A 57,540-nucleotide genomic window follows, 5' to 3' on the forward strand; every position below is an offset into this window, starting at 1 on the left:
AACGGACTCTTCGCCATGGCGCATATCTCCATTCGACCTGTTCGAGATAAAACGCACCGGCCTAGAATCGGTTGTCATGTTTTTTGTAAATCTCAATAGATCTTATCAAGGCGGGCAGGGCCCGTCGAACGAGATGCGGTGCGCTTGCGCGTGGCACTCGCTCCTGGTCGGAGCGTGCTCAGTTCTTCCGGCTGCACGGGTGTTGCGGGACCCCCATCTGGCGGCTGACAGGCCAAACGGCGGACCGAAGTGATGTCCTGTGTTCTCCAACCCGGCTCGTGTCGAGGTCAGTGCTTAGTTCACCACTTGGGTCAGGACCGGCAAAGCATCAGGCCGTGCTCGGCGGCAAAGCGCTGTGCGCCGGCCTCAGTACAGCACCACGGAGCGGATCGACTCGCCGCGCTTCATCAGGTCGAAGCCCTCGTTGATGCGATCGAGCGGCAACGTGTGGGTGATCAGGTCGTCGATATTGAGCTTGCCTTCCATGTACCAGTCGACGATCTTCGGCACGTCAGTGCGCCCCCGCGCGCCGCCGAAAGCCGAACCCTTCCATTCGCGCCCCGTCACCAGTTGGAACGGGCGCGTCGAGATCTCCGCGCCGGCCTCGGCCACGCCGATGATGATCGACTTGCCCCAGCCCTTGTGGCAGCACTCCAGCGCCTGGCGCATGACCTGCGTGTTGCCGATGCACTCGAAGGAGTAGTCCGCGCCGCCGTCCGTAAGCTGCACGATATGGTCGACCACGTTCTCCACGTCCTTCGGGTTGATGAAATGCGTCATGCCGAACTTGCGCGCCATGGCCTCGCGCGCCGGGTTCAGGTCCACGCCGATGATCTTGTCGGCGCCGACCATCTTCGCCGCCTGAATCACGTTCAGGCCGATGCCGCCGAGGCCGAACACCACCACGTTGGCGCCGGCTTCCACCTTGGCTGTGAAGATCACCGCGCCAACGCCGGTGGTCACGCCGCAGCCGATGTAGCAGACCTTGTCAAACGGGGCGTCGGGGCGGATCTTCGCGAGCGCGATCTCCGGCACCACGATGTGGTTCGCGAACGTCGACGTGCCCATGTAGTGGAAGATAGGCTTGCCGTCGATCGAGAAGCGCGAGGTGCCGTCTGGCATCAGGCCCTTGCCCTGCGTGGCGCGGATCGCCTGGCACAGGTTGGTCCTGCGCGACAGGCAGAACTTGCACTGGCGGCACTCCGGTGTGTAAAGCGGGATCACGTGGTCGCCGGGCTTGAGCGAGGTCACGCCGGGGCCGACGTCGGTGACGATGCCCGCGCCCTCATGGCCCAGGATTGCGGGGAAGATGCCTTCCGGATCGGCGCCGGACAGCGTGTAGTAGTCGGTGTGGCAGATGCCGGTGGCCTTGATTTCCACCAGCACTTCACCGGCACGGGGTCCCGCCAGGTCCACGTCTTCGATCGTTAGCGGTTTTCCCGCACCCCAGGCAACTGCTGCGTGTGTTTTCATTGGTCTCTTCTATCGAAATAAGTACTTTTCATCATCATGATGACTACATCATGCGCAAGTTCAACTCGCTTTCGCTTTCGTTTTCAGTAGGCGCCGAAATTTCGCAGGCATCGCCATCGGGCAGCGTCGACTCGGCCGGATGCATACCCTTGTCGCGGTAGGCTGCAGGCGGCACGCCGAACTGTTTGCGAAACTCACGACCGAGGTGTGATGCGTCAGCAAAGCCGCAGCTCAACGCGATGTCGACGACCGTGCGGTCCGAGCTCGTCAACAACCACGCAGCGGTCCGTAGCCGCACATGCTTGGCGAATGCCTGCGGGCTCTTGCCGGTCTCCGCCTTGAACAGGCGCTCGAGCTGGCGTGGCGACATATCGAGCTTGCAGGCGAGCGCTTCAAGCGGGAGCGCCCGGCCGACGTGCTGCTCCATCAGCAGAATCGCGCGCTTGACCTTTGGGTGCGTCGCGGGCTCGAGGCCGGGCGGATGCGGCTGCGGCGCATTGCCCTTTTGCATCTCGCCGACGAGCAGGATCCGTAGCGCCTTCTGCACGGTGGCGTGATCGAAGTGGCGCAGCAGGATGGCGGCGGCGACGTCGATCGACGCGCGCCCGCCCGAGCAGGTGATGCGCCGGCGGTCGATCACGAACAGCCGGTCGGCAATCAGCAGGTCCGCATCCACCGACGGGAAGCGCTCCATAAAATCCCAGTAGTGGAACCAGCTGACGCAGGCGCGGTGCCCCTCGAGCACGCCCGCGCGCATCAGCGCGAATACGCCGGTGCAGATGCCGACGATCGTCGTGCCGCCGCCCGCCGCGCGACGGATGAAGTCAAGCGTCTCAGGTCCGGCCTGTGGTCCCGAGTGCAGTAGCCCGCCGACCACGACCACGTAGTCGAATGGCTCCGCGTCGTCGAAGGTCTCCCACGGCGCGACCTGGATCCCGCAGCTCGCGCGTACCGGCGCGAGTGTGTTTCCGATCACGCTCCAGACGCACCGCACCGGCTTGCTGTAGTCGCCATCGTCCGCCGACAGCCGCAGCATGTCGACGAAACCCGAAAACGCAGTCAGCGTGAAGTTCGGCAGCAGCACGATGCCGAAGCGGACGCGCCGTGGCGCCGGCTCGGCGACAGGGGAAATGGGAACGTCGGTTGTCATGGATGCATCCATCTTGACAGGCTCGCGCAAGCGGGCGGATCTGGGTTGCGGGGCGGCGGCGTATCGGTAGCGGACGCCGGTGATGCGTACGGCATCCATGCAGCCCTCGCCGCCTGCCTGCACGACGCGGCTCCGTCACAGCCAGCGTCGCCGATCCGCATGCCGCGGACTTGCATTTTTCCGACGCGAATCATCGCCAAAGCGAACTTCCGGCCTGTTTGGACCCGCGCCTGGCGGCGGTGTCCCACGTTGATGCCGCTTTTGTTCTATCGGCAAATTCTGCGCTTTGATGTACTGACATCCAACGACACCTACCAGGCAATAGCAAAGAGGCAGCCAGATGAATGTCAGCGTTTTCGACCTGTTCAAAATCGGCATCGGTCCATCGAGTTCGCACACGGTCGGCCCCATGATCGCCGCTTGCCGCTTCGTATCGCACCTTGAGGATGCGAACCTGCTCGGTTTCGTGCGCCGCGTGCGGGCGGAACTGTACGGTTCGCTCGGCGCAACCGGCAAGGGCCACGGCACCGACAAGGCGGTGCTCCTTGGGCTTGAGGGGCGCTTGCCAGACCGGATCGACCCGGACGTTATTGAACCGCGCCTCGCGCAGATCCGCAAGGACAAGCGCTTGTTGCTGCTTGGCAAGCATGAGATCGACTTTGACGAAAAGGAGCACATCGGCTTCTTTCGCCGTCTGATGAGCAGTACAGGCAGCGTCGTGCATTCAAACGGCATGCGCTTCCAGGCGTTCGACGAGCAGGGGCAGTTGCTCGTGGAAAAGGAGTATTACTCGGTCGGCGGTGGGTTCGTGGTCAATCGCGATGGCGATCGCGTGAATGGTGCGCGAGCGGCGGCCGACGTGCCGTATCCGTTCCTCACCGGCGCCGACCTGATCCAGGCGTGCCGCGACAGCGGGCTGTCGATCGCCGAACTTATCTTTCGCAATGAATGTGCCTTGCGCCCGGCCGATTCCGTGCGCGCCGGGCTGCTGGCGATCTGGCAGACGATGGCTGCCTGCGTCGAGCGTGGCTGCAAGGTCGAGGGGGAGCTGCCCGGACCGATGCGCGTGAAACGCCGCGCGGCCGAGCTCTACAACCGGTTGCGCGCGCGTTCCGAGGAATCGCTGCGCGATCCGCTGTCGATGCTTGACTGGGTCAACCTGTACGCGATGGCCGTCAACGAAGAGAACGCGGCGGGCGGGCGCGTCGTTACGGCGCCGACCAACGGTGCGGCAGGCGTGATCCCTGCGGTGCTCCATTACTACGTGAAGTTCGTGCCGGGCTCGAATGACGACGGCATTGTCGAGTTCCTGCTGACAGCGGCCGCAATCGGGTTGATCTACAAGGAGACGGCGTCAATCTCGGGCGCCGAGGTCGGTTGCCAGGGCGAGGTCGGCGTTGCTTGCTCGATGGCCGCGGCCGCGCTTGCTGCGGTGATGGGCGGCACGCCAGACCAGGTCGAGAATGCCGCCGAAATCGGCATGGAGCACAACCTCGGGATGACCTGCGATCCGGTCGGTGGGCTGGTGCAGATCCCATGTATCGAGCGCAACGCGATGGGAGCGATCAAGGCGCTCAACGCATCACGCATGGCGCTGAAGGGCAACGGCCAGCACTATGTGTCGCTCGATTCGGTGATCAAGACGATGCGGGAGACCGGCGCCGACATGAAGACGAAATACAAGGAGACGTCGCGCGGCGGCCTGGCCGTGAACGTCATTGAATGCTAAGGAAGGGGTCCAAGAAATGAGCCGCTATTCGATATTCAGTCTGTTCCGCAACGGCCTGTCTTATCACGAGAACTGGGAAAGGCAATGGAAGAGCCCGGAGCCCAGGCGCGAGTATGACGTGGTGATCGTCGGTGGCGGCGGGCACGGTCTCGCGACTGCGTACTACCTAGCGAAGGAGCACGGGATCACTAACGTTGCCGTGCTCGAGAAGGGCTGGATCGGCGGTGGCAACACCGCGCGCAACACGACGATCGTCCGCTCGAACTATCTGTGGGACGAATCCGCGGCGCTTTACGAAAAGGCGATGAAGCTGTGGGAAGGGCTGTCGCAGGACCTGAACTACAACGTGATGTTCAGCCAGCGCGGCGTGATGAACCTGGCGCACACGCTGCAGGATGTGCGCGACACCGAGCGCCGGGTGAACGCGAACCGCCTGAACGGCGTCGACGCGGAGTTCCTGACGCCGCAGCAGATCAAGGAGATCGAACCGACGATCAACCTGAACAGCCGCTACCCCGTGCTTGGCGCCTCGATCCAGCGCCGCGCCGGCGTCGCCCGGCACGACGCGGTCGCGTGGGGCTTCGCGCGGGGCGCCGATCGGGCCGGTGTCGACATCATCCAGAACTGCCAGGTGACCGGCATCCGGCGCGATCACGGCGCGGTCGTCGGTGTCGACACGGTGAAGGGCTTTATCAAGGCGAAGAAGGTCGCGGTGGTCGCGGCCGGCAACACGACCACGCTCGCCGACATGGCGGGCGTGCGTCTGCCGATCGAGAGCCATCCGCTGCAGGCGCTGGTGTCGGAGCCGATCAAGCCGGTCGTCAACTCGGTGATCATGTCGAACGCGGTGCACGCCTATATCAGCCAGTCCGACAAGGGCGACCTGGTGATCGGCGCGGGCATCGACCAGTACACCGGCTACGGCCAGCGCGGCAGCTTCCAGGTCATCGAAGGGACGCTGCAGGCGATCGTCGAGATGTTCCCGGTGTTCTCGCGCGTGCGCATGAACCGCCAGTGGGGCGGCATCGTCGATGTGTCGCCGGATGCCTGCCCGATCATTAGCAAGACCGACGTGAAGGGCCTCTACTTCAACTGCGGCTGGGGCACGGGCGGCTTCAAGGCCACGCCGGGCTCGGGCTGGGTGTTTGCGCACACCATCGCGCGCGACCAGCCGCATCCGCTGAACGCGCCGTTTGCGCTCGACCGCTTCTATACCGGCCACCTGATCGATGAGCACGGCGCCGCCGCCGTCGCGCACTGAACGCCACCAGGAGAAAGAAATGTTGCTGATCGAATGTCCATGGTGCGGCCCGCGCGCCGAATCCGAATTCTCATGCGGCGGCGAGGCCGACATCGCGCGCCCGCTCGAGACCGAGAAGCTGTCTGACCGCGAATGGGGGGACTACCTGTTCATGCGCACCAATACCCGGGGCATGCATCACGAGCAATGGATCCACGCCCAGGGCTGCCGCCGCTGGTTCAAGATCGAGCGCGATACGGTCACCTATGACATCAAGGGCTACGAGACCTTCGGCCAGCCCGGCGCTAACGCACCGCATAAAGCACTGCAAGAAGCACCGCGAGTAAGGGGCAAGAAATGAGCCAGAAAGACCGTCTCGGCACCGGTGGCCGCATCAATCGCGCGGTTCCGCTGACCTTCACCTTCAACGGACGCACGTATCAGGGGTTCCAGGGCGATACGCTCGCGTCGGCGCTGCTCGCCAACGGCGTGCGCTTTGTCGCGCGCAGCTTCAAGTATCACCGTCCGCGTGGCATCGTGACGGCGGACGTCGCTGAGCCGAATGCCGTGGTGCAGCTCGAACGCGGCGCGTATACGGTGCCGAACGCGCGCGCGACGGAAGTCGAGCTGTATCACGGGCTCGTCGCGACCAGCGTGAATGCGGAGCCCGATCTCGAACGCGATCGCATGGCGGTCAACCAGAAGTTTGCGCGCTTCATGCCCGCGGGCTTCTACTACAAGACCTTCATGTGGCCGCGCAAGATGTGGCCGAAGTACGAAGAGAAGATCCGCCATGCGGCCGGTCTCGGCAAGGCGCCCGACATGCGCGACGCCGATCGCTACGACAAGTGCTACGCGCACTGCGACGTGCTGGTGGTTGGCGGCGGCCCGACGGGCCTCGCGGCAGCGCATGCGGCGGCAGTATCCGGTGCGCGCGTGATCCTGGTCGACGATCAGTGCGAGCTTGGCGGCAGCCTGCTTTCCGGTCGCGCCGAGATCAACGGCAAGCCCGCGCTGCAGTGGGCCGAGCAGATCGAGGCTGAACTGCGCAAGCTGCCGGAGGTGACGATCCTGTCGCGCAGCACCGCGTTCGGCTATCAGGACCACAATCTCGTGACCGTGACGCAGCGCCTCACCGACCACCTGCCGGCAGCGAAGCGCCAGGGCACGCGCGAGCTGCTGTGGAAGATCCGTGCAGGGCAGGTGATTCTGGCCACCGGCGCGCACGAGCGTCCGCTTGTGTTCGGCAACAACGACCTGCCGGGCGTGATGATCGCGTCGGCGGTGTCGACCTACATCCATCGCTACGGCGTGCTGCCGGGACGCGACGCGGTCGTGTTCACCAACAACGATCGCGGCTATCAGGCGGCACTCGACCTGAAGGCGTGCGGCGCGAAGGTGACGATCGTCGATGCGCGCGCATCGACCAATGGCGCGCTGCCGGCCGCCGCGAAGCGGCAGGGCCTGACCGTGCTGAATGGCGCAGTGGTGACGGCTGCATCCGGCAAGCGGCACGTCTCGTCAGTCGACGTGGCGGCTTATGCAAACGGCAAGACCGGGCGCAAGTTGTCGACGATCCCGTGCGATCTGGTCGCGATGTCGGGCGGCCTCAGCCCGGTCCTTCACCTGTTTGCGCAATCGGGCGGCAAGGCGCGGTGGAACGATGAGAAGGTGTGCTTCGTGCCGGGCAAGTCGATGCAGGCCGAGGCGAGCGTTGGCGCGGCGGCGGGCGAGTTCAGCCTGGCGCAGGCGCTGCCGCTCGCGATCGAAGTGGGGGCCGCCGCTGCCAAGGCTGCCGGCTTCAGTAACGCCAAGCGCCCCGCCGCGCCAAAGGTGGCAGCCGTCGCCGAAGGTGCACTGCTGCCGCTGTGGCTCGTCGGCAGCCAGGAGGCCGCCGCGCGCGGGCCGAAGCAGTTTGTCGACTTCCAGAACGACGTGGCCGCGTCCGACATCCTGCTCGCCGCGCGCGAAGGCTTCGAATCGGTCGAACACGTGAAGCGCTACACCGCGATGGGCTTCGGCACCGACCAGGGCAAGCTCGGCAACATCAACGGGATGGGGATCCTGGCGCAGGCGCTCGGCAAGTCGATTCCCGACACCGGCACGACAACGTTCCGCCCTAACTACACGCCGGTCACGTTCGGCACGTTGGCGGGGCGCGAGCTCGGCGACTTCCTCGACCCGGTTCGCAAGACCTGCATCCATGAATGGCACGTCGAGCATGGCGCGCTGTTCGAGGACGTTGGCAACTGGAAGCGGCCGTGGTACTTCCCGAAGAAGGGCGAGGACCTGCATGCGGCGGTGAAGCGCGAATGCCTCGCGGTGCGCAACAGCGTCGGCATCCTCGATGCATCGACGCTCGGCAAGATCGATATCCAGGGCCCGGACGCGGTGACGCTGCTGAACTGGATGTACACCAACCCGTGGAACAAGCTCGAAGTCGGCAAGTGCCGCTATGGCCTGATGCTCGACGAGAACGGCATGGTGTTCGACGACGGCGTCACGGTGCGGCTCGGTGAGCAGCATTTCATGATGACGACGACGACGGGCGGCGCCGCGCGCGTTCTGACCTGGCTCGAGCGCTGGCTGCAGACCGAGTGGCCGGACATGAAGGTGCGGCTTGGGTCGGTGACCGATCACTGGGCAACCTTCGCGGTGGTCGGCCCGAAGAGCCGCAAGGTACTGCGCAAGGTCTGCGATGACATCGACTTCGGCAACGAGGCCTTCCCGTTCATGAGCTATCGGAACGGCACCGTCGCCGGCGCGAAGGCGCGCGTGATGCGGATCAGCTTCTCGGGCGAGCTGGCGTACGAAGTGAACGTGCCCGCGAACGCCGGCCGCGCGGTGTGGGAAGCGCTGATGGCCGCGGGGGCCGAGTTCGACATCACGCCGTACGGCACGGAAACGATGCACGTGCTGCGCGCGGAGAAGGGCTACATCATCGTCGGCCAGGACACGGACGGTTCGATCACGCCGTACGACCTCGGCATGGGCGGAGTCGTGGCGAAGTCGAAGGACTTCCTCGGCAAGCGCTCGCTGACGCGTTCGGATACCGCGAAGGAAGGCCGCAAGCAGTTCGTCGGCCTGCTGACCGACGACGCGCAGTTCGTGCTGCCGGAGGGTGCGCAGATCATCGCGCCGGACACGCAGGTGTCGACGACCGACCCGACGCCGATGCTCGGCCACGTGACGTCGAGCTACTACAGCCCGATCCTGAAGCGCTCGATCGCGCTGGCCGTGGTGAAGGGCGGCCTGAACAAGATGGGCGAGAGCGTGGCGATTCCGCTGGCAAGCGGCCGGCGCGTGACCGCGAAAATCTCGAGCCCGATTTTCTACGATACGGAAGGGGTGCGCCAGAATGTGGAATGAATCGAATATCGCTACGCCGGCGGCAGGCGTGCCGGCGTCTGACGCGCGCAAGCGCGGCGTGCGGCTCGAGTCGCCGTTCATCGGCGCGGCCGATCTGCTGAACGCGCACCAGGCGCGTGCGTCGAAACACTTCGTGATGCGCGAGCGCGCCTTTCTTGATCTCGTCAACGTGCGCGGTGATCTCTCCGACCCTGCTTTTGTCGGCGCGTTCGAGGGCGTGGTCGGCTGTTGTCCGCCGGCTGCACCGAATACGGTCGCGCGCGGCACCGCCTATGACGTGCTGTGGCTCGGCCCCGACGAGTGGCTGGTGCGCTCGAACGAACCGGTGCCGGCGGGCGTGCTCGAGCCTAAGCTCGCCCAGGCGATCGCCGGCGCGTACGCGGCGGCGGTCGACGTCGGCAGCGGCTACACGGTCGTCGAGATCAGCGGCGGGCGCGTACGCGACGTACTGGCGCGCGGCTGCCCACTCGACCTGCATCCGCGCGTGTTCGAGCCGGGCCAGTGCGCGCAGAGCCACTACTTCAAGGCGTCGATCGTGCTGGTGCCGACCGGCGTCGACCGCTTCGAGGTCGTCCTGCGCCGCAGCTTCGCCGATTATTTCTGCCGCATCATGCTCGACGCCGCGGCGCCGTTGACATCATGAAGCCGGTCGACAACGCGTTCAGCGCACCACTCGCCGGGCTCGATGGGCCACTGCTGCCGGGCCGGGGCTGGAGTGTGTTTATCGATGCGTTGGCGGTGCCGGTGCGGATCGGCATCCATCCGCACGAGCATGAAGCACCGCAGCCGATCGTGATCGACGCGCGTCTGGGTTATCGCCACGAGCCGAGCGAGGACAGCGAGTGGATCGACTACGATGGCTATTGTGCGCGCCTCGCCGCGTTTCTTGCGCACAAGCCGCATACGCGCCTGCTCGAGACCCTGGTGGCCGAGATCGCCGAGCTGTCGTTTCGCGAATGGCCGGCGCTCGACACGTTGACGCTTGCCGTGCACAAGCCGAAGATCCGGCCCGGCACGCAACGCGTCGGCGTCGCGCTCGAGTGGACACGCGCCGATTACCTCAGGCGCAGCGGGCAGGCGGGCTGAGCGTTGCCCGGGCCGTGTCGGCGCCGTGCAAACGCGTGTCGGTATTGGACATAGGTTTGCCGGGCTCCCCGACTACTCTCATAGACGCTGCCGCGCATGCCGCACCGATCGGCGTGTCGGCAGCGTGAGTCATGTTTACACCAGGAGAAAATCCAATGAAAAAGGGAGCGACTGCGGGCCCGGTCATGGCGCTGATGTTTTCCGCGTCTGCCTTTGCCCAAAGCGGCGTCACGCTGTACGGCGTGATCGACGAAGGCATTAACTACACGAATAACGTCGGCGGACACAGCCTGACCGAGATGGCAAGCGGCTTTGCGCAAGGCAGCCGTTGGGGCCTGAAGGGGACGGAAGACCTTGGCGGCGGCGTCAAGGCGCTGTTCCAGCTCGAGAGCGGCTTCAATGCGAGCAACGGCAGGTCGGCGCAGGGCGGATTGCTGTTCGGCCGGCAAGCCTACGTCGGGCTTGGTGATGATCGCCTGGGGACCGTCACGCTGGGGCGCCAGTATGACTCGGTGATCGACTACCTGGCGCCGACGACCGTTGCCGGGAATTGGGGGGGCACCATGTTCGGGCACCCCTACGACAACGACAACCTGATCTACTCGTTCCGCGCCAACAATACCGTCAAGTACACAAGTCCCACCCTTGGCGGGTTCCAGTTCGGCGGCGCCTACAGCTTCAGCAACGACACCAACTTTGCCAACAACCGCCTGTACAGCGCGGGGATGCAGTACGCGAGCGGCGGCCTGTTGCTGGCGGCGGCCTACCTGCAGGCGGACAACCCGTCGGCCACGTCAGGGGGCGCCATCAATAACGGCGGCGACCAGAACTTCCTTGCCAAGCGCTTGCGCATATTCGGTGCCGGCATCAACTACACGTTCGGTGCGGCGACGGCCGGCTTCGCCTACTCCAATTCGAATCTGACCGCGCCGCTGTCCACCTCGTACATCTCCGGTTCGATCCTGCCGGCCGGCGGTACCCTGGACTCGCTCCGGTTCCAGAACCTGGAAGTGAATTTCAAGTATCAGTTCACGCCCGCTTTCTACGCTGGTGCACTGTATACGCTCACGCTGGAGAACTTCCGCGCGTCCTCCGGTGACGCGAAGCCGAAGGTTCATTCCTTCGGCCTGATGGCGGATTACAATTTCTCGAAGCGCACGGACGTCTATCTCCAGGCCGCCTACCAGCGCGTCGCCGGCGACAAGACCGGCACCGCACTGGACCTGGCTGACTTGCCCGGGGCGGCAAACGCCTCATCGACGGCGAGGCAGTTCCAGGTCCGTGCCGCGATTCGTCACAAGTTCTGAGTCCAATTCATTGCGGTGCCCGCCGCGAGTCGCGACAGCGACTCGCGGCAGACAGCCCGGCTGGGCACTTTCCCGCGAGAACCGGGCCTGCGGGTCAGGAAGTCTTGTCAGCTACTCCGGGATAGCCGGCAGTTTCAGCGGACGCGTCCTCCGACACCAGCGCTTCCAGCGCGACTCCACGGGTCTCGATGCCGAGCACCCACACCGCGAGTGCCGCTACCGCGAACGAGATCGCGCCGAGGGTGAACACGCCGCCCTGTCCGAACACCGGCAACACCACGCCAACCACGTAGGGCCCGATCAGCGAGCCGATCCGCCCAATTGCCGACGCGAAGCCGGACCCCGTCGCGCGCGCGCCGGTGCCGTACTGTTCCGGCGTGTACGTGTACAGCACCGCCCACATGCCGAACAGGAAGAACTGCATCGCCAGGCCGGTGCCGACGAGCAGCGTGACACTGCCGCCGTGCATCGCACTCTGCCCGTACAGGTACGCCATCGTGCCGCCGCCGAGCAGCGACGCGATGCAGGTGGGCTTGCGGCCCCAGCGCTCGACCAGCCACGCGGCGCACAGGAAGCCCGGTATGCCGCCGAGGGAGATCAGCAACGTGTAGTACACCGATTGCGTGACCGCGAAACCGGCCTGCTGCAGCAGCGCGCCGAGCCAGGACGTCAGGCCGTAGAAGCCGAGCAACGCAAAGAACCAGAGCAGCCACACCATGGTCGTGCGGCGGCGGTATGCGCCGCTCCAGATCTCGCGCAAAGCGCCGCGCCCGCGCACCGGCGGGGCCATCAGGCGCCGCGCGGGCGCAGGCAGCGTCGCGACGCCGGCGGAGCGCATCACCCTGGCTTCGATGTCGCGCATCACTGCCTCGGCCTCGGCGTGTCGGCCCGCGTGTTCGAGCCAGCGCGGCGATTCGGGCACGAGGCGCCGTACGATCAGCACGAACACGGCCGGGATCGCAAGCAGCGCGAACACGGTGCGCCAGCCGAACTCCGGCAGCACGAAGTAGGAAACGACGCCTGCCGTGATGAAGCCCAGCGGCCAGAAGCCATCCATCAGCGCGATCAGGCGCCCTCGGTTCGCGGCGGGCACGAACTCTGACAACAGCGTCTGCGCGACCGGAAACTCCATGCCCATACCGATCCCCAGCAGGACGCGCCAGGCGATCAGCGCCTCGACACTTTGCGCCGTCGAGCACAGATACGACGCGACGCCCCACAGCACCATGCTCCACTGGAACACGGGCCGGCGCCCGAAGCGGTCCGCGAGCAGGCCGGCGAGCGCTGCACCGAGCACCATCCCGAAGAAGCTGGCGCTGGCGACCAGGCCGGTCGTCGCGGTGGACAACCCGAACTCCTGCTTGATCGAGCCTAGTACGAAGGTCATCGTGGCAAGGTCGAGCGAGTCGAAGAAGAACGCGACGGCGATGATGATGAAGATCAGCTTGTGGTAGCCGGAAAACGGCAGACGTTCGAGCCGCGCGGCGGCGTTCGCGCGCGCGGAAATGGGGGATGGGATTGGCATGGCGTCCTTGGAAAAAGTAAGGGCCTCGAATTCAGGTTGCCTGAAGGCCCCGAGTCTTAAGTAGACGCGGTAATCGACCGCCGATCTGGGGAAAAACCGTCGCCGGCTTGTGTGAAACCGTCATCTCAGGATGCGCGCGTCGAGCGCGGTATAGCTGGCGCAAGCGCTTCGATGTCGGCGACGTTCAAGCGCGCGTCGGATTTTGCATACAGGCGCCCCGGTGTCCCGGACTACTCTCGAAGGCGCGGCCGCGCATGCCGCGCGCCGATTGGCGCGCCGCGGCACGCTTCAACGACTGATGGAGACAAAACGATGAGCAGCAACCGAGGTGTCGTATATCTTGAGCCGGGTAAGGTCGAGGTGCAGAAGATCGACTATCCGAAAATGGTCGATCCAAGCGGCCGTGCGATCGGCCACGGCGTGATCCTCAAGGTCGTGAGCACGAACATCTGCGGGTCGGACCAGCACATGGTGCGCGGGCGCACGACCGCACCGGCCGGTCTCGTGCTCGGTCACGAGATCACCGGCGAGGTGATCGAGGTCGGCCGCGACGTCGAGACGCTGAGGATCGGCGATCTGGTGTCGGTGCCGTTCAACGTCGCGTGCGGGCGCTGTGCGATGTGCAAGGAGCAGCACACCGGCGTATGCCTGAACGTCAACCCGGCGCGTGCGGGTGGTGCATACGGGTATGTCGACATGGGCGGCTGGATCGGCGGCCAGGCGGAGTACGTGATGGTGCCGTATGCCGACTTCAACCTGCTGAAGTTCCCCGACCGCGACCAGGCGATGGCGAAAATCCGCGATCTCACCTGCCTGTCGGACATTTTGCCGACCGGCTATCACGGTGCCGTGACTGCGGGCGTGAAGCCCGGCTCGACCGTCTACATCGCCGGCGCGGGTCCGGTCGGCATGGCCGCGGCGGCTTCGGCGCGCCTGCTCGGCGCGGCCTGCACCATCGTCGGCGACATGAACCCGGCGCGTCTCGCCCACGCGAAGGCAATGGGTTTCGAAGTGGTCGATCTGTCCAAGGACGCGACACTTGGCGAGCAGATCGCCGAAATCCTTGGCACGCCGGAGATCGATTGCGCGGTCGATTGCGTCGGTTTCGAGGCGCACGGCCATGGCGCGTCCGGCCACGCGGAGGAAGCGCCGGCGACGGTGCTGAATTCACTGATGGAAATTACGCGGCCCGCCGGGGCGATCGGGATTCCGGGGCTCTACGTGACCGACGATCCGGGCGCCAGGGGTGCAGCGGCACAGCACGGCAGCCTGAGCATCCGCTTCGGCCTTGGCTGGGCGAAGTCGCACTCATTCCATACCGGGCAGACACCAGTGCTGAAGTACAACCGCAACCTGATGCAGGCGATCCTGCACGGTCGTCTGCCGATCGCGGAGATCGTCAACGTGTCCGTGATCTCGCTTGAGCAGGCGCCGGAAGGCTACAAGCAGTTTGATGGCGGTGCACCACGGAAATTCGTCATCGATCCGCACGGGATGTTGGCGGCGGCGTGATCGGGCGATAAAGGCCGTCTGCGGCATTGACAAGCAAAAACTGCGATTGTTGTCTCTCAAACCGGCGGCACAAAGCAGAAGACCGAGAGCGTTGTCTCCCCCTCTCCCATTTATGGGAGAGGGGCGGGGGTGAGGGCGGGCGTTTCCTCGAAGTGAAGCGGCTCGGTGCTTGCCATGCGCCGGCCCTCACCCCCGGCCCCTCTCCCGCACGCGGGAGAGGGGAGCAAACCGGCGACGTATTCCATTGTATCGCCGCGCCACCGCGCGACTCACGCGTGCATCACCGGAGAATACTGCGCCGACCCCACAGACCCCGGCGTCTTCGCCAGCGGCGCGATCTGCTGCCGGCGTTCGCGCGTCGGCGCGACGCCGAACGAGTCGCGGTAGCTCTTGCTGAAATGGCACGCGGACTGGAAGCCGCACGCCATCGTGATGTGCATGATGGACATGTCGGTCTGCAGCAGTAGCTCGCGCGCGCGGCGCAAACGCAGCGTCAGGTAGTAATGCGTCGGCGTCATCCCGAGATGGTCGCGGAACAGGCGCTGCAACTGCCGCTGCGACATGCTCGCCAGACGCGCGAGCTCTTCGCGCGACAGCGGTTCCTCGATGTTGTTCTCCATCAGCGAGATCACCTCGAACAGCGACTTGTTCGCCGAGCCGAGGCGCGCCACCAGCGGCATCTTCTGCTGCGCGCTCGTGTCGCGCACATGTTCGACGATGAACTGCTCGGCGATCTGCGTGACGCGTGCGCTGCCGACGCGGATGGTGATCAGGTTCAGCATCATGTCGAGCGGCGCGACGCCGCCCGTGCAGGTGATGCGGTCGCGGTCGATCACGAATAGTTCCTTGAGGAAGCGCGTGTCGGGAAACTCTTCCTTCAGCGCCGACATGTTCTCCCAGTGGATGGCGCAGGCGTAGCCGGCGAGCAGCCCGGATTTGGCCAGGGCGTAGGTGCCGGTACACAGGCTGCCCAGCACGATGCCCTCGCGCGCCGCGCGGCGCAGCGCGGACAGGTAGTCCGCCGTGGTCGAGCGCTGCACGTCGACGCCGCCGCAGACGAACACGATGTCCGGCCGCCCGATGCTGTCGGCGCGGGTGGTGTCAATTGCCAGTCCGTTGCTCGCCGTCACCGGGCCGCCTTCCGGGCTGACGATGGACCAACGGTACAGTTCCTGGCCACTGAGGTAGTTTGCCATCCGCAGCACCTCGATCGCGCTGGTAAACGCAATCATCGTGAAGTTGGGCAACGGCATGAAGGCGAAGTGGGACAGCGACGCGGTTCGGTCGGGCGACATGGGGGCGTTCCTTGAATTCTGATGGCGTTCAGGTCTGAAGCCTGGCTACCGTCTATGGCTTTAGTGATAAAGCGGGCGCAACAAACGTGCCATACGGCGAAACCCTACGTTTGGGGGGCTGGGCTCGTTTGGGACGAGCGGCGTTGCACCGGATGCGTGACACACCGCACTCGCGCCGCCGCGAGCGGCACTACCGTAGTGCAATGCAGCATGCGGGAGTGACGTGATAGAAATCCGCTTTTTTGCACTTGCCCGTGTGCGTCCCATGACCGACTTGTGCAAATCGGACGCGAATGGCGGAAAAGGAAAAGAACGCGTCTGAATTCATCAATCGACCCAATACCCGAACGACAAGAATAGACCCGTCGGCAACGCTGCGCCGACGAGGCAGGAAAACCCGGCAAAGAGGGCCTGTCCCGCCTGTCAGGCAGCCATCTCAATCCCTCACGGAAGCTCTATGTCGAACACCCAGTCATTCTTCTCGCAGCCCTTGGCCGAGCGCGACGCGCTGGTGCGCGGCGCACTCCTGAAAGAACTCGAGCGGCAGCAGTCGCAAGTCGAGCTGATCGCCTCGGAAAACATCGTGTCGCGCGCCGTGCTCGAAGCGCAAGGCTCGGTGCTGACCAACAAGTACGCGGAAGGATACCCGGGCAAGCGCTACTACGGCGGCTGTGAGTTCGCGGACCAGGTTGAGTCGCTCGCGATCGAGCGCGTGAAGCAGCTCTTTAACGCCGGCTTTGCCAACGTCCAGCCGCACTCCGGCGCGCAAGCGAACGGCTCGGTCATGCTCGCGCTGACGAAGCCGGGCGACACCGTGCTCGGCATGTCGCTCGACGCAGGTGGTCACCTGACCCATGGGGCGAAGCCCGCACTGTCGGGCAAGTGGTTCAATGCCGTGCAGTACGGCGTGAACCGCGACACGATGCTGATCGACTACGACCAGGTCGAAGCGCTTGCGCATGAGCACAAGCCGAGCCTGATCATCGCCGGCTTTTCCGCGTATCCGCGCAAGCTGGATTTCGCCCGCTTCCGCGCGATTGCCGATAGCGTGGGAGCGAAGCTGATGGTCGACATGGCGCACATCGCCGGCGTGATCGCCGCGGGCCGTCATCCGAATCCGGTCGAGCACGCGCATGTGGTCACGTCGACGACGCACAAGACCCTGCGCGGCCCGCGCGGCGGCTTCGTGCTGACCAACGACGAGGGGATCGCGAAGAAGATCAACTCGGCCGTGTTCCCGGGCCTGCAGGGCGGCCCGTTGATGCACGTGATCGCGGGCAAGGCGGTCGCCTTCGGCGAGGCGCTGCAGCCGGAATTCAAGACCTACATCGACAACGTGCTTGCCAACGCAGCGGCGCTCGGCGAAGTGCTGAAGACGGGCGGCGTCGACCTGGTCACGGGCGGCACCGACAACCATCTGCTGCTGGTGGACCTGCGGCCGAAGGGGCTGAAGGGCACGCAGGTCGAGCAGGCGCTCGAGCGTGCAGGCATCACCTGCAACAAGAACGGTATCCCGTTCGATACCGAGAAGCCAACCATCACGTCGGGCATCCGGCTCGGCGCCCCGGCCGCGACAACGCGCGGCTTCGGCGTCACGGAGTTCCGCGAGATCGGCCGCCTGATCCTCGACGTGTTCGAGGCGCTGCGCGCCAACCCGGAAGGCGACCAGGCTGCCGAACAGCGCGTGCGCCGCGAGATCTTCTCGCTTTGCGAGCGCTTCCCGATCTACTGAACCGCGTACCGACAAGACTGGAGCAACCAATGAGCGCGCTGCATCAGGACAGCATCATCATCGACGGCCTGAACATCTCCAAGTTCGAGCGTTCGGTGTTCGAAGACATGCACAAGGGCGGCATCACCGCCGCGAACTGTACGGTGTCGGTCTGGGAGAACTTCACCAAGACTGTCGACAACATCGCACTGATGAAGAAGCAGATCCGCGACAACGCCGAGCTGCTGACGCTGGTGCGGACCTCCGACGACATCCTGCGCGCGAAGCGGGAAGGCAAGACCGGCGTGATCCTCGGCTTCCAGAACGCGCACGCGTTCGAGGACAACCTTGGCTATATCGAAGCGTTCGCCGACATGGGCGTGCGCGTGGTGCAGCTCTGCTACAACACCCAGAACCTGGTCGGGACGGGTTGCTACGAGCGCGATGGCGGGCTGTCCGACTTCGGCCGCGAAGTCATCACCGAGATGAACCGCGTCGGGATCATGGTCGATCTGTCGCACGTCGGCGGCAACACGTCGTCCGAAGCGATCGCGTTCTCGAAGAAGCCGGTCTGCTATTCGCACTGCCTGCCATCGGGCCTGAAGGAGCATCCACGCAACAAGAGCGACGCGCAGCTGCGGGAGATCGCCGATGCGGGCGGCTTCGTCGGTGTGACCATGTTTGCGCCGTTCCTCAAGCGCGGCATCGAGGCGACGGTCGACGACTACATCGAGGCGATCGACTATGTCGTGAACCTGGTCGGCGAGGACGCGGTCGGTATCGGCACCGACTTCACCCAGGGCTACAGCACTGAGTTCTTCGACATGCTGACGCACGACAAGGGCCGCTATCGCCGCCTGACCAACTTCGGCAAGGTGATCAACCCGGAAGGCATCCGGACCATCGGCGAGTTCCCGAACCTGACTGCGGCGATGGAGCGCGCGGGCTGGAAGGCGTCGCGCATCCGCAAGATCATGGGTGAGAACTGGGTGCGCATCTTCAAGGACGTCTGGGGCGCGTAATCCACACATAAGCCGCCAGTTCTTTCACGCAATTACAGAATACGGGACGTGCCAGCGCGAAACGCGCGGGCACGCGGGCGATGCCGCGCCTGCGCGATGACGCAAACGGCCATTTTTCCTCACGGAGTCACCACGATGCAACCGCAACTGCCGATCAACGTCGATCCCGATACCGGCGTCTGGACCACCGATGCGCTGCCCATGCTGTATGTGCCGCGCCACTTCTTCACCAACAACCACGTCGCCGTCGAAGAGGCGCTGGGCCGCGATACCTATGCGGAGATCCTCTACAAGGCCGGCTACAAGTCCGCGTACCACTGGTGCGACAAGGAAGCGAAGCTGCACGCGATCAGCGGGATGGCGGTGTTCGAGCACTACCTGAAGCGGCTGTCGCAGCGCGGCTGGGGACTGTTCTCGATCCTGGAGGCCGATCCGGCGACAGCGCGCGCGCGCATCGCGCTGCAGCACTCGTCGTTCGTGCTCGCGCAGCCGGAAAAGGAGGGCAAGCTCTGCTACATGTTCGCCGGCTGGTTCGCTGGCGCGATTGACTGGGTCAATGACACGACGCCAGCAGGCAAGGGCGCACCGCGCGCGCAGTCGAAGGAAGTGCAGTGCGCAGCCGAGGGTCACGATCATTGCGTGTTCGAAGTGTCGCCAGTCGCCCACTAAGCAACTTCCACTGACCGAACCCGTCCGCACTACGAAACATACAAACGCCAGAGGTCGTCCGCGATGCGTTATCCCCACCTGTTCAAACCTTTGCAGCTCAACCAGCTGACGCTGCGCAACCGGATCGTCAGCACCGCGCACGCCGAGGTGTATGCGGAGCCGGGCGGCCTGCCGGGCGACCGCTACATTCGCTATTACGAAGAGAAGGCGAAGGGCGGCGTCGGCCTGGCGATCTGCGGTGGCTCGAGCCCGGTCTCCATCGACAGTCCCCAGGGCTGGTGGAAGTCGGTGAACCTGGCGACCGACCAGATCATCGATCCGCTGTCGCGTCTCGCGGAGACGATGCACCGCCACGGCGCCAAGATCATGATCCAGGCCACGCACATGGGACGCCGCTCGGCGTTCCACGGCGAGCACTGGCCACACCTGATGACGCCGTCCGGCGTGCGCGAGCCGGTGCACCGCGGCAACGCGAAGATCATCGAGATCGAGGAGATCCGCCGGATCATCGCCGACTTCGCGGCCGCCGCGAAGCGCGTGAAGGACGCGGGGATGGACGGCATCGAGATCTCGGCCGCGCACCAGCACCTGATCGACCAGTTCTGGAGCCCCCGCACGAATTTCCGCACCGATGAGTGGGGCGGCAGCCTGCAGAACCGGCTGCGCTTTGGCGTCGAGGTGCTGCAGGCGGTGCGCGAGGCGGTCGGCAAGGATTTCTGCGTTGGCCTGCGGATGTGCGGCGATGAATTCCATGAAGATGGTCTCGATCACGAGCAACTCAAGGAGATCGCCCAGGCAATGTCCGAATCAGGGTTGATCGACTATCTCGGTGTGATCGGCTCCGGCGCGGATACGCACAACACGCTCGCCAACTGCATGCCGCCGATGGCGCTGCCGCCCGAGCCGTTCGTGCATCTCGCCGCGGGCATCAAGGCGGTGGTCAAGGTGCCGGTGATGCACGCGCAGAGCATCCGCGACGCGGGCCAGGCCGAGCGCCTGCTCGCCAGCGGCATGGTCGACCTGGTCGGCATGACGCGTGCGCAGATGGCCGATCCGCATATGGTCATCAAGATCCGCGACGGGCGCGAGGACGAGATCAAGCAATGCGTTGGCGCGAACTACTGCATCGACCGCCAGTACAACGGCCTGGACGTGTTGTGCGTGCAGAACGCGGCGACGTCGCGCGAGGCGACCATGCCTCACCTGATCGAGAAGTCGCGCGGCCCGAAGCGAAAGGTCGTCGTGGTCGGCGCGGGTCCGGCGGGACTTGAGGCGGCACGCGTCGCGCGTTCGCGCGGACATGACGTCGTGCTGTTCGAGAAGAACACCGAAGTGGGCGGGCAGATCATGCTGGCGTCGAAGGCGCCGCAGCGCGAGCAGATGGCGGGCATCGTGCGCTGGTTCGACATGGAGACCAAGCGCCTCGGCGTCGACCGGCGCCTGGGCGTCGAAGCCGACGCGAAGATGATCATGGCGGAGAAGCCGGACATCATCGTGCTGGCGACCGGGGGCCGCGCGTTCTCCGACCAGGTGCCCGCGTGGGGCGTCGCCGAGGGGCTGGCGGTCAGCTCGTGGGATGTGCTGTCCGGGCGCGTCGAAGCGAAGCAGAACGTGCTGGTCTACGACGGCGTGAGCACGCACGCAGGCGCGGGCGTGGCCGACTACCTGGCCAGCCGCGGCGCCAAGGTGGAGATCGTCACCCCGGACGTGAAGGTGGCCGACGACTGCGGCGGCACGACGTTCCCGATCTTCTATCGCCGTCTGTACGCGCAAGGCGTGATTCACACCCCGAACTACTGGCTCGATCGCGTCTACGAGGAGGACGGCAAGACGATCGCGGTGCTGCGCAATGAGTACACGGAAGAACTCGAGGAGCGTGCGGTCGACCAGGTGGTGATCGAGAACGGTTCGACACCGAACGACGCGCTGTACTGGAAGCTGAAGCCGGAATCGGTCAACCGCGGCCAGGTCGACGTGCACAAGCTGTTCGCGGCGGAGCCGCAGCCGTGCCTGTCGGAGACGCTCGGCAACGGCCGCTTCCTGTTGTTCCGGGTTGGTGACTGCATCTCGATGCACAACATCCACGGCGCGATCTACGACGCGCTGCGGCTCGTGAAGGATTTCTGACGATGAACCCGTCCAACCTGATTACCGTCCTGCTCTGGCTGTCGGTGGCGGGGCTCGCCTTCGCGGTGTTGAAGCGCGCGTCATACTGGCGGCTCGGGCGGGCGAGCGCGCCCGGCACGTTCGGCATTGCCAATCTGTTCGCGATCCCCAAGCGCTACTTCGTCGACCTGCACCACGTCGTCGCGCGCGACCCGTACATCGCGAAGACGCACGTCGCCACGGCCGGCGGCGCGATCGGCGCGCTTGCGCTCGTGTTCGTCAACTACGGTCTCGCCATCTACTCGCCCTGGCTCGACAAGCTGACCTTTGCCGCGGCGCTGGTGATGCTGGTCGGTGCGGTGTTCGTGTGGCGCCGGCGCCGCTCGAAGGACGTGCCCGCGCGTCTGTCAAAGGGGCCGTGGAATACGCTGCCATGGCTGCTCGGATCCTTCGCGCTCGGCCTGGCCCTGTTCTCGCTGGTGCCGGCCGGTCTGATGTCGGGGGCGTTCGCCGTGTTCTGCGCGGTGCTGATCGCCGTCGGCGCGCTGGCCATGACGGTCGGCGCGGCGCAAGGCGGGCCCATGAAGCATGCGATCGCGGGCCTGCTGCATCTCGCATTCCATCCGCGCCAGGAGCGCTTCGCGGCGTCGCCCGAGTCGTACACCGGAAACGGCACCGCCACGCCGCCGACCGCGCTCAAGCTGCCCGACATCGAGCACCGGGACTATGGCGTTGCGAAGCCGGTCGAGTTCCGTTGGAACCAGCTGCTGAGCTTCGATGCGTGCGTGCAGTGCGGCAAGTGCGAGGCGGCGTGTCCGGCGTTCGCCTCGGGCCAGCCGCTGAATCCCAAGAAGCTGATCCAGGATCTTGTCGTCGGGATGGCGGGCGGCTCCGATGCCGCGTACGCAGGCAGCCCGACGCCCGGCATTCCGGTCGGCCGGCATCGCGGCGAGCCGAACGGCCCGATCGTATCCGGGCTGATCGAGGCGCAGACATTGTGGTCGTGTACCACGTGCCGCGCTTGCGTGCAGGAGTGCCCGATGCTGATCGAGCACGTCGATGCCATCGTCGACATGCGCCGCAACCAGACGCTTGAGCATGGCACCGTGCCGGGCAAGGGCGCGGAAGTGCTGGCGAACCTGCGCGAAACCGGCACGATGGGCGGCTACGATACCGCTGCGCGCTATGACTGGTCGGTCGACCTGAATGCCCCGGTGGCGCAGCCGGGCAAGACGGTCGACGTGCTGATCGTCGCCGGCGAAGGCGCGTTCGACATGCGCTATCAGCGCACGCTGCGCGCCTTCGTCAAAGTGCTGAACAAGGCGGGCATCGACTATGCGGTGCTCGGCGAGGTGGAAACCGACACCGGCGATGTCGCGCGCCGCCTGGGCGACGAGGCGACCTTCCAGCAGCTGGCCAGGCATTTGATCGGCACGCTCGGCACGCTGTCGTTCCGCCAGATCGTGACCGCCGATCCGCACGTGATGCACAGCCTGCGTAACGAATACCGTGCGCTGGGTCTGCGTGTCGAGGTCAAGCATCACACCACCTATATGGCTGAGCTCGCGTCGAGCGGGCTGATCGCGCCGAAAGCAGTCGAGGCGCTGCGCGACAAGCGCATCACCTATCACGATCCCTGCTATCTCGGCCGCTACAACGGCGAAACCGAAGCCCCGCGCAAGCTGCTGAAGACGATCGGCATCCAGGTGGTCGAGATGGAACGCAACGGCATGCGCGGCCGCTGCTGCGGCGGCGGGGGTGGCGCACCGTTGACGGATATTCCTGGCAAGCAGCGCATTCCTGACATCCGCATCGCCGACGCGCGCGCGGTGGGCGCGGACGTGGTTGCGGTGGGATGCCCGAACTGCACGGCGATGCTGGAAGGCGTCGTCGGCCCGCGCCCTGACGTGCTCGACGTGGCTGAACTGGTCGCCGCCTCGCTGGAGTGAATCGATGAACACGACTAAACGAATCGACCCGCGCCGGCCGTTCATCATCACGGCGGCGGGCCTCAGGCGGATCACGCTGGGCGAGTCCGGCAGCGCAGACGCAAGCGCCGCGCACTGGCCCGCGCACGGCCACGCTGCCGAGGGGGCAAAGCCACGGCGGATGGTGAAGGAGCCGCGCTATGTGCTGCTCGTGGCCGCGCACAGCGAACGCGGCGCGCTGGACGAGCATGCGCACCAGGCAGTCGCGGCGGCCGCGCTGCTCGCCGATGCGCAGACCGAAGTAGTGCTGATGGTGTTCGGGGAACTGAAGGACGACGCGGCGGAGCTCGGCGTCGACAAGCTTATCGCGCTGCCCGAGTTCGACCGGCGCACCTTCGCGCCAGACGGCGAGCTGCGGGCACTGCATGCGTGCGCGACGGCGCTGTCGCCCCGGCATGTCTTCCTGCCCGACAACGAGAACGGCGACGGCGATCTCGGCCGGCGATACGCGGCTGCGGCGGGCGCCAGCGTCGCGACGGAAGTGGTCGAGATCGACGCGCGGCACGTCGGCGTGTATGTGCACGCCAGGCGTGCGTTCGCGACCCGCGCGCTGCCCGAGGTCATCCTGCTCGCGCCGGGGGCGGTTGACACGAAGCTGCCGTTCACCGGCGCGGGCGAGCGCCTGTCCGGCGAGTTCCTGCACGCCAGGGGAGGGACGCCACTGTATCGCGACCTCGGTGTCGAGGAAATCGATGCCGCCCAGGTCGCGCTGGAGGAGGCGGACTTTATCGTGGCGGCCGGCAACGGCGTGACCGACGTCGGCGCGTTCGAGCGGCTCGCGGGCGCGTTCGGCGCGGCGATCGCCGCCAGCCGCGTCGCGGTCGACAACGGGCATTTCACGCGTGACAAGCAGGTCGGCGCGACCGGCAAGACGGTCGAGGCCAGCGTCTACATTGCGTTCGGCATCTCCGGCGCGGTGCAGCACCTGCAAGGCATCAAGGACTGCCGTCACGTGATCGCAGTCAATCTGGACGGCAGCGCGCCGATCGCCAAACGCGCGAACCTGACCATCGTCGGCGACGCGCAGGCGACGATCGCCGCACTGTTCGAGCAGGTCCAGGCCGCGCGCCCCGCACGGGGTCAGCAGCCGGCCGCAGCCCGTCCCCGCGAAGCCGCAGGAGCCGCAGCATGAACGCCCCCACACAAGTGCAACGTATCGCGGTGCTGGTGTCCGTCGGCCGCCATCCGGTCAGTGGCGCGCCGCGCTACAGCCGCAACGACGCCGCTGCGCTCGAGCTCGGCCGCGGCCTCGCGGAAAAATATCGCGCGCAGCTCGCCGTGATTCACGCGGGCGACGCCGCCGATCCTGCGCTCAACGACTACCTGGCGCTCGGCGCGAGCGAAGTCCAGGTGCTCGCTTGCGCAGGTGGCGAAGACGCCGCGCACGCGCTTGCCGCGCACATAAAGGACTATGACCTCGTGCTGACCGGCACCCGCGCGGAGGGCGCGTACGACACAGGGATGTTGCCCTACCGCGTCGCCGCGGCGCTCGGCCGGCCGCTGGTCGGATCGGCCGTCGACGTCGACATCGCCGGTGGTCGCGTCGCCGTGCGGCAGTTCCTGCCAAAGGGCCTGCGCCGGCGCGTCGATGCCACGCTGCCCGCGGTGGTGGCCGTACATCCGCTCGCGAACGCGCAGCCGCGCTATGCGTACGCGCGGCTGCGCGCGGGCACCATCCGGCTGTTGCCGGCAGCGCGGTGTGAAGATGGCGCCGCCGCCGCATGGACGCTCGGCGCCGTCGAGCGCAAGCCGGTCCGGCTGGCCGCCGCCGAGAAGCGCTCCGGGCATGCCCGGATGCTGTCGGCGACGACGACCGAGAGCCGCGGCGGGAACGTCGTAAATGGTGGGACTTCCGTCGAAAAAGCACAAGTGATCCTCGCCTACTTGCGCGAGCATCAACTCATCGACTACTGACACGTTGCCGGTCTGTCGGCAAGCAACCAGGGATGCAGGAAATCCGGAGCAAACAATGAAAGTATCGGCAGACATTCGCGCGCTGGTGGAGCGGCGCAAGGCGGGATACAGCCTCGAGGCGCCTTTCTACCTGAGCGAGGAGATTTTCGCGCTGGACATGGAGGCGATTTTCCGCAAGCACTGGATCCAGGTGGCGGTCGAGCCTGACGTGCCAGAGCCGGGCGATTATGTGACGGTCGAGCTCGGCCACGACTCGATCCTGATCGTGCGCGACGATGACATGCAGATCCGCGCGTTCCACAACGTCTGCCGCCATCGCGGCGCGCGGCTGTGCAACGCGGACAAGGGTACGGTCGGGAACATCGTCTGCCCGTATCACAGCTGGACCTACAACCTGAACGGCGACCTGATGTTCGCCGAGCACATGGGCGAGAAGTTCGACCGCTGCAAGCACAGCCTGAAATCCGTTCACGTCGAGAACCTTGCCGGCCTGATCTTCGTCTGCCTCGCGGACGAGCCGCCAGCCGACTTCGCGGTGATGCGCGCCGCGATGGAGCCGTACCTGCTGCCGCACAACCTGGCGGACACCAAGGTCGCCGCGCAGATCGATGTGCTCGAGAAAGGCAACTGGAAGCTCACGATGGAGAACAACCGCGAGTGCTATCACTGCGTGGCGAACCATCCGGAGCTGACCATTTCGTTATACGAGTACGGCTTCGGCTATCAGCGCTCGCCCGCCAACGCCGAGGGCATGGAAGCGTTCGAGCGCACCTGCATCGAACGTGCCGCGGAATGGGAAGCGATGAGCCTGCCATCGGCGGAGATCGAGCAATTGCTCGACACCACCGGCTTCCGTACCCAGCGCCTGCCGCTCGACCGCAGCGGCGAATCGCAGACGCTCGACGCCAGGGTAGCGTCGAAGAAGCTGCTCGGCAAGTTCGAGCAAGCCGACCTGGGCGGGCTCTCGTTCTGGACGCAGCCGAACTCGTGGCATCACTTCATGAGCGACCACATCGTCACGTTCTCGGTGATCCCGCTGTCGGCCGGCGAAACGCTGGTTCGCACCAAGTGGCTGGTCCACAAAGATGCGCAGGAGGGCGTCGATTATGACGTGAAGAACCTGACCGCGGTGTGGAACGCGACCAACGACCAGGATCGCGCGCTGGTTGAGTACTCGCAGTGTGGCGCGGGCAGCAGCGCGTACGAGCCCGGCCCGTACTCGCCATTCACCGAAGGCCTGGTCGAGAAGTTCTCGGCCTGGTATATCGGCCGGCTGGCCGAGCAGATCGGCGCGTAGGCGCAACAGCGGAGGCAGACATGATGCGCGATGCGGTCTTTACCGAGCCAGCGGAGAGCCGGGTAACCCGCCCGGCGTTCTGGAGCGCGCTCCCCGAGCGCTGGACGAGCGAGGTCGAGGAGACGCTCGTGTGCTGCCACGTGCGGCAGGAAACCCACGACGTGAAGAGTTTCTTCTTCCGCTCGCCGGAGGGGAGGGCGTTTGTGTTCGAGCCGGGGCAGTTCATCACGCTCGAACTGGATATCGAGGGCGAGGCGATCAATCGCTGCTACACGATCTCGTCGTCGCCGGCGCGGCCGCACACCATCTCGATCACGGTCAAGCGCGTGCCGGACGGCAAGGTGTCGAACTGGCTGCATGACCATCTGAAGCCGGGGGCGTCGATCCGCGTGCTCGGCCCGGCCGGCGAGTTCACGTGCGCGCGCCATCCGGCGCGCAAGTACCTGTTCCTGTCCGCGGGCTCCGGCATCACGCCACTGATGTCGATGAGCCGGGCGCACCACGATCTCGCCGAGGATCGGGACATCGTGTTCGTGCACAGCGCGCGCACACCGGACGACATCATCTTCGCGCGCGAGCTCGATCTGATCGCGGCAAGCCATGCGAACTTCCGCACGTCCTTTGTCTGCGAGCGGGTTGGCGCGCGCACCAGCTGGCCGGGCGTGACGGGCTTCCTGTCGCTGCCGTTGCTCCAGCTGATCGCGCCGGACTTCATGGAGCGCGAGATCTTCACGTGCGGGCCAGCGCCGTACATGAAGGCGGTGCGCGGCCTGCTCGACGAGGCGGGCTTCGAGCGCAGCCACTACCACGAGGAGAGCTTCTCGTTCGAGGCACTGACCGCAGAGGCCAACGAGCCGCTCGCCGATGCCGCCGCGGCGGCAAACGACGAGGCGGGGTCGGCGCAGTTCAATGTCAGCTTCGCCAGGAGCCAACGCGAGATCCTCTGCGGCGCGGGGCAGCATGTGCTCGACGCGGCGCGCCAATCTGGCGTGCGGCTACCGGCGTCGTGCACGCAGGGGATGTGCGGGACCTGCAAGGTCAGGCTGGTTGCCGGGCAGGTCGAGATGAAGCACAACGGCGGCATCCGCCAGCGCGAGATTGACCAGGGCATGGTGCTGCTGTGCTGCAGCAAGCCGCTGTCGGATCTCGTGATCGATAAATAAGACGGGACGCCTGCCAGGCGGGTGGCGCAGCACGATGTCCGTCGCAATGCCTGGCCAGGGCGACGACGATTCTAACTAAACGGGGCGCTACCGCTCCGACCACTGGAGGTATGCCATGAAGCTCTTTGCAAAGGTGTTTTGGGCCGGCGCAGCGTCGGTGATGATGACATGGAGCGCGCTGGCGCTGGGGGATGCCAAGCCGACCTTGAAGATAGGCTACGTCGAGGGTTGGGACGACAGCGTCGCGACGACGAATGTCGCCGCACGGATCATCGAAAAGAAACTGGGGTACCCGGTGCAACTGGTGCCGGTCGCGGCGGGCGTGATGTGGCAGGGCGTCGCGCGCGGCGATCTCGATGCGACGCTGTCCGCCTGGCTGCCGGTGACGCAGGGCGCGTACTGGGATCAGTTCAAGGCCAAGGTTGTCAATCTCGGACCGAACTTCACCGAGGCAAGGATCGGCCTGATCGTTCCCGCGTCGGTGAGCGCGAAGAGCATCGATGACCTGAACGCGCAGAAGGCGGCGTTCGAAGGCCGCATCGTTGGCATCGATGCCGGTGCCGGCGTGATGCGCAAGGCTTCCGAGGCGATCAAGAGCTATGGGCTCAGTTATTCGCTGATGCCGAGCTCTGGCAGCGCGATGACGGCTGAGCTGGCGCGCTCGATGAACGCGAACAAGCCGGTGATCGTCACGGGCTGGGCGCCGCACTGGATGTTCGCGAAGTGGAAGCTGCGTTTCCTGGAGGATCCGAAGAAGGTGTTCGGCGATGCCGAGCATGTCGACAACATCGTGAACCCGGGCCTGGAGACGAAGGCCAAGCCGGTTGTCGTATTCCTGAAGAAGTTCCAGTGGAAGCCGGGCGAGATCGATAGCGTGATGCTGGCGATCCAGAGCGGCACCAAGCCCGATGCGGCCGCCGATGCGTGGATCGCCGCGAATGCGGAACGCGTGAATGCATGGGTGGAGGGCGCGCATTAATTCGGCACGCGACCCAAGGAGGCAGTAGGCGCCGGCCACGATCGCATCGCGATCGTGGCCGGTGCGCATTGAGCTTACTGAAACACGACTGTCCGGTCCCCGTTCAGGAACACCCGTCGTTCGATGAACGCCTTGACGGCGCGCGCCAGCGTGATGCACTCAACGTCGCGCCCGACGGCAAGCAGCTGGTCCGGCTGGTACGAATGATCGACGCGCTCGACGACCTGCTCGATGATCGGGCCTTCGTCGAGATCGTCGGTGACGAAATGCGCGGTCGCGCCAATCAGCTTGACGCCGCGTGCATGTGCCTGGTGATACGGCTTCGCGCCCTTGAAGCCGGGCAGGAACGAGTGGTGGATGTTGATCGCGCAATTGGCCAGCCTGGCGCTTGTCTGTGGCGACAGCACCTGCATGTAGCGCGCAAGGATGACCAGCTCCGCGCCGCTCGACTCGAACAGGTCCAGCCATTGCGCTTCCTGCTGCGCCTTGGTTTCGGGCGTGATGGGAAAGTGCCGGAACGGCAGGTCATGCTGCCGCGCGAGCGGCTCCAGGTGGGGATGGTTGGATGCGATCCCGACGATGTCCATCTTCAACTCGCCCATGCGCCAGCGGAACAGCAGGTCCGCGAGGCAATGCTCGAGCTTCGACACCATGATCAGCACCTTCGGGCGCGCGTATGCGTCGTGGATCGCCCATTGCATGCCGAAACCCTCCGCTATCGGCGTGAACTCCTGGCGCAACACGTCGACCTGCAGCACTTGTTCGCGCGTGGGATGGAAGACGCAGCGCAGGAAGAAGCGGTTGCTCAGGTCGTCGTCGAAGACGGTCAGTTCATCGATGTAGCAGCGGTGACGCTCGAGCAGGCCGACCACGGCGGCGACCTGGCCGGGTGCGCTCGGGCACGACAGCGTCAGGATGAATTGTTGTGAACGTGACAGCGCGTCCATGCGATTCCTCTGTTGGGTTGAATGGCGCGGCGCGCGCAGCGTGCGCACGCATACCATGCGCGAAGTAGAGCAGGAGGAATGGCGGCCCGGATAGAACCGAAGCGCCGCTTGCATGGTATCGGCCCGTCATGCCGGAACTTGCGGTGCGGGATGCTGTTGTCACAAGCTGGCGGCGGGCATGGGGCGCTACAGAACCATTCGGCGTCGCTTGTGAACAGGCGACGCCAGACAACCATTTCCCTTGTTCGCCGTTGTCGCATTTCTGCAAGCGCTTGTCGGAATTAGTCGGCAGGCGGGGGCCTTTTCTGGCAACTATGTAGGTATCGCGCAATTGCGCTTGTAATGCGACGGAGCAGGTTTGCCGATGGCATTCCAGGAAAAAGGTAGCAATACGCCGGCAACGCTCCCCGGAAGATGGGGAAACGCAGCTAAGGCATTGCTATGTGATGTGTGAGTCCCCGCAGGATCAGGAGAAGATTTCGATGGATAGTCCAAAGGTCGTGGTCGAAGGTCTGTGCAAGGTATTCGGAAGCAATCCCAAGCAGGCGATCGATATGCTCGCATCCGGTTCGACGAAAGACGAAGTGTTCAGGCGCACCGGCCAGGTCGTCGGCGTGCACAATGTCTCGTTCGAGGTGAATGAAGGCGAAATTTTCGTGCTGATGGGCCTGTCAGGCTCCGGCAAGTCGACGTTGATCCGCCTCGTGAACCGGCTCGTCGAACCGACCGCCGGCAAGGTGCTGATCGGTGGCCGCGACGTGGCGGCCGTAAGCTGCTCGGAACTGATCGCGCTGCGCCGCACGGACATGAGCATGGTGTTCCAGTCGTTCGCGCTGATGCCGCAGCGCACTGTGCTTTCGAACGCGGCGTTCGGGCTGGAGGTGGCTGGCGTGAGCAGGAAGGAGCGCGAGCGCCGTGCCATGGACGTGCTTGAGGAGGTCGGCCTGGCGACGTTTGCGCAGAAGCTTCCCCGCGAGTTGTCGGGCGGCATGCAGCAGCGCGTCGGCCTGGCGCGCGCGCTTGCCGTCAACCCGTCGCTGATGATCATGGACGAGGCGTTCTCCGCGCTCGATCCGCTCAAGCGCAAGGAAATGCAGAACGTGCTGTTGCAGCTGCAGAAGGAGCATCGGCGCACGATCATGTTCGTGTCCCACGACCTGGAAGAAGCGCTGCGCATCGGCAGCCGGATTGCGATCATGGAAGGCGGCCGCCTGGTGCAGGTCGGCACGCCGCAGGAAATCATCGCGAGGCCGGCCGACGACTACGTCCGCACGTTCTTCGACGGCATCGACACCAGCCGCTACCTGACCGCCGGCGACCTGATGCAGACCGACGCCGTGCCGATCGTGTCAAAGCCCGATGCGGCGAGCATCGCCAGGACGCTGAACGGCCACGCCAGCTATGCCTTTGTGCTCGATGCCCAGCGCAAGGTCCGTGGCTGCGTCATGCGCGACGCCGCACCGGACGTGCGGCCGGTCGAAAGCATCCGGCGCGATGCGTCGCTTGAACACGTCGTCGAACGCGTCGTTGCGAGCCCGAACGCGCTGCCGGTCGTCGACCACGACGGCTGCTACTGCGGCTCGGTCGACCGTGCCGTCATCCTGAAGGCCATCACGCACCACTCGCGAGGTAACCATGTCTGAAATGCTTCCGCTCGGCCGCTGGGTCGACCAGTCTGTCCATTACCTGCTCGATCACGACGCGGCGACGTTCGACGCGATCGGGCGCGCGATCGAGGGGCTTGCCGCACTGATCGAGCACGGCCTGCAGGCGGTGCCGATGTGGCTGATGATGGCGATCTTCATCGGCATCGGCCTCTGGCGCGTCGGCTGGCGCTTCGCGCTGTTCACGGCCGCGTCGCTGTTCGTGATCTTCGCGACAGGGTTCTGGGACCAGACCGTCATCACGCTGGGCCTCACGCTGTCGTCGACCATCATCAGCCTGCTGCTCGGGATTCCGCTCGGCATCTGGGCGGCGAAGAGCAGGGTGGTCGCGGCCGTCGTGCGTCCGATTCTGGACCTGATGCAGACCATGCCGGCGTTCGTCTACCTGATTCCTGCCGCGATGCTGTTCGGCCTCGGCCGCGTTCCGGGCATCCTGTCGACGGTGATCTTTGCGATGCCGCCCGCGGTGCGTCTGACGAGCCTTGGCATCCGCCAGGTGAACATGGAGATCGTCGAGGCCGGCCAGGCGTTCGGTTGCACGCCGTGGCAGCTTCTGTACAAGGTGCAGTTTCCGAACGCGCTGCCGTCGATCATGCAGGGCGTCAACCAGACGATCATGATGGCGCTGTCGATGGTGATCATCGCCTCGATGGTTGGCGCGGGCGGCCTGGGCAACGAGGTGCTGGCGAGCATCCAGCGTCTGGACATCGGCCTGGGCTTTGAAAGCGGCCTGTCGGTGGTGCTGCTGGCAATTGTCCTCGACCGCATCACCGAGAGCTTCGGCCGCGTGCCGGGCACGGCGAGGGCGCCGCTTTTCTCGGGGCTCAGGCAACTGTTCGGCGCCAAGGCCACGACAGCGCAAGCCTGATCCCGAGGTCATCCGTTCGCCAGGAGAGCGATGTGAGGTCCGTTGCCGCCGTACCAGCTGACAGCGCTTCACCTTCAATGTCGTCCCTAGCGCATTTCGGCTTCCTGGCGCTGCCTGAGTTCTCGATGATCGCGTTCTCGAGCGCGGTGGAAGTGCTGCGCATGGCGAACTATGTCGGGCGCGCCGAGCATTACACGTGGTCGGTCTATTCGCCAGACGGCGCGCCGGTGCACGCGAGCAACGGCATCGTGGTACGGCCGACGCGCGCATTGGATGGGACAAGACTGCCGGACGTGATGATCGTCTGCGGCGGCATTCGCATCCGCGACGTTGTCGACGACGGCACGCGCGCGGTGCTTGGCCAACTCGCCGGGCTGGACATTCCGCTCGGCAGCATCTGCACCGGTGCCTACGCGCTGATGGCGAGCAGGCTGCTCGACGGATACCGCTGCGCCGTGCATTGGGAGAACCGGTCCGCGCTGCACGACGAGTTTCCGCTGGTGCATTTCGCCGACGAACTGTTCGTCATCGACCGTGACCGGCTTACCTGCACGGGCGGCACCGCACCGATCGACATGATGCTGAATCTCGTCGGTCTGCGCTTCGGCCGGCAGCTTGCCACGCAGGTCTCTGAACAGTTCATTCTCGAGCGGATCCGCAGCGCGAGCGATCCGCAGCCGATCCCCGTCGATGCGCGGGTTGGCCTCTCGCGCGCGGAACTGATCGAGGTGGTGCGGCTGATGGAGGCGAATATTGAGGAACCGCTGTCGCTCGATGAATTGGCGCGGCTCGTGCGGCTGTCGCAGCGGCATCTGCAGCGGATGTTCAAGCTCTATCTGAATGTGTCGCCGACCCACTATTACCTTACCCTGCGCCTGAAGCGCGCGCGCGACCTGCTGCGCACGACCAACGCGTCAATCGCCCGTGTGACGACCGTGTGCGGATTCCATTCGCCGTGCCATTTCAGCAAAGCGTACCGTGCGCAGTTCGGTCATGCGCCCAGCCACGAGCGCCGACCGACGGGATGATCACCGGCCGCGTAAGCGACGCTCGCTAGAGCCTTGGACGCCATGAACTCAGGCCCGGAATCCCATGCGCAATATCGCGCCAGCTTGACTACTGACCTTGACATCCCGATGAGCCAGACGATCTCCCACTCATTGCGTACTCCACTGTATGAGCGTCACCGTTTCATCCGCGCCCGTATGGCTGATGTTGGTGGCTGGGAACTGCCAGCTGCTTATGGATCCCAGATCGAAGAGCACCACACCGTGCGCGAGGATGCCGCTATGTTCGACTTCTCGCACATGTGCGTGATCGACATACACGGGACGGACGCTCGAATATTTCTCGGCAAGCTTCTTGCCAACGACATCGGCAAACTGAAGTCGCCGGGCAAGGCACTCTATTCGTGCATGCTTAACAGCGAAGGAGGGGTGATCGATGACCTTGTCGTTTACTACCTGGACGATGAATACTTCCGTATCGTCTTGAATGCGCACGCCGCAAGCCGCGACATTCAGTGGATCCGATCGCAGATCGTTGCGATGAAAAGCTCGGTGAGTCTGGTCGTGCGGCGCCAGGATCTTGTCACGGGCGATGTGGAGCCGCTGGCAATTATCGCCGTGCAGGGTCCCAATGCTCGGGAGAAGGTATTTCGAGCGATTCCGTCAACCCGCGCGGCTGAGAAGGTAAAGCCGTTCAATTCCATCACCGTGTACGACTCCGCAGTGGGCGAATTGATGTTGGCACGAACGGGGAAAACCGGCGAGGATGGCTTCGAATTGATCATGCTGGCAAAGCATGCTGTTCAAGTATGGGACATGCTGAGGTCGGCCGGCATCTGTGCGGCGGGCCTCGACGCATGGGATACCCTTCGGCTTGAGGCAGGCATGCACCTGAATGGGCGCGACATGGACCCACAGACCTCGCCCTTCGATGTCGGCTTGGGCTGGAGTGTTGATCTGGGGCCAGAGCGCGATTTTATCGGCAAGGCAGCGCTACTTGCTCGCCGCCAGACTAGGCAGTTCGTTGGGCTCGCTTTTGAGGGAAGCGCCGCGGTCGCTCGCGCGCAAAGCCCGGTGATGAGCCTCCAGGGAGAAGTGATTGGCGAGGTCACCAGCGGAACGTATAGTCCGACGCTTCAAACTGCCATCGCTTTGGCACTGATTACCCCTGACATCAAGTCTGGCTCATATGTGAGTATTGAGGTCTACAACAAGAGAGTCTCTGCGAAAGTGGTTCGTCTGCCTTTCGTACGGAACGGAAGTCCAGTGCAGCAAAACGACCATGCATGACAACTTGCCAGAGCGCTTGCGCTCGCTCCTTTTCGTTCCCGCAGACAGTGACCGGAAGCTTGCGGCCTCGCTGAAGTCAACTGCGGATGGCCTGGTGTTCGACCTCGAGGATGCCGTGCCAGAACAAGGAAAGGACGACGCACGGTCCCGGCTGGTCGGCTTCCTCGAACAGCACCGCAGCTCGATGCACTCGGCCTTGCTGGTGCGTGTCAACGGTCTGGCGTCCGGCCATATCCTGCGCGACCTGGCGGCCGTGATCCCGCACCGGCCCAGCGCGATTGTGCTGCCGAAGTGCCGTAGTGTCGATGACGTGCACCGCCTCTGCGACTTCCTCGCGGCTTTTGAATGTGCGCTATTGGACGATGGCTGGAAAGTCTCTATCATCGCGATGGCAACCGAATCGTCCGAAGGTGTGTTCGGACTGTCGTCGTATCGCAATGCGCCCTTGCGCCTGCGTGCGCTGATGTGGGGCGTGGATGACCTTGCGGCCGACCTTGGCGCATTCTCACCGCATATCGGCAAGGAGCTGAGTGCGCCGTTTTCCGTGGCTCGTACCATGTGCCTGCTGGCGGCGGCCCAGGCGGGTATCGACGCCATCGATGCTGTCAGCACACGCCTGACCGACCCGGAGCAGATCGGAGAAGAAGCCGCGCAGGCGAAGCGGGACGGATTTTCGGCCAAGGCTGCAGCGCATCCTTCTCATATTGAAGCCATCAATCAGGCGTTCTTGCCGCAGGAAGAGGAGATACGCTGGGCCAGCCAGGTGGTCGAGGCGTTCTCAAGGGTCGGCGCCTCAGGTGTGGCCAGGTTAGGAAATGCAATGATAGATCGGCCCCACCTTCGCCTGGCACATCGTATCCTGTGTCACATTGAGGAGAACTGAGCTATTGGACAGCATGGGAGGGTGGCTCTTGTCACAAAACTGGATGGGCTCGGTTCGCGCAAAGGTTCGCGGTACAAGCGCCTCGCCGATTCGCCTGGTCGCTGGAGTTGAACAAATGATCAGTGTTGCTCGACGCTTGCTCGTTCCTGGCCTGAGCGCCATGTTGCTGTGCGTCGCTTGCAGCCAGTCTTATGGGCAACAGGTTGTCAGGATCGGTGTGTCCAGTCCTCTTACCGGAATCAATGCAGCCAATGGCAAGGATATGGAGAGCGGTGTTCGCCTCGCTGTCGAGGAAGCGAATTCGCAGCGCATCAAGCTGGACGGCCAGGACGTCCGTTTCGAGCTCGATTCGGTGGACGACCAAAGTGACCCTCGCATCGGCGTTCAGGTCGCCCAGAAACTTGTCGACGATGGGGTGACCGTAGTTGTCGGGTATTACAACTCAGGCGTCGCCCTCCCGTCCGCGCCAGTTTTCGCCAGGGCAGGCGTCCCGGTAATCCATCCGGCGGCGACCAATCCGACCATCACGCATCAAGGCCTGAATACCGTCTTCCGCATCATTGCGACCGATACGCAAAACTCCGGTAACGCTGGGAGGTACGCGGTCAAAGTCATGAAGGGGCAGCGCATTGCCGTGATGGATGACCGAACCGCGTTCGGCCAGGGGGCAGTGGACGAGTTCAAGAAAGCCGTCGCCGCTGCCGGCGGCAAAATTGCGATAGCTGAATACACCAACGACAAGGCGGTCGATTTCAGCGCGCAGCTCACGAACATCAGGGGTGCCAACGCCGACCTCCTGTTCTTTGCCGGCCTGGACAACCAGGCGGCGCTCATCACGAAGCGGATGAGGGAGCTCGGGATGCGCACCCAGTTCGTCGGGAGCGGGGGCATCGCCGACAGTATCTTTCTTAATGTCGCTGGTCCCGCTGCGGAGGGCGCTATGGCCTGGGAATATGGACGCCCTGTCGAAACGCTGCCGCAAGGCAAGGTCTTCATGCAGAAATTCAAGAAACGCTTCCGCACCGACAGCCTTATCTATGCGCCCTTCGCATACGACGCCGCGTGGGTAGCTATCAACGCCATGAAACAGGCCAAGTCCACGAAGCCGGCTGAGTTCATGTCGGCGCTCCAGGCAACGCAATACGAAGGCATCACGGGGAAGATTGCCTTCGATGCGAACGGCGACTTGAAGCATCCGACTTCGACGCTCTATCAGGTCAAAGGTGGCCACTGGGTTCCGGTAACGACGATTGGGGCCGAATGACGTTGCGATTGACGCGTCATATTGCAGATACTGTATGTATATACAGTATCGGCGGCCGGCCTGGTCCCTAAGAGGGGCAGGGTGGCATCGTAGTCAAAGTCAAAATGGCCGGCGGCGTGCAATCCCTTCTGCTGTTCAAAACGTTCGGTAACCTGTTGATTCTATTGGGATGTGTCTGCAGGTTTTTTGCTCCGTTGACGGCAAAAGTCGCGCTAACCTGCTGATTCGTATCCATAAGCGCCGTCTCTCGCGCACATGATTTCCCTACATAGCCCCCTGCGGCCGCGGTGAAGCTGCTATGAAGTGTCCTGACAGGACACTCGCCCAGATGAAGCGCACCATTTCCATTCCCGCGCCGCCCCCGGATGCCGCGCACGCCGCGCGCCCGTCCGGCTGCCAGGCCGTCGCAGACGCGGCCGAAGACCGCAACTTCGTGACTGCACTGGCCCGCGGCATGGAATTGCTGCGCGCGTTCGGCCCGCACGACGACTATCTCGGCAATGCCGAGTTGTCGCGCCGCACGGGCATTCCGCGGCCGACGGTGTCGCGCCTGACCTACACGCTGTCCACGCTGGGCTACCTGACCTATATCGAGTCGCTGGAGAAGTACCGGCTGGGGCAGGGCGCCATGGTGCTCGGGCATCGCTATGTGTCCGGCGCGGGCATCCGCGATATCGCGCAGCCGCTGATGCAGTCGCTCGCCTTTGCGACCGACTGCACGGTCGCGCTGGCCATGCCGGACCGTCATGCCATGGTCTACCTGGAGTCATGCCAGCCACGCGGCGCGCTGGTGATCCGGCTCGCACCGGGCGCGCGCCTGCCGATGGCCACGTCGGCCATCGGCCGCGCATGGCTGGCGGGGCTGGATGTGCCGCGGCGCGAGGCCGCGCTGGGCGAGCTGGAACACCACTACGGGCCGCGCTGGCCCGGCATCCGGACGAAGATCGAGCGTTCCCTGCGCGACCATGGCCGCCGTGGCTTCTGCCTGGCGCATGCCGAGTGGGACCGCACCGTCAGCGGCGCCGCGGCGCCGGTCCGGCTGGAGGGCACCAGCGAGGTGCTGGCCCTGAACATCGGCGGCGCTTCCACGCGGCTGTCGCCGGAAATACTGGAAGGCAACCTCGGCCCGCGCATCCGCGAACTGGCCGAGACATTGCAGAACCGGCTGTGGCAGGCGCGCGGCGGCAACGCGGCCGGATGAAGGCGAACACTTTTGAGCTGAGACTTAGCGACCTAGCAGGAGGAGACAAGATGGATATCCGCAACAAGACCGTAGTGGTAACCGGCGCCGCGACCGGTATCGGCCGGGCCCTGGCGCTGGCATTTGCGCAAGCCGGCGCGCGTGGCGTGGCGGTGGCCGATCTCAATGCCTCCGGCGCGGCGACGGTTGCGGCCGAGGTCCAGGCAGCCACCCCCGGCTGCGAGGTATTCGCCCACCAGGTAGACGTGGCGGACGCCGCGGCGGTGCAGGGCCTGGCCGACGAAGCGACGCGGCGCTTTGGCCAGGTCGACGTGTTCTGCTCGAACGCCGGCATCATCCTGCGCAAGGGCCTGGACGCGAGCGCCGACGAGTGGCAACGCATCTGGGAAATCAACGTGATGGCCCATATCCACGCTGCGCGCGCCGTGCTGCCGCAGATGCTGGAGCGCGGCGACGGCTACTTCGTCAACACGGTGTCGGCGGCGGGCCTGCTGTCGCAGATCGGCTCGGCGCCGTACGCGGTGACCAAGCATGCGGCGATCGGGTTTGCCGAATGGCTGTCGATCACCTATGGCGATCGCGGCATCAAGGTCAGCTGCATCTGTCCGCAAGGCGTGCAGACCAATATGCTTTTCGGCGAGAAGGGTGAACGCAAGGGCTTCCTGCAAGAGGGGTCGGTCACTGCCGGGCATGTTGCCGCGGTGACGCTGGAGGGCGTGGCCGACGAGCGCTTCCTGATCCTGCCGCATCCCGAGGTGCTCGAGTACTATCAGCGCAAGGGGCAGGACTATGACCGCTGGCTGCGCGGCATGCGGCGTCTGCATGACAAGGTGATGCAGGAGTTCGGCGGCATCGTCGTCTAGGCTGTCCCGATAGCGGGTGGCGGTGTGCCATCCCCAGGCTGTACAACGCAGTGACCAGAGAGCCGGCGGCCACGCAGCCGCCGGCCTTCCAGGAGACAACCCATGCGTGTCAGTTCCCTTGCCGCGGCGGCCCTCGCCGTTGCCACTGCTTTTGCCGCGCCGCTGGCGCAGGCGCAGGCTTATCCGTCCAAGCCGATCCGGATGGTGGTCGGCTTCCCCAGCGGCGGTGCGCCCGATACGCTGGCGCGGCTTGTGTCGGAGAAGATCTCGCCGTCGTGGGGCCAGCCGGTCGTGGTGGACAACAAGCCCGGCGCCGGCGGCAATATCGGCGCGGAGGCCGTGGCGCACGCCCCGGCGGATGGTTATACGCTGGCGCTGGGCACGGTCGGCACGCATTCGATCAACGGCTCGCTGTACAGCAAGATGCCGTACGACATGGTCAAGGATTTCGCGCCGGTGATCCTGATCGCATCGACGCCGAATGTGCTGGTGGTCAATCCCGAGGTGCCGGCGAAGAACGTGGCCGAACTGATCGCGCTGGCCAAGGCGAAGCCCGGCACGCTGACGTTTGGCACGCCGGGCATCGGCACCTCGCCGCATGTGGCCGGCGAGATGTTCAATTCGATGGCGGGCGTCAGGATCACGCATGTCCCGTACAAGGGCCGGGCCATGGCGATTCCCGACCTGCTGGGCGGCCACATCACCATGATGTTCGACAACCTGCCGTCGGCGCTGCCGGTCGTGCGCGAAGGCAAGCTACGCGCGCTGGGCATCACCAGCGCAAAGCGTTCGGCGTCGGCGCCGGATATCCCGACGCTGGCGGAGCAAGGGCTGCCCGGATTCGAGGCTGATTCCTGGTTCGCCATCTTCGCGCCGGCGAATACGCCCAGGGAAGTCGTGGCCAGGCTGAATGCAGAGTTCAACCGCATCTATCAGCTGCCCGACGTGCAGGCGAAACTGAAGACGCTGGGGCTCGATCCGATCCTCGGCTCGCCGGAGAAGCTCGCCACCTACCAGCGCGCCGAGATCACCAAATGGGCGAGGGTGGTGAAGGAATCGGGGGCGAAGGCGGAGTGATGATACCGTGGATCAGGCGTCGGGCTCGACGGCGCCTGCCGCCTGCCTGGCGCTGCTGCCGTCCCGCAGGCGGCTCAGGCTGATGACGGCTCCCAGCGTTGCCATGGTCATGGCGACATAGAGCGCAATGCGTGCCGCGCCGGTCTGGTCCAGGCTGAACAGCAGGGCCACCACGGCCGTACCCGTGGTCTGGCCCAGCAGGCGGGTGGTTGCCTGTGCCCCGCTTGCGCCGCCGCTGCGCTCAGGCGGCGTTGCGCCGATCATGGCGCGGTTGTTGGGCGACTGGAACAGCCCGAAGCCCAGCCCGCACATTGCCATGCGCCACGCAATGTCCAGGCTGGCCGCATCGCGCCCGAGCAGCGCCAGGCCGAGCAGCCCGCTGGCCAGCAGTGCCAGCCCGATGCCCGCCAGGATGCTGGCGGGGTAGCGGTCCGACAGCCGGCCGGATACCGCGGCCATGACCGCCACCATCAGCGGCCAGGGCGTGATCAGCAGGCCGGTCTCCTGCAGCGAGCGGCCGAGCTGGTATTCAAGGTAGAAGGGCAGCGCGATGAAGGCCAGCATCTGCGTCATGAACGAGCAGAACGATGTGCCCACCGCCAGCGTAAAGGCCCGGCTCGCAAACAGGTCCACCGGCACCAGCGGCGCGGTGCGGCCGTGCTGGCGACGCACCAGCAGCCAGCCCAGCACGACGGCGCCGGCAAGGCCGGCCACGCCCGCTGCCCGCATGCCGGCGTGGCCCATGCCATCGACGCTCAGGATGAACAGCCCGAACACCACGGCCGACAGCGCGGCGCTCGGATAGTCAAAGTCGCGTGGTTGCGGCGGAGTCTCGGGCAATGCGCTGCGGCTGAGCGCCAGCGCAAAGATCGCCACCGGCACGTTGACCGCGAACAGCCATTGCCAGCTTGCCAGCGCCAGGATCAGCGCGCCCAGCGAGGGGCCCACGGCAATGGTCACACCGACGACCAGCGCATTCAGGCCGATGCCGCGGCCCAGCCGGGTCGGCGGATAGATAAAGCGCACCAGCGCGGTATTGACGCTCATGATGCCCGCGCCGCCAATGCCCTGCAGCACGCGTGCCGCCACCAGCATCGGCAGGTTGACGGACAGCGCACATAGCAGGGAACCGACCAGGAAGGTCGCCAGGCCGGCGCGGTAGACACGCTTGTAGCCGAGGATGTCGCCCAGCGAGGACAGCGGCAGCAGGCAGACGGTGACGGTGAGCTGGTACGCATTCACCACCCAGATCGTGCTGGCCGGCTCGGCGCCGAGCTGGCGCGAGATCGATGGCAGCGCGATATTGGCGATGGAGCCGTCCAGCACGGCCATGATCAGGCCGCAGAAAACCGTGAGAATCGCCCAGGTGCGCTGGGGCTGGGGAAGGCCTTGATGTGGCTGCATGGGGGATACATTAACGACAATGCCGCGCCCTGAAAGCCAGGGCGCGGCGTCGCCATTATCGTCCCGCGTGGCGGCGCCCGCAAATCCGCCAATTGTGGTAAGGCAGATGGCCTGCCGCCGGTATCAGGCCTGCGCCTGGTCTTCCGGCGCGTACGCGCGCGCGCGGTCGTGGAACGCCTTGCCGGCTTGCCCGATGGCCGATGTCCACGGCTGCCCGGCCTCGCAGAGGTGCTCCAGTTCGCGGCATCGCGCCAGCAGGTCCGGTTGCTGCACGATCACCAGTGCGCCGGCGCACCGATGCGTCCAGGCGCGCAGCGCCTCCACATCCTGCCGCGCGAAAATGGCCTCCAGCTCCGGCAGGTCGGTCTGCAACTGCTTGCGCAGGATGCCGTCATAGCGGGCACGGTCGGCCGACGCCGTGCCGTCGGCACGATCCGGCGCGGGTGCGGTGTCGCTGGCGTCGGTTTGCGGGATCCGGATGGCCCGCAGGGCCAGCTCGAGGTCATTCAGCGAGGCGGGCTTGGCGACGTGGCCGGCGAAGCCGCGCCGTTGCCAGTCTTCCGCCTGCTCATTGCGCGTGATCGCGCTGAAGGCGAGTACCGGCAGCCCGGGGTGCGTTTCGCGCAAGACCTCCAGCAACGCATAGCCGTTCATCACGGGCATATGGATGTCGGTAAGCACCACGTCGATGTGTGCGGTCTCAAGGATCGATAGCGCCTGCTTGCCATTGCCCACCACGACAGGCTGGCATCCCAGGGTCTGGAGCTGCTCGGTGATCAGGGTCTGGTTCAGCGGGTTGTCTTCGGCCACGAGGACCCTGAGCCTGACGTCCGTGCGCGCGGAAGCCGTGGACTCTTCGGCCGCCGCCTCATGACGTACCGCGCCGGCAGGCAGTGTGCCGGTGCATGCGCCATCGAGCGAGGTCCTGACACAGGCCAGCAGGGCGCTGTGGCTGAATTCGGTGATTTCGAGAATGCCCTCCGCGCGCCATTGCGGACGATGCGGACCGTCAAGGGTGACCCAGACGACGGTGACGGGACGCAGTTCGCGCAGTGCTTCGAGCGTGCCCAACTCATACTCATCCGTGGCGACGATGAAATGCGGCAGGTTGAAGCGCAGGTACTCCTGCGCGGCCGCCAGCGAGCCCAGCACATTCGCACGCCAGCCTGCCGCGGTCAGCCACGCCTTGAGGTACTCGCCGGATTTCGCGTCCTGGCAGAGCACCATCACGCTGGCGCGATGGCCTGTGTCGGGCACGGCTTCCTTCACCGGCAGGGTGGCCGGCTCGACCGGAATCGAGATGGTGAAGGCGCTGCCCACGCCATGGACGCTTTCCGCGGAAATGCCGCCGCCCATGAGTTCACAGAGCCGCGCGCAGATCGACAGGCCGAGGCCGGTGCCGCCATAGCGGCTGGTCGTGACGGCATCGCCTTTCACGAAGGGCTGGAAGATGCGTGCGACCAGCGAGGCACGCATGCCGATCCCGGAATCGCTGACGCGACAGGTCAGCATGTGCCTGCCCTGCGCATCCGGCGTGATCTCCGCGCTGAGCGTGATCCGGCCGCTGGCGGTGAACTTGAAGGCGTTGTTGAGCAGGTTGTTGACCACCTGCATCAGGCGTGCGCGGTCGCCGGAAATCTCCACATCCAGGGTCGGAGACAGGTGCAGGTGGAAGCGGATCGGCCGTGCCGCCACCATCGGCGCATAGGTCAGCGCGAGGCTCTCGAGCGCGTCGACCGGCCGGAACGGCGCGTTGACCAGCTGCAGCTTGCCGGCATCGATCTTGGAGAAATCCAGGATGTCGTCGACGATGCGCCGCAGGCCTTCCGCCGCTACGTCGAGCGCGCGCAGGCGCGCGGCGTGGGCTTCGAGTCCGGGGCTGCGTGCCAGCAGCTCCAGGTTTCCCAGCAGTGCGTTCATCGGCGTGCGGATCTCGTGGCTCATTGCCGCGAAGAAGTTGGAGCGCACCCGCATCATCGCTTCGGTGGCCTGCTGCGCGGAACGCAACTGCTGCTCCAGCGCCTGCTGCGCGGTGAAATCCTGGACGGCGCAGAACAATACCTTGTCGTCGCGATAGCTGGCCGGCGCGTAGGTGATCTGCAGGAAACGCTGCGACGGGCCGCCTTCCTGGTCCGGCGACGGTTCGCCGTCAGCGGTGCCCGGCGGCGCAGGAATCGTGAATCGCGCGATCGACGCAAACTGGCCATTGCCGGTATGCGCGGGCTGCTGCGCGAACGCTTCCCTCGCGGGCGGCGGCAGGACATCCCTGCCGTGCAGCCCGAGCAATGCATCGGCATGGCGGTTGGCGGTCAGTATCAGGTGGTCGCGCTGGCGCACGATGCACAGTCCGATCGGCGTGGCGCTGACCAGGATGTGGTTCATCATCTCGCTCTCCAGCGCGCGCGAAGCGTCGGCGTGCGTACGGCGCAGCAGCCTGCCGTTCCAGTAGCGGGCGGTCAGGACGATGGCGGCGATCAGCAGCAGTCCGACTCCGAAAATCACGGCCAGGTCCGGTGCCAGCGCCGTGACCAGCATGTGATAGGGCAGGTAGTAGACCAGCGCGCCGAACTCCGGTCTCAGTGATTGCACCAGCAGTACGCCATTGCGGGTGTAGTGCAGCGTGTCGCGCGAGACAGACCTGGCGCGTGGCAGCAGGCTTGCCACGGCGTCGGGCGGTACCGGGCCGGCTTGCGGGGAGATGTCGATGACTTCGCCGCTTTCGTTGAGCAGTGTCAGCAGCGCGGGTTCGCTGGGACGGCTGAGTTGGGCCAGGAAATCGCCGGCGGGAATGCTGGCGGCTACCAGCATGGCCGGCTTGTCGCCCGCGTAGGCGGCGCTTACGGCAATCATGACTTTGGCGCCGGTCAGCGGATCGCGGGTAGGGCCGACCCAAACCTGTTCGTCCCGGCCAGGCACCCGATGGCCGGTGTGGTTCCTGACGGCCTGCACAAGGCTGCTGCGCAAGGCAGTGACAACACCGGGCTCCGCGGCCATGCGGCAGTCCTGGGCCAGTCCGGAGAGGATGATCCCGGTGTCTTCTTCCAGTGAAACGGCATAGGCGCAGTGATCGAGCCGGAAGGCCTCCTGCGTGGCCATCACACCCAGTGCGATCTGTCTGAGCCGCGTGAGGCGGGACGGCAGCGTCGCGGCCCAGGCGCGGCGCGCGCCCTCGGATGCGAGCAGCTGGTAGGCTTTCCCCACCTCGTCCATCGGGACCGTGAGTGCGCCGGTCGAGGCGAACTGCCGGATTGCCGCGTCGCTGAACGGGTTGATGTGAGGCGACTGGCGATAGTAGCGAACCGTCAGCAGGGCGCGCCGCAGGAACGAGGATTCGTTCTGGAGCAGTTGCGAGATCGACGCGACATACTGCGTGACATGGCTGCGCCGGTAGTCGAGATGCCGGTCCGCGGCAAGGCCGGCCAGCAACGCGCCCGAGAACAGCACGATCGCAATCAGGATGGCAATCGTTACCGAGTAGAGATGTTGCTGTCGGCGCGCGTTTTCGGCCAGCGATTCAAAGGCACTGGCCAGCGACTCCTGCGTTTGGTCGAGAATCTGCTGCATGGGAGAGGTGTTTCGGGTCGGATTCAGATCAGTCCGTTCTCGTAGGCGTAGCGGATCAGGCTGGTGTTGGTCTGCATGCCGAGCTTGCGCATGGCCACGGTCTTCTGGCTGGAAACGGTGCTGACGGAGCGGCCGAGCTTGGTGGCGATCTCGTTGAGCTGGAAGCCCTGTGCATAGAGCCGCACCACCTCAAGCTCGCGCGCCGTCAGGTCGGTCATCGGCGCTTCGGCCAGCGCGGCTGTGTCCAGGATCGCGCGCACCGACGGCGAGTAGAACGTGCCGTTGCTGACCGTGACGTGCACGCAGGCCCGTACGGCTTCGTCGAGCTCGTCCTCCTTGCTGACGAACGCGCGCGCGCCGAGCTTCACCGCGCGCCGGATGATCGCGGCATTGGACTGCGCGCTGAGGACGATGATGTGGGTCTTCGGATGGCGGCGGGCCAGCCGGTTGAGCAGGTTGAAGCCGTCCAGCGCTGCGTCGCCGTGCCCCATGCAGAAGTCGGTGATGGCGATGTCGGCAGGGTGCCGGTCGAGCGCGCCGATCAGCTCGCTGCCATTGGTGCATTCGCAGACGACTTCGAAGCCTCCGGCCCTCTGCAGGCAGTCGCGCAGGGCGACGACTACGAGAGGATGATCATCTGCAACGGCAACGTGTATGACTCGGTCGTTCATGCCTCGATTCCTTTTTGCTGAGTGGGGATGCGCGCGCCATGCGCTGTCCGGGCCGTGGTACGTGGCGCGGCGCGGGCGGGCAGGGGGGTGGGAGAAGCCGGGGGAGTGACTGGTGCAGCCGGCGCCGTGGCGGCCGGTGAATGCCTGGTAGATAGCGACATTGCGCAGACTCTCCGGAAATTGGGAATGGCAACCGGTGTGGGCCGATTGCCCTGGGCCATGCGCCACCACAAATCCCGAATTCTGGCTATCTTCTGCGTGCCGTTGAATAGTATTTCGGCTAGATGTCGACTCGGCTTGAGTGCGGAAATTTCCTGTGGTGGCAGCCGTTTGCGATGTCCGCTTGTGGCGTATCAATGCGATCGCCAGGCCGATGTGCCAGGGCCCGGGCGGCGCAAGGCGCTGGCCTGCGCGCCGAGCGCGTCGACGAATGCGCGCAAGCGTGGGAGCGCCTCGCTCGCACGCGCGAGGAATGTGCGGCATCTTTCGGACTGGGCTGGCGCCCCGGCGTGCGGCAGGGTGGCCGCGGGGTGGTGGAAGGCCGGATGCGACAGCAGCCAGGCGGGGATTTCGCGATGTCCGCGCAAGCGCAGCAGCATCAGCAGTTCGACGGACATCGCCTGCTCCACCGGGTGATCGAAGTCGATGCGGCTCCTGTCGGCGGCGTGGCGGGAATGCCGGATGTGGCGGTCGGCAAGCCGGAGCATCGGATCGGCGATGGCTGCCTCGTCATCCTGCCAGTGCGCGACGACCCGGGCGAGCAGGGCATCGTTGCGCTGGAAGACCGGCCGTGCGACCGGCACGCCAAGGGCAGAGCCGGCCACCGCCAGGATCATGCCGGCCATGCCGCTGACTGCCGGCCGCTCCGCTTGTCCCGGGTGCCGGGCAAACCAGTTGCGCAGGGCGAAGGCGGCCAGCTCGCGCCAGTCCAGCACCAGCAGCATGGCGATCTGGAACGCCATGTCGTGTTCATAGATGTGGTGGTGTCCCGGGCTGTCCCAGAGCGCCTTGTGCAGCGCAAGTGCGTGTGCGCCAGCGAGGCCTTCCACCACACCTTGCCGCAGGTCCGGCCAGTCCATGCCGGGAAAGGCGCCTGACGTGGCGCGCGCGATGGATTGCATCTGCTGCTGGCGGCCCAGCCAGAACAGCGCGCGCGCAGCGCGCGGCAGGGGCATGGCGGAAGGGTTCGTCAGGAACGCCTGGAGGGTGTCCTGGTAGATGCTTCCCAGAGCCGCGGCTTCCGCTTCGGCGGTGACGAGGACGGACTGTCGCGCGTGCTCGGCAGCGAATGAGGGCTTGATTTTGGCCATGACGTGCTCTCGGTCGGATGCGTAGGTGCGGCGACAATAAAGGGGCGGGTGTCCGCGGGTCCATCGCTGTTGTCCGAAATGCACTTGAAGTTGTCCTGGCTCATATCAGGGCGTCGCGGCATCAGGTCGGAATTGCCGTTTTCATTCGGGAGAGGCCAGAGGTGATTGGACTTCGGGCCGGCATCGCACCCTGGCTGGCGACTTCGGTTCGATGATCTGTCGCGATCTGCCGTCATCGATGCGCAACCGCGTTGCGCGTGGACAGTGCCGGCGCTGCAGTGCAAAAAGATGTCGTGGCGAATGTCACGGCTGCGGCGCCGCTGTCCTAGAATGAATCTGCCACGCAGCAGCCGCGCCCGGACGGAATGCGGTCATGCGGTCAAGCGTGCGCACCGCGTGGAGGAATGCCATGCCTGTCTACCAGTATCGCTGCGAGAAGTGCGGACACGTGTTCGAGCATACGGAACACCTTGCCGAGCATGCTGCCGCACACCCGAACTGCCCGAACTGCGGCAGCCAGGCCGTGCAGCACGCGCCAACGCCATTTGTGGCGAAAACCGCGCGCAAGAGCTGATTGCGGCAACAATAATTTTGAGTGTGGGGGTCGAAGCGTCTGCGCCAGCCGCAGGCGCAAGCACTGACATGCTGTCCCGGCGGCATGCGAGGTTTCTGCATTGCGCATCCCGCGCAATGCACGCTCCCGCTGCGCGCATGCGGCGATCTCAAGACCTGACGGAGGATGCCATGGCTACGAGACCGTTTTCCCTTTTCCCGCCCGAGGAACAGCAACAAGTCGCGCAGGTTTTCAGCCAGGTCGGACTCAGGCCCGAAGACTTCGAGATCTCGGATGACGTGAACGGCGCCGCCGCGCGTCGCATCAGTGTGCGCCGTGTCTCCACGGACGCCACCAGCGCCTACGAGGCGGGGCCTGGTTCGGAATGGGTCGAGGAATTCGAGAGCGATCTCGAATGCGGCCTGTTTGGCCGGGTGGCGGCCTAGCGGCCCAGTGGACTAGCGCCGCGGATGCCCGTCGGAACGAAGGAAACGACAGGAACCGTGGCGCAATGCCGGATCAGGCGGCGGCAGTGCCCGCTGCCTGGTGCTGGCGGTCAAGCTGGCGGTGATACGTGGTGTGGCGATAGAGCCCATAGAGGCTGGTGGCGGTAAAGCCGAGCTGCTGCACGAACAGACCGTAGGTGCCGGTCACCAGCGCGAAGATGCTCCAGACGATATTCGAGCAGAGATAGGCAATCCATCCCCAGCGCGACGCCTTGTTGTGCAGGGCGACCAGCAGCGAGCCGCTCATCGCGAGCGCGCAGCCCGACCACTCCAGGCCGTTGAGCAGATTGGGAACGATTTGGGGCGCGAGATCCATTGTCGCGTGTCTCCTGTCTATTTTGTGTTCATTTTTTGCATACAATCGAACGCGAGCTTAGCGCGGAAACGGGCTGTATGCAAGTGTTCAGGCGGAAACAGGAAGATTGGGCGCGCGAAAGCCGCTGTGTCCAGCGGGACGTCGGGCGGGAGGCGGGGCTGGCTTGCGCCCCGACCGGACGGATCAGTGCCGGCCGCGCTCGCCCCCGCGCGCGACCACCGAGGCGCCGGCGATCAGCTCCTTGAGCAGCGCGAGCGATGCCAGCCCGGAGGTACGGTAGGGGTCGAGTTCGGCGCGCGCCGAGAACTTCAGCAACGTGGCCGTATTGAGCCTGGCGGTATTGACCTGCCCCATCGCCCAGCCGGAGAAATCCCGGCCGCAGATCTCTTCGAAGTGCAGCAGCACCACGTCATGGTGGCGCGGGTCGCGCGTGATGGCCTGGTACAGGTGCGAGACTTCCTGCCGGTCGCCTTCGAGCGCCTGCATGAAGATGCCGTTGCCGTGGCACAGCACGCCGGTAATGCCATGGCGCGGATTGCGTTCGAGACTGGTGGCCAGGATGGCGTCGAGCATGGCCGCGTCGATCGGCTCGCGGGCGCGGCTGGCATAGAGCAGGCGAACTAGCATGGTCGTGGCGGCGTAGGTTTAGCTGCGTTTAGCTGCGGTTGAGGTTCAGCAGCGTCAGGAATTCGCGGCGCAGGCTGTCGTCCTTCAGGAACGAGCCGCGCATCACGCTGTTGGTCATCTTGGCGTCGGTATCCCGCACCCCGCGCCAGTGCATGCAGAAATGCTCGGCTTCCATCACGATGGCAAGCCCGTCGGGGTTCATCTTCTCCTGCAGCAGGTCTGCCACCTGCGCCACCGCTTCTTCCTGGATCTGCGGGCGGCACATGATCCATTCGGCGAGGCGCGCGTACTTGGACAGGCCGATCAGGTTCGAATGCTGGTTGGGCATCACGCCTACCCACAGCTTGCCGATGATCGGGCACAGGTGGTGGGAGCAGGCGCTGCGCACGCGCATCGGGCCGACGATCATCAGCTCGTTGAGCTGCTCGACGTTCGGGAACTCGGTGACGGCCGGCGGTTTGGCGTAGCGCCCTGCGAAGATTTCCTTCAGGTACATCTTCGCCACGCGCCGTGCGGTCTCCTGGGTGTTGTGGTCCTGATCCACGTCGATCACCAGCGCGCGCAGCACGTCTTCGAGCCGCGCCTGGACTTCTTCCTGCAGCGCGTCCAGCTCGCCCGGCTCGATATAGCGGGCAATATTGTCGTTGGCGTGAAAGCGCTCCTGCGCGGCCTGCAGCCTTGACCGGATGCGGGCCGATACGCTGTGGGCCGGATCGTCGCTGGCCGGCGTTTGCTTCGCGCGGTGTGCCGCGTCCTTGTTCGTCATGGATGGCAGCTGTGAGGGAGGAGGGAGATATGCCCGGAGGCGCCGCGCACGGGCACGGTGCGCCGGCTTCACTATATGGCAGATGCATGGGCGTCACAACCGGCGGCGCAGCTTCAGGCGCCTGCCACGGCACACCGCGCCGCGCTTCCGTGAATTGTTTGTGACATGGCTCAAGAGACCCTGGCGTCGCGTCGATATGCGCAGATAATGCGATGACCGGCGCGCCAGCAATACCAGCAAGACGCCGGCAAAGGAATCGTCCGGGCGCGCAGCCGCATCGGGCGATCCCGCCCCGCGGGGCTATTTTTTCCGGGACCAGCCAGTGATCTCGCCGATTGCTTTTCCCTGCAGCAGCCTGCTGCTGCTCTATGTCGCGACAGTGCCGTTGCCACAGGCCACGGTGGAATCCGGCGTGGTCGAACACCATGGCAGCGCGTCGCGCGCCAATGCGCCGCGCCTGCGCTGGGAGCCGGCACTGGAAGCGCGCGGCGGCTCCAACAGTTTGCGCTAGCCTGCGTTCAGCGCAGCACCGCCAGCGCCGGCAGCATGGCCAGCGGCATGACGACTGCGCCCAGGCGCAGGAACTGGCCGGCGCTGATCATATGGCCGTCGCGCCGCAGCGCGGTGAGCCATAGCAGCGTGGCCAGCGAGCCTGTCACCGACAGGTTCGGCCCAAGGTCGATACCGATCAATACCGCCCCGGCGACGGCGTCCGAGGCATGCCCGGCCGCCAGCGCCGACGACGCAATCAGGCCCGCGGGCAGGTTATTGGCGATATTGCCGGCCAGCGCTACCACGGCCCCGATGCCCCACAGCGCGCCTACGCCGTGATGCTGCGACAGCGCCCGCACCATTGCCGCCAGTTGCCCGATCACCCCGGTCTGCTCCAGCGCCGCCACCAGCACGAACAGGCCGGCGACCATCGGCAGCACGCCCCATGAGACCTCCTGCAAGGCCGGTACAAACAGGCTGCGGCGCGTGGCGCAGACCAGCAGCAGCGTTGCTACGCCGGCGGCGCAGGTCGGCCAGCCCAGGTCGGTGCCGTTGAACGAAGCCACCAGCAGTGCCACGCCCGTCAGCACGATGCCAAGCGCCGTCAGCCAGGCCTGCAGCGACAGCGGCGGCACCGGCACGTCATGTTCGATCCGTTCGGCCAGCGCATGGCGCTGCGTCCACCAGAGCGCGGCCAGCGTTGCCAGCACGGCCACTGCCGACGGCAGTGCGAAGCGCGCCAGCCAGCCGGCAAGCGGCGGCATGCGCTCGCCGAAGATGACCAGGTTGGCGGGATTTGAGATTGGCAGCACAAAGCTGGCCGCGTTGGCGATAAAGGCGCAGGCGTACAGGTAGGGCAGCGGGTTCTTCACCTTCGCCGCCCGGGTCGCGGCCAGGACGGCGGGTGTCAGCACAACCGCCGTGGCGTCGTTGGACATGAACGCCGTGACCAGTGTGCCGAAGCCATACACCAGCAGGAACAGCCGCCGCGCCGAACCGCGCGCCTGCCGCACCGCGAGCGCGGCAACGTGGTCGAACAGCCCGGTCTTGCGGGCCAGTTCGGAGATCAGCATCATCCCCGCCAGGAACAGGTACACGTCAACGCCGCGCGCCACTGCGCCCAGCGCATCGGGCACCGCCAGCAAGCCGGTCACGCAGAGCAGCAGTGCGCCGGCGACGGCCCAGAAGGGCTCGGGCAGGCGAAAGGGGCGCAGCAGTACGCCCGCCGTGGTGAGGGCGGCGACCGACCAGATCAGCGTAGCGCTGTAGCTCGACATCCTTGTTCTTCTCGTATGGAAAGCAGTGCGGCGCAAACGGGCGCCGCGGCCGAGCTTACATGTTGGTGCCGTCGGCGCCTGCCGCGGGTGCGGCCTCGGACTTGCCGGGCAGGCCCACGGCCTCGCTCGAGACCGCTGCGGGTGCCGCGTCTTCCGGGGTGTTCGGCGCGGCCGGCGGAGCCGGCGGGAAGCCGAGCGAGGCGATGCGCTGCCTGCCATCGGCGTACTCCGCATAGGCCCAGTCATTGCCGGCCCGCACCACGTCCTTCGGCACCGGAGTCTCCGCTACCGGCATGCCGGCCACGCGGCCTTCCATATAGGCAGCCCAGACCGGCAGCGCGGTGGTGGCGCCGAACTCGTGCAGGCCAAGGCTGCGGTTGTCGTCGTAGCCCATCCATGCCACCGTGACCACACGGCCCGCGTAGCCGGCGAACCAGCCATCGACCGAGTCATTGGTGGTACCGGTCTTGCCGCCCACGTCCTCGCGGCGCAGGTAGCGCCGCACGCCTGTGCCGGTGCCTTCGTCGACCACGCTGCGCAGCATGCTGTCCATGACGAACGCGTTGCGCTCGCTGATCACGCGCTGCGGCGGCGCATCGTTGTTGACGGCGAACAGCACGTTGCCGTCGCTGTCGGTGATGCGCTCGATCAGGTACGGCTCGATGCGGTTTCCCTGGTTGGCAAAGACGCCATAGGCGGCCGCCAGGCGCAGCGGCGACGTGGTGCCGGTGCCCAGCGCCAGCGGCAGGTAGCGCGGCATGCGCTTTGGCGAGAAGCCGAAGCGGCTGGCGAACTCGATCGTGTACGGGATGCCGATGGCCTGCAGCGTGCGGATGGCGGGCAGGTTGCGCGACTCCGCCAGCGCCTGGCGAGCGGTGACGGGGCCGAGGAAGCGACCGTCGTCGTTGGTGGGCTGCCAGCGCGAACTGTTGTCGAGCGGCGCGTCGTTGATGATCGTGGACGGCGAGATGCCCTGCTCGAGCGCGGCCGCGTACACGAAGGGCTTGAAGGTGGAGCCGGGCTGGCGCTGCGCCTGCGTGGCGTGGTTGAAGCGGCTGGTGTTGAAATCGGCGCCGCCGACCATGGCTTCGATCGCGCCGGTGTTGCTGTCGAGCGATACCAGTGCGGCCTGCGGGCCCTCCACAGGCGGGCGCTTGGCATTGCGATGGCGGCGGGCGTAGTTCTCCAGCCCGGCGTGCACGGCATCGTAGGCCAGCGTCTGCCGAACCGAGGACACCGTGGTGTAGACGTTCAGGCCGCGCGTATAGGTCTCGTCGCCGAAGCGCTCGCGGGCCAGCTGGCGGGCCAGCTCCGCCACGTATTCGGCGTGCCCGGCGAAGCTGCCTGCGCTGTCGGAGACCACCTCCAGCCTGGCGGCCCGCGCATCGCGGTACTGGTCCTGCGTGATCATGCCCAGCGCCAGCATCCGGCCGAGCACATACTCCTGCCGGCGCTTGGCGCGGGGAAAGTTCACGCGCGGGTTCATCGTCGAAGGCGCCTTGGGCAGCCCGGCCAGCATCGCGGTCTCCGCCAGCGACAGGGCATTGAGCGGCTTGCCGAAGTACGCATGGGCGGCGCTGCCAAAGCCATAGGCATGCTCGCCCAGGTAGACCTGGTTCATGTACAGCTCGAGAATGCGGTCCTTGGGCAGCGAGCGGTCGATCTGCCAGGCCAGCAGGATCTCGTACCACTTGCGGGCCAGCGTCTTCTCGCGCGACAGGTAGAAGTTGCGCGCCACCTGCATGGTGATGGTGGAGGCACCCTGCGCGTAGCCCTGCCCGATGTTGGCCAGCGCCGCGCGGAAGATGCCCGGGATGTCCACGCCGGCATGCTCGTAGAACTGGTCGTCTTCGGCCGCCAGCAGCGCTTGCGACATCTGGTGGGGGATCTGCTCGAAGGGGATGAATTCGCGGTGTTCGCTGCCAAACTCGCCGATCTGCACGTTATCGCTGGTAAAAATCCGCAGCGGCACGTCGGGGCGGTAGTCGCGCAAGGCGTCGACGGGGGGAAGCTGCCGCAGGCTGACCACTGCGGCGAAGCCGGCGATCAGGGCACCGGCTGCAGTCAGCGCGAGAGCGGCGCTGGCTGCCTTGACTGCAAATCTTTTCATGCGCGCATTTTACCTGCTGGCGGAATCCCTGCTACCGGAACGCAGCAAGCGGAAGCGGATTGCCCAGGTCGTCATGGTCGCCGGGTGGCGCGCCCCGGCTGCCATCCTCCGGCGCGTGCCCAACTTGCTGCGCAAACTCGCACAGCGCGGCCCAGGTTTCCTTGCGCTCGATGATGGAGAAGTGATCCGTACCATGCACGGTCTGCAGCGCCACCGGTCCGGGCCAGGCCGCCATGAGCCGTTCCGAGCACGCATGGGGCACCACTTCGTCGGTCTCGGCCAGCAGCACCTTGGTGCTCTGCACGACCTTCTTGCAGTGCGAGATCGAGTCGAAATGGTGGCGCATCAGCTGGCGCAGCGGCACCAGCGGAAAGCGCTTGCGCACCAGCTCCAGCAGCGAGTCGTAGGGTGTGATCAGCTGCAGGCTTTCGAAATCCTGCAGGTCGGCGAGCTGGATGGCCACGCCCGTGCCCAGGCTGCGCCCCACCACATGCGCCCGTGTGCCGGGAAAGACACGCCTCAGGTGCAGCAGGAACTGGCTGGCGTCCGCCACCGCGGCGGCCTCGGAGGGAATGCCGTCGGAGTGGCCAAGGCCGCGGTAGTCGAAGGTGGCGAAGCCCATGCGCGGCGGCAGCCACCGTGCGAATTGCAGCGTATCCAGCACATCTTCGCCGCGGCCGGGCAGGTAGAACAGTAGATCCTGAACGCTGTCGCCGGGGGCGTGATAGATATAGCCGCGCAGGACGCCGCCCGGCACCACGTGCGAGTAGCCGATGATGCCCTCGGGCAGGTCCCGCGGCGGGCGGCGGCGGGCATCGAACAGGAGGCGGTCCTGGTTGACGGTCAGGTAGGTCCAGTAGCAGGCAAAGCCGCTGGCAGTCATCAGGGCTGCGGCAAGTGCCCGTCGGGTGAGGGATGACATGGCTCGATTCGGCATTTTCCTGGGCCGGCGGCGGTACGGAACGCGTGGCGTTCGCGTGGTGCCGGCACCATCATTTTCATGGGGGGCTGCATTCGACCGCAAGTCCGGGGGGCGAGTTCTTGTACGATATGCCTCATATATCAGACGCACAGGGAGCATCTTGCATGAGCGAACAGAAACACGAGCAGCACCGCGCCGAAGAGGCGCAGGCAATGGAGCGCGTAGTCAGCGCAACGCGGCAGGTCCAGGTAGCGTTTACCGCGCTGCAGTCCCACTATCCGCCGGCGGGCAGCGGCAAGCCGTCCAAGCTGGCGCTGCAGACCTTCGATGCCGCGCTGCAGGCGCTGGAGGATGCCCAGGCGACTTTCGACGAGATCCTGAATGACCTGCTGGACGGCAATCGCTGAGCGAATGCCTGCGAGCTCCGGCAGTTGCCAGTGACGAGGTTGGCGCCGCCTCGACAGCGGCTGCAGTGAGAAGCGCGCAGGCTCAGAGCGGAGGCAGCAGCGCTGCCTCCTCGTCGCTGAACAGCTCCGAGCGCGTCAGGAAGCGCTGGCCGGTCGGGCCTTCCAGCGAGAACATCCCGCCCGCGCCCGCCACCACATCGATCACCAGCCGCGTGTGCTGCCAGTATTCGAACTGCGCGCGGGTCATGTAGAACGGCGCGCCGCCGATCTCGCCCAGGCAGACATCGGCGGGCCCCACCATCAGCTCTCCGGCGGCAAAACACATCGGCGCGCTGCCGTCGCAGCAGCCGCCGGACTGGTGGAACATCAACGGGCCATGCTGTGCGCGCAGCCGCCCGATCAGCGCCAGCGCGGCGGGCGTGGCGACCACGCGGGCCACCGGGCTTGCAGAGTCGGGACGGGCTTGCGGCATGGCGGTCAGAAGAAGCCGAGGGCGTTGGGGCTGTAGCTCACCAGCAGGTTCTTGGTCTGCTGGTAGTGGTCCAGCATCATGCGATGGTTCTCGCGCCCGATGCCGGACTGCTTGTACCCGCCGAATGCGGCATGCGCGGGATAGGCGTGGTAGCAGTTGGTCCACACGCGCCCGGCCTGGATGCCGCGGCCCATGCGGAATGCGCGCGCGCCGTCACGCGTCCACACGCCGGCCCCCAGGCCATACAGCGTGTCATTGGCGATCGCCAGCGCCTCTTCCTCGTCCTTGAACGTCGTCACCGACACCACCGGCCCGAAGATCTCCTCCTGGAAGATCCGCATCTTGTTGTGCCCGGCGAATACCGTGGGCTTGACGTAGTAGCCGCCCGCCAGGTCGCCGTCCAGTGCATTGCGCTCGCCGCCGGCCAGGCACTGCGCGCCTTCCTTGCGGCCCAGGTCGATGTAAGACAGGATCTTCTCAAGCTGCTCCGCCGAGGCCTGCGCGCCGATCATGGTGTTCTTGTCGAGCGGATGGCCCTGGCGAATCGCGGCCACGCGCTTGAGCGCGCGCTCCATGAAGCGGTCGTAGATCGATTCCTGGATCAGCGCGCGCGACGGGCAGGTGCAGACCTCGCCCTGGTTCAGCGCGAACATCGCAAAGCCTTCCAGCGCCTTGTCGAAGTAGGCATCGTCGGCTGCCAGCACGTCTTCGAAGAAGATATTGGGCGACTTGCCGCCCAGCTCCAGCGTGACCGGAATCAGGTTCTGCGCGGCGTACTGCATGATCAGCCGCCCGGTGGTGGTCTCGCCGGTGAAGGCGACCTTGCTGATGCGCGGGCTCGATGCCAGCGGCTTGCCCGCTTCCAGGCCGAAGCCGTTGATGACATTGATCACGCCAGGCGGCAGCAGGTCGCCGATCAGCTCCATCAGCACCAGGATCGATGCCGGCGTCTGCTCGGCGGGCTTGAGCACCACGCAGTTGCCCGCGGCCAGCGCCGGCGCCAGTTTCCACGTCGCCATCAGCAGCGGGAAATTCCACGGGATGATCTGGCCGACCACGCCGAGCGGCTCATGGAAGTGATAGGCAATGGTCTCGGCGTCGATCTCGGAGATGCCGCCTTCCTGCGCGCGGATGCAGCCGGCGAAGTAACGGAAGTGGTCGACCGCGAGCGGCAGGTCGGCCGCCAGGGTCTCGCGCACCGGCTTGCCGTTGTCGATGGTCTCGGCCACGGCCAGCAGCGTCAGGTTGGCCTCGATGCGGTCGGCAATGCGGTTCAGGATGTTGGCGCGCTCGGTGGTGGAGGTGCGACCCCACGCGGCCTTTGCCGCGTGCGCGGCGTCGAGCGCGGCATCCACGTCCTGCTGGTTGGAGCGCGGCACGCGCGTGAACGGCTTGCCGGTAACGGGCGTGATCGCCTCGAAATACTGTCCATCGGCCGGTGGCACCCAGGCGCCGCCGATGTAGTTCTCGTATTGCTGCTTGTAGGGGTTGCTCACGCCCAGCTGGGCAATTTCCGCCATGTTCATGTCTCGCTCCGTTCGAAGGATCTGTGTCGTGTCGTCACGGCTTGCGCCGTGCGCACGACAGCAGATCGCAAGAGGTGTGCCGGGGCGGAAACCAGCAGGAATGGCGGGGGAGATCGGGGAAATGACTGGGGAAACCGGCCAGAGATGTGTCGCGCGCCGGCAGTGGTGTGCCAGCGCGTGACAGCAGTGTTCCAGATTAGAACACCTGCCGAAGTGACGCCGGTGTGCGACAGCGTTGGCGCTTGCCAACAGCCCTCGCAATCGCTCCCCTCTCCCGCAAGCGGGAGAGGGGAGCAAACCGGCGGCATGATCACCGCCCTGGCAGAAGGCTTGCCGCTTGCCTAGTGCCCCGCCCCGGCGGCGCGAAGCGCCTTGACGGCGGCCGGCGTCACGTCGGCCGGCTGGCCGCCATAGGTGGCGCGCAGGTAGTTGGACAACTGGGCCAGTTCGTCGTCGCTCATGCGCGAGGCAAAGTCCGGCATATCCTGCATGGCTTCCAGCCCGGGGAAGCGCTGCGCCTCGATGCCGTCGAGCATCGACACGATCAGGTTGCGCGGATCGGCATTGCGCACGGTCGAGTTTCCGGCCATGGAAACCGCCACATGCGGCTTGCCTTCGCCTTCGCGTCCGTGGCAGCCGGCGCAGACCGCCAGGTAGTGCTGGCGCCCGGGCGCGAGCTGGGCGGCATCGGCGTTGACGGGCTTGGCCGCTTGCGGCGCCGGCGGCTGGTCGCCGAGCAGGTAGGTTGCCATCGCGGCCAGGTCGCCCTTGTTCAGGTACTGGCTGCTGAGATGGACCACTGGGTGCATCTCGCCGAAGGCCGAGCCCTGCGGCGCGATGCCGGTGGCGAAGAAGGTCTGCAGGTCGGGGCCGGTCCAGCCGCGTGCGGCGAGGCCGGCCGGCGTGATGTCCGGCGCGGCCACGCGGCCCAGTGCGGCACCCGCGAGCGGCTTCGACAGGTCCAGCCGGCCGAACGACGCGCGCGGCGAATGGCATTCCGCGCAGTGGCCCAGCGCGT

The 57,540-nt window shown here is 65.7% G+C and carries 49 protein-coding genes (1 of these 49 only partly in view); 31 read left to right on the forward strand and 18 right to left on the reverse strand.

The window, feature by feature from the left end:
- Positions 1–366 precede the first annotated feature (366 nt).
- Positions 367–1,473, reverse strand: coding sequence for an S-(hydroxymethyl)glutathione dehydrogenase/class III alcohol dehydrogenase (locus RM96_RS33065; protein WP_039015975.1), 1,107 nt, complete (start codon positions 1,471–1,473; stop codon positions 367–369).
- Positions 1,474–1,516: 43 nt separating this feature from the next.
- On the reverse strand, positions 1,517–2,623 hold the full coding sequence (locus RM96_RS33070; protein WP_039016052.1) for a GlxA family transcriptional regulator: 1,107 nt from the start codon (positions 2,621–2,623) through the stop codon (positions 1,517–1,519).
- Positions 2,624–2,963: 340 nt separating this feature from the next.
- Here RM96_RS33070 and RM96_RS33075 point away from each other — a divergent pair, with 340 nt between their 5' ends.
- From RM96_RS33075 to RM96_RS33105, 7 genes are all read left to right on the forward strand, one after another.
- A complete protein-coding gene (locus RM96_RS33075) occupies positions 2,964–4,352 on the forward strand; it encodes an L-serine ammonia-lyase (protein WP_039015976.1) in 1,389 nt (462 codons plus the stop codon).
- A 16-nt stretch (positions 4,353–4,368) separates the two neighbouring features.
- On the forward strand, positions 4,369–5,613 hold the full coding sequence (locus tag RM96_RS33080) for a sarcosine oxidase subunit beta family protein (RefSeq protein ID WP_039015977.1): 1,245 nt from the start codon (positions 4,369–4,371) through the stop codon (positions 5,611–5,613).
- 19 nt (positions 5,614–5,632) lie between these two features.
- Positions 5,633–5,953, forward strand: a complete 321-nt coding sequence (locus tag RM96_RS33085; RefSeq protein WP_039015978.1) for a sarcosine oxidase subunit delta — start codon at positions 5,633–5,635, stop codon at positions 5,951–5,953.
- A complete protein-coding gene (locus tag RM96_RS33090) occupies positions 5,950–8,961 on the forward strand; it encodes a sarcosine oxidase subunit alpha family protein (RefSeq protein WP_039015979.1) in 3,012 nt (1,003 codons plus the stop codon). Before RM96_RS33085 ends, RM96_RS33090 begins: the two co-directional genes overlap by 4 nt.
- Entirely contained in the window at positions 8,951–9,604 is a 654-nt protein-coding gene (locus RM96_RS33095) for a sarcosine oxidase subunit gamma (RefSeq protein ID WP_039015980.1), read from the forward strand. Before RM96_RS33090 ends, RM96_RS33095 begins: the two co-directional genes overlap by 11 nt.
- On the forward strand, positions 9,601–10,047 hold the full coding sequence (locus RM96_RS33100) for a dihydroneopterin aldolase (protein WP_039015981.1): 447 nt from the start codon (positions 9,601–9,603) through the stop codon (positions 10,045–10,047). The genes RM96_RS33095 and RM96_RS33100 overlap by 4 nt, the downstream gene beginning before the upstream one ends.
- 155 nt (positions 10,048–10,202) lie before the next feature.
- On the forward strand, positions 10,203–11,354 hold the full coding sequence (locus RM96_RS33105; protein WP_039015982.1) for a porin: 1,152 nt from the start codon (positions 10,203–10,205) through the stop codon (positions 11,352–11,354).
- 94 nt (positions 11,355–11,448) lie between these two features.
- Here the strand turns inward: RM96_RS33105 and RM96_RS33110 are convergent, their stop codons facing one another.
- Positions 11,449–12,879, reverse strand: coding sequence for an MFS transporter (locus tag RM96_RS33110; protein WP_039015983.1), 1,431 nt, complete (start codon positions 12,877–12,879; stop codon positions 11,449–11,451).
- A 312-nt stretch (positions 12,880–13,191) separates the two neighbouring features.
- On the opposite strand from RM96_RS33110, the gene fdhA reads away from it, so the two are divergent.
- Positions 13,192–14,391, forward strand: coding sequence for a formaldehyde dehydrogenase, glutathione-independent (gene fdhA, locus RM96_RS33115; protein ID WP_039015984.1), 1,200 nt, complete (start codon positions 13,192–13,194; stop codon positions 14,389–14,391).
- A gap of 269 nt (positions 14,392–14,660) precedes the next feature.
- On the opposite strand, the gene RM96_RS33120 is transcribed toward fdhA, so the two are convergent.
- Complete coding sequence (locus tag RM96_RS33120; RefSeq protein ID WP_039015985.1) at positions 14,661–15,686, reverse strand: GlxA family transcriptional regulator; 1,026 nt, start codon at positions 15,684–15,686, stop codon at positions 14,661–14,663.
- A 457-nt stretch (positions 15,687–16,143) separates the two neighbouring features.
- Between RM96_RS33120 and RM96_RS33125 the strand changes: the two genes are divergently transcribed.
- The 10 genes from RM96_RS33125 (at position 16,144) to RM96_RS33170 (ending at position 28,535) form a co-directional block, all read left to right on the forward strand.
- Positions 16,144–17,418 carry a serine hydroxymethyltransferase gene (locus tag RM96_RS33125; protein WP_039015986.1) on the forward strand — a complete coding sequence of 425 codons (1,275 nt, stop codon included), beginning with the start codon at positions 16,144–16,146 and terminating at the stop codon, positions 17,416–17,418.
- A 29-nt stretch (positions 17,419–17,447) separates the two neighbouring features.
- Entirely contained in the window at positions 17,448–18,419 is a 972-nt protein-coding gene (locus tag RM96_RS33130) for a dipeptidase (protein ID WP_039015987.1), read from the forward strand.
- Between the two features lie 135 nt (positions 18,420–18,554).
- Complete coding sequence (locus tag RM96_RS33135) at positions 18,555–19,088, forward strand: DUF5943 domain-containing protein (protein ID WP_039015988.1); 534 nt, start codon at positions 18,555–18,557, stop codon at positions 19,086–19,088.
- 63 nt (positions 19,089–19,151) lie between these two features.
- Positions 19,152–21,215 (forward strand): NADH:flavin oxidoreductase, encoded by a 2,064-nt coding sequence (locus tag RM96_RS33140; protein ID WP_039015989.1) that lies wholly within the window; start codon positions 19,152–19,154, stop codon positions 21,213–21,215.
- A 2-nt stretch (positions 21,216–21,217) separates the two neighbouring features.
- Positions 21,218–23,143: a (Fe-S)-binding protein gene (locus RM96_RS33145; protein ID WP_039015990.1), complete on the forward strand. Its 1,926-nt coding sequence runs from the start codon at positions 21,218–21,220 to the stop codon at positions 23,141–23,143.
- 4 nt (positions 23,144–23,147) lie between these two features.
- Positions 23,148–24,314, forward strand: coding sequence for an electron transfer flavoprotein subunit alpha/FixB family protein (locus RM96_RS33150; protein WP_039015991.1), 1,167 nt, complete (start codon positions 23,148–23,150; stop codon positions 24,312–24,314).
- Entirely contained in the window at positions 24,311–25,096 is a 786-nt protein-coding gene (locus RM96_RS33155) for a drug:proton antiporter (RefSeq protein ID WP_039015992.1), read from the forward strand. The genes RM96_RS33150 and RM96_RS33155 overlap by 4 nt, the downstream gene beginning before the upstream one ends.
- Positions 25,097–25,151: 55 nt before the next feature.
- The gene (locus RM96_RS33160) at positions 25,152–26,393 is read left to right on the forward strand and encodes an aromatic ring-hydroxylating oxygenase subunit alpha (RefSeq protein WP_039015993.1); all 1,242 of its coding nucleotides are present in this window, start codon (positions 25,152–25,154) and stop codon (positions 26,391–26,393) included.
- Positions 26,394–26,413: 20 nt separating this feature from the next.
- On the forward strand, positions 26,414–27,556 hold the full coding sequence (locus RM96_RS33165) for a hybrid-cluster NAD(P)-dependent oxidoreductase (protein WP_039015994.1): 1,143 nt from the start codon (positions 26,414–26,416) through the stop codon (positions 27,554–27,556).
- A 115-nt stretch (positions 27,557–27,671) separates the two neighbouring features.
- Positions 27,672–28,535: a glycine betaine ABC transporter substrate-binding protein gene (locus RM96_RS33170; protein ID WP_039015995.1), complete on the forward strand. Its 864-nt coding sequence runs from the start codon at positions 27,672–27,674 to the stop codon at positions 28,533–28,535.
- Between the two features lie 74 nt (positions 28,536–28,609).
- On the opposite strand, the gene purU is transcribed toward RM96_RS33170, so the two are convergent.
- Positions 28,610–29,482, reverse strand: a complete 873-nt coding sequence (purU, locus tag RM96_RS33175; protein WP_039015996.1) for a formyltetrahydrofolate deformylase — start codon at positions 29,480–29,482, stop codon at positions 28,610–28,612.
- Positions 29,483–29,964: 482 nt separating this feature from the next.
- Between purU and RM96_RS33180 the strand changes: the two genes are divergently transcribed.
- The 9 genes from RM96_RS33180 to RM96_RS33220 all read left to right on the forward strand — a co-directional run bounded on the left by RM96_RS33180 (position 29,965) and on the right by RM96_RS33220 (position 39,599).
- Entirely contained in the window at positions 29,965–31,125 is a 1,161-nt protein-coding gene (locus RM96_RS33180; RefSeq protein WP_039015997.1) for a quaternary amine ABC transporter ATP-binding protein, read from the forward strand.
- Positions 31,118–32,014: a choline ABC transporter permease subunit gene (gene choW / locus RM96_RS33185; protein ID WP_039015998.1), complete on the forward strand. Its 897-nt coding sequence runs from the start codon at positions 31,118–31,120 to the stop codon at positions 32,012–32,014. Before RM96_RS33180 ends, choW begins: the two co-directional genes overlap by 8 nt.
- 32 nt (positions 32,015–32,046) lie before the next feature.
- The gene (locus RM96_RS33190) at positions 32,047–33,042 is read left to right on the forward strand and encodes a GlxA family transcriptional regulator (RefSeq protein WP_039015999.1); all 996 of its coding nucleotides are present in this window, start codon (positions 32,047–32,049) and stop codon (positions 33,040–33,042) included.
- 108 nt (positions 33,043–33,150) lie between these two features.
- Entirely contained in the window at positions 33,151–34,311 is a 1,161-nt protein-coding gene (gene gcvT, locus RM96_RS33195; protein ID WP_039016000.1) for a glycine cleavage system aminomethyltransferase GcvT, read from the forward strand.
- Positions 34,304–35,194 carry an HpcH/HpaI aldolase/citrate lyase family protein gene (locus tag RM96_RS33200; RefSeq protein WP_052279896.1) on the forward strand — a complete coding sequence of 297 codons (891 nt, stop codon included), beginning with the start codon at positions 34,304–34,306 and terminating at the stop codon, positions 35,192–35,194. Before gcvT ends, RM96_RS33200 begins: the two co-directional genes overlap by 8 nt.
- A gap of 115 nt (positions 35,195–35,309) precedes the next feature.
- On the forward strand, positions 35,310–36,458 hold the full coding sequence (locus RM96_RS33205) for a branched-chain amino acid ABC transporter substrate-binding protein (protein ID WP_039016001.1): 1,149 nt from the start codon (positions 35,310–35,312) through the stop codon (positions 36,456–36,458).
- A gap of 328 nt (positions 36,459–36,786) precedes the next feature.
- Positions 36,787–37,659, forward strand: coding sequence for an IclR family transcriptional regulator (locus RM96_RS33210; RefSeq protein WP_039016002.1), 873 nt, complete (start codon positions 36,787–36,789; stop codon positions 37,657–37,659).
- Between the two features lie 50 nt (positions 37,660–37,709).
- Positions 37,710–38,522 carry an SDR family oxidoreductase gene (locus tag RM96_RS33215; RefSeq protein ID WP_039016003.1) on the forward strand — a complete coding sequence of 271 codons (813 nt, stop codon included), beginning with the start codon at positions 37,710–37,712 and terminating at the stop codon, positions 38,520–38,522.
- Between the two features lie 102 nt (positions 38,523–38,624).
- Positions 38,625–39,599: a Bug family tripartite tricarboxylate transporter substrate binding protein gene (locus RM96_RS33220; RefSeq protein WP_039016004.1), complete on the forward strand. Its 975-nt coding sequence runs from the start codon at positions 38,625–38,627 to the stop codon at positions 39,597–39,599.
- A 12-nt stretch (positions 39,600–39,611) separates the two neighbouring features.
- On the opposite strand, the gene RM96_RS33225 is transcribed toward RM96_RS33220, so the two are convergent.
- The 4 genes from RM96_RS33225 to RM96_RS33240 all read right to left on the reverse strand — a co-directional run bounded on the left by RM96_RS33225 (position 39,612) and on the right by RM96_RS33240 (position 46,548).
- Complete coding sequence (locus tag RM96_RS33225; protein ID WP_039016005.1) at positions 39,612–41,003, reverse strand: MFS transporter; 1,392 nt, start codon at positions 41,001–41,003, stop codon at positions 39,612–39,614.
- 123 nt (positions 41,004–41,126) lie between these two features.
- Entirely contained in the window at positions 41,127–44,567 is a 3,441-nt protein-coding gene (locus tag RM96_RS33230) for an ATP-binding protein (protein ID WP_039016006.1), read from the reverse strand.
- Positions 44,568–44,590: 23 nt separating this feature from the next.
- Entirely contained in the window at positions 44,591–45,238 is a 648-nt protein-coding gene (locus RM96_RS33235) for a response regulator transcription factor (RefSeq protein WP_039016007.1), read from the reverse strand.
- Positions 45,239–45,591: 353 nt separating this feature from the next.
- Positions 45,592–46,548 carry a hypothetical protein gene (locus RM96_RS33240; protein ID WP_052279897.1) on the reverse strand — a complete coding sequence of 319 codons (957 nt, stop codon included), beginning with the start codon at positions 46,546–46,548 and terminating at the stop codon, positions 45,592–45,594.
- A 409-nt stretch (positions 46,549–46,957) separates the two neighbouring features.
- Here RM96_RS33240 and RM96_RS33245 point away from each other — a divergent pair, with 409 nt between their 5' ends.
- Together RM96_RS33245 and RM96_RS33250 are read left to right on the forward strand one after the other, a co-directional pair.
- Positions 46,958–47,122 (forward strand): FmdB family zinc ribbon protein, encoded by a 165-nt coding sequence (locus RM96_RS33245; RefSeq protein WP_039016008.1) that lies wholly within the window; start codon positions 46,958–46,960, stop codon positions 47,120–47,122.
- Positions 47,123–47,292: 170 nt separating this feature from the next.
- Positions 47,293–47,547: a hypothetical protein gene (locus tag RM96_RS33250; RefSeq protein ID WP_039016055.1), complete on the forward strand. Its 255-nt coding sequence runs from the start codon at positions 47,293–47,295 to the stop codon at positions 47,545–47,547.
- Positions 47,548–47,620: 73 nt separating this feature from the next.
- Here RM96_RS33250 and RM96_RS33255 read toward each other — a convergent pair whose 3' ends face one another.
- From RM96_RS33255 to folE, 3 genes are all read right to left on the reverse strand, one after another.
- Positions 47,621–47,923 carry a nicotinamide mononucleotide transporter gene (locus tag RM96_RS33255; protein WP_039016009.1) on the reverse strand — a complete coding sequence of 101 codons (303 nt, stop codon included), beginning with the start codon at positions 47,921–47,923 and terminating at the stop codon, positions 47,621–47,623.
- A gap of 183 nt (positions 47,924–48,106) precedes the next feature.
- A complete protein-coding gene (locus RM96_RS33260) occupies positions 48,107–48,550 on the reverse strand; it encodes a BLUF domain-containing protein (RefSeq protein WP_039016010.1) in 444 nt (147 codons plus the stop codon).
- Between the two features lie 28 nt (positions 48,551–48,578).
- Positions 48,579–49,316 carry a GTP cyclohydrolase I gene (folE, locus tag RM96_RS33265; protein ID WP_039016011.1) on the reverse strand — a complete coding sequence of 246 codons (738 nt, stop codon included), beginning with the start codon at positions 49,314–49,316 and terminating at the stop codon, positions 48,579–48,581.
- Positions 49,317–49,638: 322 nt separating this feature from the next.
- Here folE and RM96_RS33270 point away from each other — a divergent pair, with 322 nt between their 5' ends.
- On the forward strand, positions 49,639–49,827 hold the full coding sequence (locus tag RM96_RS33270) for an arsenite efflux pump ArsB (protein WP_238587497.1): 189 nt from the start codon (positions 49,639–49,641) through the stop codon (positions 49,825–49,827).
- 7 nt (positions 49,828–49,834) lie between these two features.
- Here the strand turns inward: RM96_RS33270 and RM96_RS33275 are convergent, their stop codons facing one another.
- From RM96_RS33275 to RM96_RS33285, 3 genes are read right to left on the reverse strand one after another with little or no spacing between them, the layout of a single operon-like run.
- Positions 49,835–51,085 carry an arsenic transporter gene (locus RM96_RS33275; protein ID WP_039016012.1) on the reverse strand — a complete coding sequence of 417 codons (1,251 nt, stop codon included), beginning with the start codon at positions 51,083–51,085 and terminating at the stop codon, positions 49,835–49,837.
- Positions 51,086–51,140: 55 nt separating this feature from the next.
- Complete coding sequence (locus tag RM96_RS33280) at positions 51,141–53,195, reverse strand: penicillin-binding protein 1A (protein WP_039016013.1); 2,055 nt, start codon at positions 53,193–53,195, stop codon at positions 51,141–51,143.
- Between the two features lie 31 nt (positions 53,196–53,226).
- Positions 53,227–54,117, reverse strand: coding sequence for an alpha/beta hydrolase (locus RM96_RS33285; protein ID WP_039016014.1), 891 nt, complete (start codon positions 54,115–54,117; stop codon positions 53,227–53,229).
- Between the two features lie 164 nt (positions 54,118–54,281).
- Here RM96_RS33285 and RM96_RS33290 point away from each other — a divergent pair, with 164 nt between their 5' ends.
- On the forward strand, positions 54,282–54,524 hold the full coding sequence (locus RM96_RS33290) for a hypothetical protein (protein ID WP_039016015.1): 243 nt from the start codon (positions 54,282–54,284) through the stop codon (positions 54,522–54,524).
- A gap of 82 nt (positions 54,525–54,606) precedes the next feature.
- On the opposite strand, the gene RM96_RS33295 is transcribed toward RM96_RS33290, so the two are convergent.
- From RM96_RS33295 to RM96_RS33305, 3 genes are all read right to left on the reverse strand, one after another.
- Positions 54,607–54,996, reverse strand: a complete 390-nt coding sequence (locus tag RM96_RS33295; RefSeq protein ID WP_039016016.1) for a DUF779 domain-containing protein — start codon at positions 54,994–54,996, stop codon at positions 54,607–54,609.
- A 5-nt stretch (positions 54,997–55,001) separates the two neighbouring features.
- Positions 55,002–56,522 (reverse strand): aldehyde dehydrogenase, encoded by a 1,521-nt coding sequence (gene adh / locus RM96_RS33300; RefSeq protein WP_039016017.1) that lies wholly within the window; start codon positions 56,520–56,522, stop codon positions 55,002–55,004.
- 341 nt (positions 56,523–56,863) lie between these two features.
- A protein-coding gene (locus RM96_RS33305; RefSeq protein ID WP_052279898.1) for a cytochrome c crosses the window boundary here: on the reverse strand, positions 56,864–57,540 show its 3' portion. The gene runs 607 nt beyond the window's last position; only the last 677 of its 1,284 coding nucleotides appear in the window; the start codon falls outside the window, past its right edge — the gene reads right to left on this strand; its stop codon occupies positions 56,864–56,866.

The sequence above is a fragment of the Cupriavidus sp. IDO genome (genome assembly GCF_000812465.1).
In the GTDB taxonomy this organism is placed as follows: Bacteria; Pseudomonadota; Gammaproteobacteria; order Burkholderiales; family Burkholderiaceae; genus Cupriavidus.

Bases quoted from the DNA above. Each gene is read 5' to 3' on its own strand.
- RM96_RS33155 (WP_039015992.1), top strand. From the start codon at position 24,311: ATGAACGCCCCCACACAAGTGCAACGTATCGCGGTGCTGGTGTCCGTC.
- RM96_RS33105 (WP_039015982.1), top strand. From the start codon at position 10,203: ATGAAAAAGGGAGCGACTGCGGGCCCGGTCATGGCGCTGATGTTTTCC.
- RM96_RS33095 (WP_039015980.1), top strand. From the start codon at position 8,951: ATGTGGAATGAATCGAATATCGCTACGCCGGCGGCAGGCGTGCCGGCG.
- RM96_RS33120 (WP_039015985.1), bottom strand. From the start codon at position 15,686: ATGTCGCCCGACCGAACCGCGTCGCTGTCCCACTTCGCCTTCATGCCG.
- RM96_RS33250 (WP_039016055.1), top strand. From the start codon at position 47,293: ATGGCTACGAGACCGTTTTCCCTTTTCCCGCCCGAGGAACAGCAACAA.
- RM96_RS33280 (WP_039016013.1), bottom strand. From the start codon at position 53,195: ATGAAAAGATTTGCAGTCAAGGCAGCCAGCGCCGCTCTCGCGCTGACT.
- RM96_RS33240 (WP_052279897.1), bottom strand. From the start codon at position 46,548: ATGGCCAAAATCAAGCCCTCATTCGCTGCCGAGCACGCGCGACAGTCC.
- RM96_RS33150 (WP_039015991.1), top strand. From the start codon at position 23,148: ATGAACACGACTAAACGAATCGACCCGCGCCGGCCGTTCATCATCACG.
- RM96_RS33065 (WP_039015975.1), bottom strand. From the start codon at position 1,473: ATGAAAACACACGCAGCAGTTGCCTGGGGTGCGGGAAAACCGCTAACG.
- RM96_RS33125 (WP_039015986.1), top strand. From the start codon at position 16,144: ATGTCGAACACCCAGTCATTCTTCTCGCAGCCCTTGGCCGAGCGCGAC.
- RM96_RS33130 (WP_039015987.1), top strand. From the start codon at position 17,448: ATGAGCGCGCTGCATCAGGACAGCATCATCATCGACGGCCTGAACATC.
- RM96_RS33260 (WP_039016010.1), bottom strand. From the start codon at position 48,550: ATGCTAGTTCGCCTGCTCTATGCCAGCCGCGCCCGCGAGCCGATCGAC.
- choW (WP_039015998.1), top strand. From the start codon at position 31,118: ATGTCTGAAATGCTTCCGCTCGGCCGCTGGGTCGACCAGTCTGTCCAT.
- RM96_RS33205 (WP_039016001.1), top strand. From the start codon at position 35,310: ATGATCAGTGTTGCTCGACGCTTGCTCGTTCCTGGCCTGAGCGCCATG.
- RM96_RS33070 (WP_039016052.1), bottom strand. From the start codon at position 2,623: ATGACAACCGACGTTCCCATTTCCCCTGTCGCCGAGCCGGCGCCACGG.
- adh (WP_039016017.1), bottom strand. From the start codon at position 56,522: ATGAACATGGCGGAAATTGCCCAGCTGGGCGTGAGCAACCCCTACAAG.
- RM96_RS33220 (WP_039016004.1), top strand. From the start codon at position 38,625: ATGCGTGTCAGTTCCCTTGCCGCGGCGGCCCTCGCCGTTGCCACTGCT.
- RM96_RS33225 (WP_039016005.1), bottom strand. From the start codon at position 41,003: ATGCAGCCACATCAAGGCCTTCCCCAGCCCCAGCGCACCTGGGCGATT.
- RM96_RS33215 (WP_039016003.1), top strand. From the start codon at position 37,710: ATGGATATCCGCAACAAGACCGTAGTGGTAACCGGCGCCGCGACCGGT.
- RM96_RS33110 (WP_039015983.1), bottom strand. From the start codon at position 12,879: ATGCCAATCCCATCCCCCATTTCCGCGCGCGCGAACGCCGCCGCGCGG.
- RM96_RS33160 (WP_039015993.1), top strand. From the start codon at position 25,152: ATGAAAGTATCGGCAGACATTCGCGCGCTGGTGGAGCGGCGCAAGGCG.
- RM96_RS33145 (WP_039015990.1), top strand. From the start codon at position 21,218: ATGAACCCGTCCAACCTGATTACCGTCCTGCTCTGGCTGTCGGTGGCG.
- RM96_RS33230 (WP_039016006.1), bottom strand. From the start codon at position 44,567: ATGCAGCAGATTCTCGACCAAACGCAGGAGTCGCTGGCCAGTGCCTTT.
- RM96_RS33140 (WP_039015989.1), top strand. From the start codon at position 19,152: ATGCGTTATCCCCACCTGTTCAAACCTTTGCAGCTCAACCAGCTGACG.
- RM96_RS33285 (WP_039016014.1), bottom strand. From the start codon at position 54,117: ATGTCATCCCTCACCCGACGGGCACTTGCCGCAGCCCTGATGACTGCC.
- RM96_RS33075 (WP_039015976.1), top strand. From the start codon at position 2,964: ATGAATGTCAGCGTTTTCGACCTGTTCAAAATCGGCATCGGTCCATCG.
- RM96_RS33080 (WP_039015977.1), top strand. From the start codon at position 4,369: ATGAGCCGCTATTCGATATTCAGTCTGTTCCGCAACGGCCTGTCTTAT.
- fdhA (WP_039015984.1), top strand. From the start codon at position 13,192: ATGAGCAGCAACCGAGGTGTCGTATATCTTGAGCCGGGTAAGGTCGAG.
- RM96_RS33235 (WP_039016007.1), bottom strand. From the start codon at position 45,238: ATGAACGACCGAGTCATACACGTTGCCGTTGCAGATGATCATCCTCTC.
- RM96_RS33245 (WP_039016008.1), top strand. From the start codon at position 46,958: ATGCCTGTCTACCAGTATCGCTGCGAGAAGTGCGGACACGTGTTCGAG.
- RM96_RS33200 (WP_052279896.1), top strand. From the start codon at position 34,304: ATGCATGACAACTTGCCAGAGCGCTTGCGCTCGCTCCTTTTCGTTCCC.
- gcvT (WP_039016000.1), top strand. From the start codon at position 33,151: ATGAGCCAGACGATCTCCCACTCATTGCGTACTCCACTGTATGAGCGT.
- RM96_RS33090 (WP_039015979.1), top strand. From the start codon at position 5,950: ATGAGCCAGAAAGACCGTCTCGGCACCGGTGGCCGCATCAATCGCGCG.
- RM96_RS33210 (WP_039016002.1), top strand. From the start codon at position 36,787: ATGAAGCGCACCATTTCCATTCCCGCGCCGCCCCCGGATGCCGCGCAC.
- RM96_RS33135 (WP_039015988.1), top strand. From the start codon at position 18,555: ATGCAACCGCAACTGCCGATCAACGTCGATCCCGATACCGGCGTCTGG.
- RM96_RS33180 (WP_039015997.1), top strand. From the start codon at position 29,965: ATGGATAGTCCAAAGGTCGTGGTCGAAGGTCTGTGCAAGGTATTCGGA.
- purU (WP_039015996.1), bottom strand. From the start codon at position 29,482: ATGGACGCGCTGTCACGTTCACAACAATTCATCCTGACGCTGTCGTGC.
- folE (WP_039016011.1), bottom strand. From the start codon at position 49,316: ATGACGAACAAGGACGCGGCACACCGCGCGAAGCAAACGCCGGCCAGC.
- RM96_RS33085 (WP_039015978.1), top strand. From the start codon at position 5,633: ATGTTGCTGATCGAATGTCCATGGTGCGGCCCGCGCGCCGAATCCGAA.
- RM96_RS33275 (WP_039016012.1), bottom strand. From the start codon at position 51,085: ATGTCGAGCTACAGCGCTACGCTGATCTGGTCGGTCGCCGCCCTCACC.
- RM96_RS33290 (WP_039016015.1), top strand. From the start codon at position 54,282: ATGAGCGAACAGAAACACGAGCAGCACCGCGCCGAAGAGGCGCAGGCA.
- RM96_RS33295 (WP_039016016.1), bottom strand. From the start codon at position 54,996: ATGCCGCAAGCCCGTCCCGACTCTGCAAGCCCGGTGGCCCGCGTGGTC.
- RM96_RS33165 (WP_039015994.1), top strand. From the start codon at position 26,414: ATGATGCGCGATGCGGTCTTTACCGAGCCAGCGGAGAGCCGGGTAACC.
- RM96_RS33100 (WP_039015981.1), top strand. From the start codon at position 9,601: ATGAAGCCGGTCGACAACGCGTTCAGCGCACCACTCGCCGGGCTCGAT.
- RM96_RS33255 (WP_039016009.1), bottom strand. From the start codon at position 47,923: ATGGATCTCGCGCCCCAAATCGTTCCCAATCTGCTCAACGGCCTGGAG.
- RM96_RS33170 (WP_039015995.1), top strand. From the start codon at position 27,672: ATGAAGCTCTTTGCAAAGGTGTTTTGGGCCGGCGCAGCGTCGGTGATG.